This is a genomic window from Nitrosomonas eutropha (assembly GCF_900116685.1).
Classification (GTDB): domain Bacteria; phylum Pseudomonadota; class Gammaproteobacteria; order Burkholderiales; family Nitrosomonadaceae; genus Nitrosomonas; species Nitrosomonas eutropha_A.
Map to the genome: position 1 here is coordinate 1 of NZ_FPBL01000009.1, position 57,671 is coordinate 57,671.

General features: G+C 48.5%; 54 protein-coding genes, 3 tRNA genes and 1 other RNA gene (1 of these 58 running past the window's edge). 25 read left to right on the forward strand and 33 right to left on the reverse strand.

Annotated features, from left to right (window positions below; genetic code table 11):
* The 3 genes from BM331_RS08980 to BM331_RS08990 all read left to right on the forward strand — a co-directional run.
* The coding region (locus BM331_RS08980) for a DUF4351 domain-containing protein (RefSeq protein ID WP_143100952.1) at positions 1-363 on the forward strand (363 nt) is incomplete at its 5' end.
* Between the two features lie 432 nt (positions 364-795).
* Positions 796-1,074, forward strand: a complete 279-nt coding sequence (locus tag BM331_RS08985) for a BrnT family toxin (RefSeq protein ID WP_074929027.1) — start codon at positions 796-798, stop codon at positions 1,072-1,074.
* Positions 1,071-1,370 carry a hypothetical protein gene (locus BM331_RS08990; RefSeq protein ID WP_074929028.1) on the forward strand — a complete coding sequence of 100 codons (300 nt, stop codon included), beginning with the start codon at positions 1,071-1,073 and terminating at the stop codon, positions 1,368-1,370. Before BM331_RS08985 ends, BM331_RS08990 begins: the two co-directional genes overlap by 4 nt.
* 692 nt (positions 1,371-2,062) lie before the next feature.
* Here BM331_RS08990 and BM331_RS12410 read toward each other — a convergent pair.
* From BM331_RS12410 to vapB, 3 genes are read right to left on the reverse strand one after another with little or no spacing between them, the layout of a single operon-like run.
* Positions 2,063-2,218, reverse strand: a complete 156-nt coding sequence (locus BM331_RS12410) for a PIN domain-containing protein (RefSeq protein WP_371265353.1) — start codon at positions 2,216-2,218, stop codon at positions 2,063-2,065.
* Positions 2,176-2,463, reverse strand: a complete 288-nt coding sequence (locus BM331_RS08995; protein ID WP_305728123.1) for a PIN domain-containing protein — start codon at positions 2,461-2,463, stop codon at positions 2,176-2,178. Before BM331_RS08995 ends, BM331_RS12410 begins: the two co-directional genes overlap by 43 nt.
* Entirely contained in the window at positions 2,463-2,618 is a 156-nt protein-coding gene (gene vapB / locus BM331_RS09000) for a type II toxin-antitoxin system VapB family antitoxin (protein ID WP_305728124.1), read from the reverse strand. The genes BM331_RS08995 and vapB overlap by 1 nt, the downstream gene beginning before the upstream one ends.
* A gap of 677 nt (positions 2,619-3,295) precedes the next feature.
* On the opposite strand from vapB, the gene BM331_RS09005 reads away from it, so the two are divergent.
* A complete protein-coding gene (locus tag BM331_RS09005) occupies positions 3,296-5,206 on the forward strand; it encodes an ATP-binding cassette domain-containing protein (protein ID WP_074929029.1) in 1,911 nt (636 codons plus the stop codon).
* A 54-nt stretch (positions 5,207-5,260) separates the two neighbouring features.
* Here the strand turns inward: BM331_RS09005 and BM331_RS09010 are convergent, their stop codons facing one another.
* The 7 genes from BM331_RS09010 to BM331_RS09035 form a co-directional block, all read right to left on the reverse strand.
* Positions 5,261-5,404, reverse strand: coding sequence for a hypothetical protein (locus BM331_RS09010; protein ID WP_218154577.1), 144 nt, complete (start codon positions 5,402-5,404; stop codon positions 5,261-5,263).
* Between the two features lie 139 nt (positions 5,405-5,543).
* Entirely contained in the window at positions 5,544-6,218 is a 675-nt protein-coding gene (locus BM331_RS09015) for an ABC transporter permease (RefSeq protein ID WP_256214882.1), read from the reverse strand.
* 15 nt (positions 6,219-6,233) lie between these two features.
* Positions 6,234-6,362 (reverse strand): hypothetical protein, encoded by a 129-nt coding sequence (locus BM331_RS12235; RefSeq protein ID WP_256214874.1) that lies wholly within the window; start codon positions 6,360-6,362, stop codon positions 6,234-6,236.
* A 360-nt stretch (positions 6,363-6,722) separates the two neighbouring features.
* Positions 6,723-8,276 (reverse strand): bifunctional ADP-dependent NAD(P)H-hydrate dehydratase/NAD(P)H-hydrate epimerase, encoded by a 1,554-nt coding sequence (locus tag BM331_RS09020; RefSeq protein WP_074929030.1) that lies wholly within the window; start codon positions 8,274-8,276, stop codon positions 6,723-6,725.
* 68 nt (positions 8,277-8,344) lie between these two features.
* Complete coding sequence (locus BM331_RS09025; protein ID WP_074929031.1) at positions 8,345-8,779, reverse strand: GFA family protein; 435 nt, start codon at positions 8,777-8,779, stop codon at positions 8,345-8,347.
* A gap of 92 nt (positions 8,780-8,871) precedes the next feature.
* On the reverse strand, positions 8,872-9,084 hold the full coding sequence (locus tag BM331_RS12240; RefSeq protein WP_074929032.1) for a GDCCVxC domain-containing (seleno)protein: 213 nt from the start codon (positions 9,082-9,084) through the stop codon (positions 8,872-8,874).
* 26 nt (positions 9,085-9,110) lie between these two features.
* Positions 9,111-10,679, reverse strand: a complete 1,569-nt coding sequence (locus BM331_RS09035; protein WP_074929033.1) for a c-type cytochrome — start codon at positions 10,677-10,679, stop codon at positions 9,111-9,113.
* A gap of 356 nt (positions 10,680-11,035) precedes the next feature.
* Between BM331_RS09035 and purL the strand changes: the two genes are divergently transcribed.
* A complete protein-coding gene (purL, locus tag BM331_RS09040) occupies positions 11,036-14,938 on the forward strand; it encodes a phosphoribosylformylglycinamidine synthase (protein WP_074929034.1) in 3,903 nt (1,300 codons plus the stop codon).
* A gap of 55 nt (positions 14,939-14,993) precedes the next feature.
* Complete coding sequence (locus tag BM331_RS09045) at positions 14,994-16,262, forward strand: ChaN family lipoprotein (protein WP_256214875.1); 1,269 nt, start codon at positions 14,994-14,996, stop codon at positions 16,260-16,262.
* A gap of 8 nt (positions 16,263-16,270) precedes the next feature.
* Here BM331_RS09045 and BM331_RS09050 read toward each other — a convergent pair whose 3' ends face one another.
* Genes BM331_RS09050 through BM331_RS09060 form a run of 3 tightly spaced genes read right to left on the reverse strand, consistent with a single transcriptional unit; the run spans position 16,271 to position 19,690 of the window.
* Positions 16,271-17,638: a sigma 54-interacting transcriptional regulator gene (locus BM331_RS09050; protein ID WP_074929035.1), complete on the reverse strand. Its 1,368-nt coding sequence runs from the start codon at positions 17,636-17,638 to the stop codon at positions 16,271-16,273.
* Positions 17,639-17,654: 16 nt separating this feature from the next.
* Complete coding sequence (locus BM331_RS09055) at positions 17,655-18,134, reverse strand: hypothetical protein (protein WP_256214876.1); 480 nt, start codon at positions 18,132-18,134, stop codon at positions 17,655-17,657.
* Positions 18,135-18,190: 56 nt separating this feature from the next.
* The gene (locus BM331_RS09060) at positions 18,191-19,690 is read right to left on the reverse strand and encodes a HAMP domain-containing sensor histidine kinase (protein WP_074929037.1); all 1,500 of its coding nucleotides are present in this window, start codon (positions 19,688-19,690) and stop codon (positions 18,191-18,193) included.
* 124 nt (positions 19,691-19,814) lie between these two features.
* Here BM331_RS09060 and BM331_RS09065 point away from each other — a divergent pair, with 124 nt between their 5' ends.
* From BM331_RS09065 to mfd, 7 genes are all read left to right on the forward strand, one after another.
* Complete coding sequence (locus BM331_RS09065) at positions 19,815-20,417, forward strand: anthranilate synthase component II (protein WP_074929038.1); 603 nt, start codon at positions 19,815-19,817, stop codon at positions 20,415-20,417.
* Entirely contained in the window at positions 20,414-21,439 is a 1,026-nt protein-coding gene (gene trpD / locus BM331_RS09070) for an anthranilate phosphoribosyltransferase (RefSeq protein WP_074929039.1), read from the forward strand. Before BM331_RS09065 ends, trpD begins: the two co-directional genes overlap by 4 nt.
* Positions 21,440-21,449: 10 nt before the next feature.
* Positions 21,450-22,370, forward strand: a complete 921-nt coding sequence (locus BM331_RS09075) for an indole-3-glycerol phosphate synthase TrpC (protein WP_074929040.1) — start codon at positions 21,450-21,452, stop codon at positions 22,368-22,370.
* 88 nt (positions 22,371-22,458) lie between these two features.
* Positions 22,459-23,055 (forward strand): cytochrome P460 family protein, encoded by a 597-nt coding sequence (locus BM331_RS09080; RefSeq protein WP_074929041.1) that lies wholly within the window; start codon positions 22,459-22,461, stop codon positions 23,053-23,055.
* Positions 23,056-23,228: 173 nt separating this feature from the next.
* Positions 23,229-24,992 (forward strand): single-stranded-DNA-specific exonuclease RecJ, encoded by a 1,764-nt coding sequence (recJ, locus tag BM331_RS09085; RefSeq protein ID WP_074929042.1) that lies wholly within the window; start codon positions 23,229-23,231, stop codon positions 24,990-24,992.
* The gene (locus tag BM331_RS09090) at positions 24,985-26,265 is read left to right on the forward strand and encodes an MgtC/SapB family protein (protein ID WP_074929043.1); all 1,281 of its coding nucleotides are present in this window, start codon (positions 24,985-24,987) and stop codon (positions 26,263-26,265) included. Before recJ ends, BM331_RS09090 begins: the two co-directional genes overlap by 8 nt.
* A 26-nt stretch (positions 26,266-26,291) precedes the next feature.
* On the forward strand, positions 26,292-29,768 hold the full coding sequence (mfd, locus tag BM331_RS09095) for a transcription-repair coupling factor (RefSeq protein WP_074929044.1): 3,477 nt from the start codon (positions 26,292-26,294) through the stop codon (positions 29,766-29,768).
* A 19-nt stretch (positions 29,769-29,787) separates the two neighbouring features.
* Here the strand turns inward: mfd and BM331_RS09100 are convergent, their stop codons facing one another.
* The 10 genes from BM331_RS09100 to dnaA form a co-directional block, all read right to left on the reverse strand.
* On the reverse strand, positions 29,788-30,150 hold the full coding sequence (locus BM331_RS09100; protein ID WP_083414738.1) for an exosortase system-associated protein, TIGR04073 family: 363 nt from the start codon (positions 30,148-30,150) through the stop codon (positions 29,788-29,790).
* 64 nt (positions 30,151-30,214) lie between these two features.
* The gene (gene fdxA, locus BM331_RS09105; RefSeq protein ID WP_074929045.1) at positions 30,215-30,538 is read right to left on the reverse strand and encodes a ferredoxin FdxA; all 324 of its coding nucleotides are present in this window, start codon (positions 30,536-30,538) and stop codon (positions 30,215-30,217) included.
* A 208-nt stretch (positions 30,539-30,746) separates the two neighbouring features.
* Positions 30,747-30,835: transfer RNA gene (locus tag BM331_RS09110), tRNA-Leu, on the reverse strand.
* Between the two features lie 25 nt (positions 30,836-30,860).
* Positions 30,861-30,934: transfer RNA gene (locus tag BM331_RS09115), tRNA-Cys, on the reverse strand.
* 105 nt (positions 30,935-31,039) lie between these two features.
* Positions 31,040-31,115, reverse strand: a tRNA-Gly gene (locus tag BM331_RS09120).
* Positions 31,116-31,254: 139 nt separating this feature from the next.
* Positions 31,255-31,986, reverse strand: coding sequence for a pseudouridine synthase (locus BM331_RS09125; RefSeq protein WP_074929046.1), 732 nt, complete (start codon positions 31,984-31,986; stop codon positions 31,255-31,257).
* A 58-nt stretch (positions 31,987-32,044) separates the two neighbouring features.
* Entirely contained in the window at positions 32,045-32,488 is a 444-nt protein-coding gene (locus tag BM331_RS09130) for a YbaN family protein (protein ID WP_083414739.1), read from the reverse strand.
* Positions 32,489-32,509: 21 nt separating this feature from the next.
* Positions 32,510-34,939, reverse strand: a complete 2,430-nt coding sequence (gene gyrB, locus BM331_RS09135) for a DNA topoisomerase (ATP-hydrolyzing) subunit B (protein WP_074929047.1) — start codon at positions 34,937-34,939, stop codon at positions 32,510-32,512.
* A gap of 57 nt (positions 34,940-34,996) precedes the next feature.
* Positions 34,997-36,118, reverse strand: a complete 1,122-nt coding sequence (gene dnaN / locus BM331_RS09140; protein ID WP_074929048.1) for a DNA polymerase III subunit beta — start codon at positions 36,116-36,118, stop codon at positions 34,997-34,999.
* 204 nt (positions 36,119-36,322) lie between these two features.
* Complete coding sequence (gene dnaA, locus BM331_RS09145) at positions 36,323-37,702, reverse strand: chromosomal replication initiator protein DnaA (protein ID WP_074929049.1); 1,380 nt, start codon at positions 37,700-37,702, stop codon at positions 36,323-36,325.
* A 423-nt stretch (positions 37,703-38,125) separates the two neighbouring features.
* On the opposite strand from dnaA, the gene BM331_RS09150 reads away from it, so the two are divergent.
* Together BM331_RS09150 and BM331_RS09155 are read left to right on the forward strand one after the other, a co-directional pair.
* Positions 38,126-39,772 carry a L,D-transpeptidase family protein gene (locus BM331_RS09150; RefSeq protein WP_256214878.1) on the forward strand — a complete coding sequence of 549 codons (1,647 nt, stop codon included), beginning with the start codon at positions 38,126-38,128 and terminating at the stop codon, positions 39,770-39,772.
* A gap of 61 nt (positions 39,773-39,833) precedes the next feature.
* The gene (locus BM331_RS09155) at positions 39,834-40,415 is read left to right on the forward strand and encodes a peptidoglycan L,D-endopeptidase MepK (RefSeq protein ID WP_074929051.1); all 582 of its coding nucleotides are present in this window, start codon (positions 39,834-39,836) and stop codon (positions 40,413-40,415) included.
* Between the two features lie 85 nt (positions 40,416-40,500).
* On the opposite strand, the gene BM331_RS09160 is transcribed toward BM331_RS09155, so the two are convergent.
* Positions 40,501-41,364 (reverse strand): MBL fold metallo-hydrolase, encoded by an 864-nt coding sequence (locus BM331_RS09160; RefSeq protein WP_074929052.1) that lies wholly within the window; start codon positions 41,362-41,364, stop codon positions 40,501-40,503.
* A 107-nt stretch (positions 41,365-41,471) separates the two neighbouring features.
* Between BM331_RS09160 and BM331_RS09165 the strand changes: the two genes are divergently transcribed.
* The 8 genes from BM331_RS09165 to BM331_RS09200 all read left to right on the forward strand — a co-directional run bounded on the left by BM331_RS09165 (position 41,472) and on the right by BM331_RS09200 (position 49,017).
* A complete protein-coding gene (locus tag BM331_RS09165; protein WP_074929053.1) occupies positions 41,472-41,906 on the forward strand; it encodes a YeeE/YedE family protein in 435 nt (144 codons plus the stop codon).
* 29 nt (positions 41,907-41,935) lie between these two features.
* Entirely contained in the window at positions 41,936-42,403 is a 468-nt protein-coding gene (locus BM331_RS09170) for a YeeE/YedE family protein (RefSeq protein ID WP_074929054.1), read from the forward strand.
* On the forward strand, positions 42,400-42,825 hold the full coding sequence (locus BM331_RS09175) for an ArsR/SmtB family transcription factor (protein WP_074929055.1): 426 nt from the start codon (positions 42,400-42,402) through the stop codon (positions 42,823-42,825). The genes BM331_RS09170 and BM331_RS09175 overlap by 4 nt, the downstream gene beginning before the upstream one ends.
* Before the next feature lie 102 nt (positions 42,826-42,927).
* Positions 42,928-44,598 carry a bifunctional protein tyrosine phosphatase family protein/NAD(P)/FAD-dependent oxidoreductase gene (locus BM331_RS09180; protein WP_074929056.1) on the forward strand — a complete coding sequence of 557 codons (1,671 nt, stop codon included), beginning with the start codon at positions 42,928-42,930 and terminating at the stop codon, positions 44,596-44,598.
* Between the two features lie 8 nt (positions 44,599-44,606).
* Positions 44,607-45,419, forward strand: a complete 813-nt coding sequence (locus BM331_RS09185; protein ID WP_074929057.1) for a sulfite exporter TauE/SafE family protein — start codon at positions 44,607-44,609, stop codon at positions 45,417-45,419.
* Positions 45,420-45,440: 21 nt separating this feature from the next.
* Positions 45,441-45,851, forward strand: a complete 411-nt coding sequence (locus BM331_RS09190) for an RNA-binding S4 domain-containing protein (RefSeq protein ID WP_074929058.1) — start codon at positions 45,441-45,443, stop codon at positions 45,849-45,851.
* Positions 45,848-47,467, forward strand: a complete 1,620-nt coding sequence (gene recQ / locus BM331_RS09195; protein WP_074929059.1) for a DNA helicase RecQ — start codon at positions 45,848-45,850, stop codon at positions 47,465-47,467. Before BM331_RS09190 ends, recQ begins: the two co-directional genes overlap by 4 nt.
* A 314-nt stretch (positions 47,468-47,781) precedes the next feature.
* Positions 47,782-49,017: a porin gene (locus BM331_RS09200; protein WP_074929060.1), complete on the forward strand. Its 1,236-nt coding sequence runs from the start codon at positions 47,782-47,784 to the stop codon at positions 49,015-49,017.
* A 175-nt stretch (positions 49,018-49,192) separates the two neighbouring features.
* Here BM331_RS09200 and rnpB read toward each other — a convergent pair.
* From rnpB to BM331_RS09240, 8 genes are all read right to left on the reverse strand, one after another.
* Positions 49,193-49,481, reverse strand: an RNA gene (gene rnpB, locus BM331_RS09205) — RNase P RNA component class A.
* Positions 49,482-49,817: 336 nt separating this feature from the next.
* Positions 49,818-50,360: a CinA family protein gene (locus BM331_RS09210; RefSeq protein WP_256214879.1), complete on the reverse strand. Its 543-nt coding sequence runs from the start codon at positions 50,358-50,360 to the stop codon at positions 49,818-49,820.
* Positions 50,357-50,899: a phosphatidylglycerophosphatase A family protein gene (locus BM331_RS09215; protein WP_074929061.1), complete on the reverse strand. Its 543-nt coding sequence runs from the start codon at positions 50,897-50,899 to the stop codon at positions 50,357-50,359. Before BM331_RS09215 ends, BM331_RS09210 begins: the two co-directional genes overlap by 4 nt.
* On the reverse strand, positions 50,877-51,863 hold the full coding sequence (thiL, locus tag BM331_RS09220) for a thiamine-phosphate kinase (RefSeq protein WP_074929062.1): 987 nt from the start codon (positions 51,861-51,863) through the stop codon (positions 50,877-50,879). The genes BM331_RS09215 and thiL overlap by 23 nt, the downstream gene beginning before the upstream one ends.
* 194 nt (positions 51,864-52,057) lie before the next feature.
* Positions 52,058-52,561: a transcription antitermination factor NusB gene (gene nusB, locus BM331_RS09225; protein WP_074929063.1), complete on the reverse strand. Its 504-nt coding sequence runs from the start codon at positions 52,559-52,561 to the stop codon at positions 52,058-52,060.
* Positions 52,558-53,055, reverse strand: a complete 498-nt coding sequence (ribH, locus tag BM331_RS09230) for a 6,7-dimethyl-8-ribityllumazine synthase (protein ID WP_074929064.1) — start codon at positions 53,053-53,055, stop codon at positions 52,558-52,560. The genes nusB and ribH overlap by 4 nt, the downstream gene beginning before the upstream one ends.
* A 225-nt stretch (positions 53,056-53,280) precedes the next feature.
* A complete protein-coding gene (gene ribBA / locus BM331_RS09235) occupies positions 53,281-54,390 on the reverse strand; it encodes a bifunctional 3,4-dihydroxy-2-butanone-4-phosphate synthase/GTP cyclohydrolase II (RefSeq protein ID WP_074929065.1) in 1,110 nt (369 codons plus the stop codon).
* On the reverse strand, positions 54,387-54,992 hold the full coding sequence (locus BM331_RS09240) for a riboflavin synthase (protein ID WP_074929066.1): 606 nt from the start codon (positions 54,990-54,992) through the stop codon (positions 54,387-54,389). The genes ribBA and BM331_RS09240 overlap by 4 nt, the downstream gene beginning before the upstream one ends.
* 132 nt (positions 54,993-55,124) lie before the next feature.
* On the opposite strand from BM331_RS09240, the gene typA reads away from it, so the two are divergent.
* Together typA and BM331_RS09250 are read left to right on the forward strand one after the other, a co-directional pair.
* The gene (typA, locus tag BM331_RS09245; RefSeq protein WP_074929067.1) at positions 55,125-56,939 is read left to right on the forward strand and encodes a translational GTPase TypA; all 1,815 of its coding nucleotides are present in this window, start codon (positions 55,125-55,127) and stop codon (positions 56,937-56,939) included.
* A gap of 53 nt (positions 56,940-56,992) precedes the next feature.
* Complete coding sequence (locus BM331_RS09250; RefSeq protein WP_256214880.1) at positions 56,993-57,589, forward strand: DsbA family protein; 597 nt, start codon at positions 56,993-56,995, stop codon at positions 57,587-57,589.
* A 34-nt stretch (positions 57,590-57,623) separates the two neighbouring features.
* On the opposite strand, the gene mutM is transcribed toward BM331_RS09250, so the two are convergent.
* Positions 57,624-57,671, reverse strand: partial view of a bifunctional DNA-formamidopyrimidine glycosylase/DNA-(apurinic or apyrimidinic site) lyase gene (gene mutM, locus BM331_RS09255; RefSeq protein WP_074929069.1) — the 3' portion only. The gene runs 768 nt beyond the window's last position; only the last 48 of its 816 coding nucleotides appear in the window; its start codon lies off the right edge, out of view; the stop codon is at positions 57,624-57,626.

The following is a 57,671-nucleotide window of genomic DNA, read 5'->3' on the forward strand; positions in this document are numbered from 1 at the left end:
CGCGCATTTACTGTCTGGCTAAAACGGGTATTCTTACCCGGCAGAATGCCCAAAACCAGCTTCGATGAAATTCATGATTTACAGGAGGTACACAGCATGCTTTCAGAACGTGTCAAAGATTGGACCAAAGACTGGAAACAACAGGGAATTGAGGAAGGCAAACAGATAGGTATCCGTGAAGGACGACAGGAAGGACGATTGGAGGGTGAGGTAGAATTTTTTTTGAGGCTGCTGGAGAGAAAATTTGGTTCGATAGATGAAATTACCCAGACTCGTATTAAATCTACAGATTCGCAGACTTTGTTGCGCTGGGGTGAGCGGATTCTGGTAGCACAAACTATCGAAGAAGTATTCGAAGAGTAATGATTTCTGCATTTACGCACCCTTTCATCCCGCCATTATGGTTGCAGGGGTGCAAAGTTGCCGGTTTCTGTCATCGTTATAACAGCACGGTTAAAGGCGCTTGAATAGCGCGGCCAGCCACAGAGTGGCATTTCCCGCGAGAGTCTGTCGATAAAGACAGTACGATACAAGCCCGCCAGTCGGTTCCAGGTTGAACACCATGGTGTTACCCCTCCGCTATATTTTGTACAAGTACGTTATGAAAACTGGGAGCAATAAAGCACCGGGGTTGCGCGGAAAATACCACCTATCAAATCATCAATGGCAAAGTGGAGAAATTATCGTAATCGCCTCTTTTGACTACCTCTGTCTTTACAGGCTACGGCAATCCAGTTATTCCATTTCCACCCGATTTGATGACAAAATGCACACATATGTGCTAGTATTACACTCATGAAAATCTTCAACTGGAGTCCTGACAAGAATCAACAGCTTATAATTGATCGTGGCAAGTCATTTGAAGAAGCTGTCTTTAGTATTCTGAACGGAGGACTGCTGGATGAAATCGTCTATCCAAATACTACGGATTACCCCAATCAACGTATATTTGTGATCCAGATTCACGATTACGTCTATCTGGTGCCCTACGTGGAAAGCCAGGATGAGATTTTTCTTAAAACAATTATCCCCAGCAGAAAATTCACCAGGATATACCTCGGAAGTGAAATATGAACAAAGAAAAACTATCACAGGAAGAGAAAACGCTGCTTGATGCGGTAGAGTCCGGCAAGTACGAATCGACGCTAACCAAATCACGCAGAAAAGAACTTGAGGCTGCGGCCAATCTTACCTTCAAGAAGGATAAGAGAATAAATATTCGCATATCGAACAGGGATCTTGTCGCTATTCAGTCCAGAGCAATTGAAGAAGGCATCCCATATCAAACGCTTGTCTCCAGTATTATTCATAAATACATATCTGGCTCACTGCAAGATCTCACAGCGCGCAAATCGGGCAAGCCCGGCTGAGAACTGGATTGCCGCGTCGGCTACACCTCCTCGCAAGGACACAAAGCGGGCACGATATGATCACCTCAACCTCTGCGGTCTTTGCGAACCCGCAAGGGTGAAGCAATCCAGAAACAACAACATTAGTAGCCTACACAAGACTAACAACTCCCTTCATTGTCACAATCGCATGGATTGCTTCACGCCACTGGCGTTCGCAAAGACGGTAAAAATTTGTTGATCCAGATGCCATTTGAGTTTTAATGGGAGTAAAGCGGTATTTTACTGGATTGTTTCACCAGCTGCGCCGTTTCGCAATGACGGCTCCGATCTCTATCCCTTTTCCTGCTCGCTTAAAATACGTCTATTCCAAACGAGGATCAAGCATAGGATGACGGTGGTTGATAAATGATGCTGTAGTGCATCACACCTCGTCTTTGCGAGGCTATCAGGCCATGGCGATCCAGCGCCTCTGCAATCGACTAACTGGATTGCTTCCAGCTTCACTTCATTCGCAGTCGCAAAGACGGCAGAAATCAGGGTAATCTGCATTATGCCCACTTCGTCGTTGCGAGGAGGTCGCAGGCCGACGCGGCAATCCAGCGCCGCCAGTAACGAAAAGGAAATCGGTAATTTTTACATTCTGTCGGCGTTGTTATCTGAGGTTACTTGGTAGAAAAGGATGTCAAACAATCTTCAATCCAACAGAGCGATCAGGTAATCCAATTTTCCAAACGCAAACCATCTACTCGTTCAAATTCACGCAGGTTATTGCTGACCAGGATAAAATCTTCACTGCGAGCATGGGCGGCGATGTGCAAGTCATTCACGCCGATGGGCTTTCCTTTTCGCTCCAGATCAGCGCGCATATCACCATAATGCCCGGCTGCTTTACTGGTACACGACAGCACTTCCAAACGGGATAAAAATCAGCCACCTGTCGCAGGTTGTGCTCACGCTGCTGGCTTTTTTCTGCGCCGTGCAGTAACTCGGCTTCGGTAACAGCGCTTACGCACATCATGTCTGCATAGCGGTTAAAGGTAACCAGCGCTTCTATTGGCCGACGTTTGATAACGTAGATGGCGATGTTCGTATCCAGCATATATTTGAGCATCAAAACACCTCGCGCTCCTGCTGCTCCTGACTGGCACGTTCAGACAGAAAATCTTCTGAAACGCCTTGTTCCGCCAGAAAAAAGCTGTCCCAGGCATGGTCAACCGGGGTCAGGATTCGCTCTTTACCCAGTTTACGTACCCAGACCTTTTTCACATTATCGGCAAACGCACAGCCTGAGTACGATTATTTTCAAAAACAGTACCTGTATACATCACGATTCTCCAATAAAAACAGACAGATACTGTTAGTATATAGCATTGCTCGTTGTATGGGCATCTGCGGGAGGAATATCTACCTATTTTTTGGTATGGAGATGGGTACTGCACCACCCGATCTATAGCACGTACAACTTCGGCCTGAAATCGTAATCCGAGATTCTTTCGTTCAGAATCACTCTCATTTTTTGCTGCAAACAGAAGCAGTTTTCCTCAATTTTTATTGTCATCGCGCAGTGCGGATCCTATGGGCATGATGTGGATTGCTCCAATCCCTGTGGTCTTTGCGAACCTGCAAGGGTGAAGCAACCCAGTATGATGCGCGGCGATCCAGCAAAGGTAATGACAACAAAAGTACTGGATTGCTTCACGCCACTGGCGTTCGCAAAGACGGTAAAAATTTATTGATCCAGATGCCATTTGAGTTTTGATGGGAGTAAAAGCGGCATTTTATTGGATTGCTTCCCAATCTGCTGGGTTGCTCGTTTTTAGGTTTTACTTGACCAGGTCACCCATGAGTGACACGGTGAATCCAAGCCGTTCGGGAGAAGCTGCTGGAAATCCGGACCATCAATCTGGATCGGTAACAGCCACGAAACTGCTAAACTGCGCGCCATGATAAGAATCTTAGAACTGACCTTGCAACGTGGCCCTCTACGCTTACTGGAAAATGCAGATTTAACCCTGCACCCAGGGCATAAAGTCGGCTTAATTGGTGCCAATGGCGCCGGCAAATCTAGCTTATTTGCCCTGCTACGTGGTGAACTGCATCCTGATGCGGGCGATTGCGTATTACCGATGAACTGGCGCATTGCCCATATGCGTCAAGAAATCGATGCACCTGATTGTAATGCGATTGATTATGTGCTCGATGGTGATAGCTACTTGCGCGATATTCAACAGCAACTGGTCAAAGCTGAACAACGACAAGATGGAGTTGAGCTTGGCCGCTTGTACTCGGAACTTGATAATGCTGATGCCTATACTTCCGACGCGCGCGCACGTAAATTATTAGCTGGTTTGGGTTTCCTGGAAGAACAAATGGAAAATCAGGTCAATAGCTTTTCCGGTGGCTGGCGGATGCGTTTAAATCTGGCACAAGCGTTAATGTGCCCATCAGACTTGCTATTACTTGATGAGCCCACTAACCACTTGGATCTCGATGCGATTTTATGGTTGGAAAGTTGGTTGCAAAGCTATCCCGGCACCTTACTACTGATTTCCCATGATCGTGATTTTTTAGATGCAGTGGTCGGTCATATTGTCCATATTGATCAGCAAAAACTAACACTATATTGCGGCGGCTATACAGCCTTTGAACGCGCCCGTGCTGCACGTATTATGCAGCAACAACAAGCGCACGAAAAACAAAGAGCACAGCGCGCGCATATGGAAGACTTCATCCGACGCTTTAAAGCCAAGGCCAGTAAAGCACGGCAGGCACAAAGCCGTGTTAAGGCCCTGGAACGCATGGAGGAGCTGGCGCCAGCACACTTTGATTCACCTTTTGACTTTATTTTCCGCGCGGCTGATAAAGTCTCTACACCGTTGCTGAATCTCAATGAAGCAGCGCTTGGCTACAACGTGGGACAGCCTGTTTTAAGCAATGTAAAGCTACAATTAGTCCCGGGCGCACGGATTGCTTTGCTTGGCCCCAACGGTGCAGGCAAATCAACTCTGATTAAAAGTATTGTGGGTGATTTACCGCTATTGGCAGGCGATCTTGCCTGTGGTGAAAACTTAGTGATTGGCTACTTTGCCCAGCATCAACTAGACTCACTTGATCCCAAAGCCAGCCCGTTGCTGCATTTTCAACGCATTGCTCAAGATGAGCGCGAGCAAGTTTTGCGTAATTTCCTCGGCGGTTTTAATTTTCGCGGCAAGCGCTGTGATGAACCCGTGCTCAATTTCTCCGGTGGTGAAAAAGCCCGCTTAGCTTTGGCGCTGATCGCGTGGGGTAAACCTAATTTATTACTGCTCGATGAGCCCACCAACCACCTTGATTTGGAAATGCGACAAGCATTGAGTATGGCTTTACAAGATTTCTCCGGCGCACTGCTGCTAGTGTCTCACGATCGCCATCTGATTAAAAGTACCATGGATGAGTTGTACTTAGTTGCTGAGGACCATGTGCGAGAGTTTGCAGGCGATCTTGAAGATTACAGCAAATGGCTCAACGATTATCGTTTGCGCCAGCGTCCTAATAACGATGCAGCCAGCCCCGATAAAGTCGATCGCCGCGCACAACGTCAAGCAGCCGCAGCACTACGTAAACAACTGGCACCACTACGCAAGCACACTGATACATTAGAAAAGCAGTTAGATAACATTCAAAAAGAGCTACAGGCTTTGGAAATCATCTTGGCTAATAGTAGTCTCTATGAGCAGCCGCAAAAAGATCAGCTCAAGCAACACCTAAGCCAGCAAACCAACTTGCTACAAAAGCAAGTAAAACTGGAAGAAACCTGGCTCAATAACTTAGAAGAGCTAGAATTATTGCAAAGTGAACTTGGGGAAGATGCATAACACAACCTTATCCCTGTCAATTTCATACACTAGAACGATAGCTTTCATGCGTAATTAGTTCGCGGGTGCCGGAAAGCGTGCCTGGCGGCGCTGCTTGATGTAGCCGCGCATCAGCTCACGCATGACCTGGGAGGCTGGTCGATCCTCGCTGACAGCTTCTGCCATGAAAGTTTCGCGTAGTTCCGGTTCTAGCTTCATTGTGAAAACGTTGTTGTGCAAGATACAGGGATGGTTTCATAAACGTATTCTTCTGGTACGCAGAGCCTGCTCGTGTATTGCCTGTTGGCGAGTTGATGGATCCAGCACCAGCAATATCAATGGGTAGATTGAATTGGTATCAAAGAACATCAGCAAATCCTTTTCTGGTTTTCTGAAACCAGGCAAAGCCCAGCCAGGCAATGAAGCCAGTGGCCAGCCAGTAGAGTCCTAATATGGCGAACTCAGGTATTTTTCCCCAGTACAGGACATCCCTAACCATTTCGACGACCGGGGTGAGTGGGTTCAGGTACAGCCAGTGCCGGTAGTTTTCAGGCAAGGCAGTTGCCGGGTAAAAAATAGGGCTCAGGAACATCAATACCGTGGTGAGGACACCGATGAATTGAGATACATCCCGCAAAAACACCCCCAGTGAGGCCAGGGCCCAGCTTAAACCCATGATGAACAGACAAAACGGCAGGATGACCAGCGGTAGAAATAACAGGGTGACGTGCGGCACACCAAACGTGGCCAGGTAGGCCACGAGCCAAACAACCAGGCTGATCAATGCATGGTAAAGGGCGGAAAGTAGCGCGACGAAGGGTAGGATTTCCAGTGGAAAAACCACTTTTTTGACATAGTTAACGTTGGAAAGTATCAGCCCTGGAGCGCGATTAATGCACTCGGCAAACAGGTTGAATACAATTAAACCGGCAAATAGCACCAGGGCAAATTCGGTTTTGGAATCACTGCCGGTATTCCAGCGCGCCTTGAATATCACGCTGAATACAAAAGTGTATACAGCCAGCATGAAAATCGGATTGAAAAAGGATCACAGCAATCCTAAAACAGAGCCACGATAGCGCCCCAGCACTTCCCGTTTGGCAGAAGCGTGAACCAGACTGCGGCTGCGCCAGAGGCTGACGAACATTTCTATTGGTGTTGCTGAAAATTCACGCATCGGTTAAGTATTTTCGTTTACTGGCACAAGTTAGCTCCGCGATAATCAAAATCACTGCCGGTTGCTGCTGGCAAATCTGGTTAGCACCCGGCACAAACTGTAACGCGTTTTTCACGAAAATTTCAAGCGCCACAATGCGTTGTTGTATGCGGGATACTGATCTCAACGTGTTTCAGGCACGCTACCGCCATGCTATTTCACTATCAGTAAGCGCGATCTACAGAATCTAAACAGGGAATCCGATGGGTAAAGCGCAACAAAGGCTGTTGCCAGTTTGACGGCACTTTACCACAGCGGCATGTAGCGGCTCAATGATTCCAGTTGAGTAGATTGCTGTTCAGCTTGATTATCCGCATTTCATTAGCTGTTTGATTTAAATCGCCCGCCAAACCGGGTGTAGCGGTAACCGGAGTTTTTCTGATCGATCCAGCAATTGAGCAGGTGGCGGGCAGCAGGAATAATTTCCGACGCAGTCATGCCGACCGGACCGTGCTGCTGTTCCAGTAGCGCATCTGCTGCTGCACCGTGCAGATGGACAGCCAGCAGCAGTGCATTTTTCGGAGATAACCCCTGTACCAGCAACGCACCCAGAAAACCTGACAAGACATCACCGGTGCCGGCGGTGCTTAAACCGGGGTTGCCGCTGATATTGAAATGGCAATGTCCGTCCGGAAAAGCACAGATACTGCCCGCACCTTTCAGGACAACCGCACAATTAAACTGTCGAACAATGGTTTGGGCGGCTTCCAGCCGGTTGTGCTGTATTTTAACAGTGCTTGTACTCAGCAAACGGGCGGCTTCCGCCGGGTGAGGAGTAAGTATGGTGGAGGCTTTGCGTACTTTGAGGCTGTCGCTTAGCTCTGTATAAGCAGCAATCAAGTTAAGTGCATCCGCATCCAGCACCAATGGCAGGCTGGTTTGCAGCGCTTGTTCCAGATAAATGCACGCGGCGATTTCCCTCCCCAGGCCGGGGCCGATCACCAGGCAATCGAGAAAATCCAGCTCAAAAAAATCGGAAGGGGGACGCAACATCAACTCGGGTTGGGTCGGATCAACTACCGGCACACCCTCCTGCGTCAGCAACCCCAGATAAACTCGTCCTGCTCCCAGATTGAGTGCAGCACGCCCGGCCAGCAGAGCCGCGCCAATCATGCCGCTGGCTCCGCCCAGAATACCGAGCCTGCCGTAAGTCCCTTTATGGCTGTTTGCTCGTCGAGGGGGCGGCAATCTCGGAGTGATGCTCGCTTTGTCCAGCAACCAGTTGTGCGGGGCAATCAGCGCGACGGTATCCAGTTCCAGATCACATACAATAATTTCGCCGCAATAATCGCAGCCGTCATGCGTCAGCAAGCCTGGCTTGAGTGCGATGAAAGTAACCGTGATCGCTGCCCTGACCGCAACCTCCAACACACGGCCGGAATCGCTCAGCAAACCACTGGGAATATCGAGCGCCAGCACCGGCAGACTGAGTTGATTGATCTGATTAATGAGCTGCTGGTATTTTTCTTCCGGCGGGCGGGTTTCATTCAAACCGATACCAAACAAGCCGTCGATTACAGCATCCCATTGGCCATCTGGAATGTCCTGATGGATCGTTTCACCGGTAGATTGCCATTGTTTCAGTGCCTGTCTGGCATCCTGTGACAGTCGCTCGGGTTCACCCGTAAAGATCAACGTTACCTGTTTTCCCCAGCCATGCAAATGGCGCGCAACCACCAACGCATCCCCGCCGTTATTGCCCGGCCCGGCCAGAATCAATATCCGGTGATGGTTACCTGCCAGCAATCGGGTTTTGGCAATTTCTGCCGCTGCCAATCCCGCCTTCTCCATCAATGGCGGTGGATTAGGTATGGACAGTACTAACGATTCGATCTCGCGAATTTCGGCGGTAGTGCAGACGAGCGTGCTATTCATCAGGAGCAGGATTACTCGTGTATTTATTTATCCCGACGTTGCTATCGATGATATAGCCCATCTTGATATTATTCTTCCACACTCTCGCCTGACCCACCCATCTCCTTTGGCAGATCTTTCATTTTTGGCAATCCGTCTCTGATGTGCAATACCGTTTCCTGATAATGCACATGCACTTGGGGTGCATAAGGCAGTCCGGGTAGTAATGCTGCATAAACATCGATGAGTCCCATGCCTGGATGATCTGTAAAAAGATGGCCACCACAGGTTTGACACCATTTACGATAACTTCCTAGCGTCTTGTTATAGGTTCCAATGTTGTCAGCACCCTGCGTAATTTTGACTGCCTCAGGCTGCCACAAAGTAAACGCATTGACCGGCCCCGCAGACCAGTGCCGGCATGATTCACAATGGCAATAACCCATAGCGGCGGGTTCTCCAGTAACTGTGAATTGAACTGCGCCACAAAAACAGCTGCAGGCATAAGATTTTTCATTCTTCATGCAATTCCTCCAAAATAATTGGCAACTTGAGAACAGATTGTTTCTTTCGCTTCACAACCCCGCCTCACAACCTCCATACGCATATTATGCGCTCAGGTACAGCAAGACTGGCTTCGTTGTTTGGGCGGGCATGCGGCGGTACCGTACGAACAGAATACACAACAATCACCTGGCAATGGATGCAGCAGGGTATGGCACGATTTGCATTCGTAATACCACTGACAGGCATCGGTTGGCATTTCCTCGGTTTCTTTATGCCCGCAATGCGGGCAGGTAATGGTTGACTGGGTAATCACACCGTTCATATACGAAACTCATAAAATAATCGAGATCAGCGGGTCTTCAGAAATTCGATCAGCGCATATTTATCTTCATCCAATAGTTCTGCTCCAAAGTAGTGCCCTTGATTTTCAGAGAGATCCGGGCAGAGATTTTTGCCAGTACCGGGATCAAGGCTCGCAAATTGAGCAATAGGAGTTCCGGCGGGAAGTGTAACGACACCAGATGGGGTTGGCAGTTGTACCAGATCAGTCGTGCGCAGGATCGAACCAGGCTCATCTCGTTTATCAGGATTCAGCAACAGATCCATTGCATCCTCGTATGCCGTGATACGACCAGCCACTGACGGATCGCCGATGCTTTGGCCCAGCCTGTTATTGTGAAAGAAAGGAGCAGTTGCCCAAATACCTGCAAGAGGCATGTCACGGTAAAAACCTGGCCCGCCGGTCGGCCGTTCTTTATATTGATCTGAAGAAAATGCAGCCCAGATATGGCCACCCATCCAGTTAGTCGTACGGGCACGACAGCTATTCGTACCAATCTCAGCAAAAGGATGAACCAGATCGTCAGAGAGAACATTTCGTCTTGGCGAACGGTCTCCATTGGAATGGCATGATTCGCATGCCTGAGAAAAGACTTTCTTACCCTTCCTTACAACTTTCCAATCGATATAACGTGCGCCTTGCGGGGCACGCACCAGGTGTGGGGCACGTGGCGTTTGTAAAAACGTGCAGAGCTTGCCTACCGACTCTTCTGCTTGCAGGAGCTCTGGGCAAACCTGTCTGCATTCTGCAAGGTTAATGGGCGTTTGGCTCCCGTCAGGACCGTTGGCAAGATGCCCAACCATGCATTCTGCAGCGCACATACCAATGTTGAAATAGACACGAAGTGCCGCCTGTTCACAGCCGATATCATCTTCTCCTCCCTGCCCGTTACGATGAACACGAGCAGGCTCACCATCAGCGGTCACATCAAAAAATGGGCGATTGGGTAGTGACCAGATCGGCGTAATCATTCCCGGATTATTAATATGATCATTTTCCAGTAAAGTAGTATCTACAGTACCAAGAGCCCAGCTGGAAAAGATTTGATAGCGAGGGTCGTGCGGCGAAAGATGGCTCTTAAAAAGCCTGTCAATCCGCAGATACTGGTTGCCGACAGTAGGATGAATGTTTCTTTCTTGTGGATTATTTGGATTTGAAGGAGGATGAACCGGATCAAACCCGGCATGACAAGCGGCACAGGTGATCCCTATAAGCGGAGGCCCTCCTGATGGATTTGGAAATTTGCGCACGCCTATGACACCAGCGGACTCAGGATCTGTACATCGATCGAAATAGCCCGTGGACGCATCACCCGGGGTGCAGTCTGGATCATTAATAACCCCGTACTCATCAAACCGACTATCCCGTGGCCAGGTTAACATCTGATCAAAGCCAATCTGGAAATTGAAGGGAGCATTAGGCAAGATAAGACTAAAAAAACGCTCACCTCCAAAAGTACTGTTGAACCAGATATTGCGCCCTTCTGCAGCATCCCTTTTATTTCCTGCAAAACATACTGCAGTTGTGAGTAAAACCATCACAACATACAACAGAGCGGCGGGTAGTATCTTTTTCATGCTGTCCTCCTTCCTAAAAGCAAGTATTTGAAGGGCGCATTACGGCGTTGAAATTGAACTCAAAATACTCATATATTTTAAGTATGCTCCGCTTTCTCGTTCAATTTTGCCTTGCGCTGCATCCCTTGATCGAGACCTTGAACAGGTTCTGAGGAATATATAAAAAATGACAGATGGAAATAACCAAGTCAAGGTTAATAAGAGATATTCTGAATTTCGTATGAACGGAAAAACTGCAACTATTGATTCATGTGATCAGTTTCTGGTTTTTTCCCCAACCTAATCATCCTACAATAATCTGGCGATGGGTTACTCGTGTAAAATCATATCTTTTCATTTAATTGGCTACATTCCTGATGTTGCAATTTCACGGGCGCAATGCGCTTTCTCCTTTTCGTCTGGAACGCTTGTTTTATTCAATTCAGGCAATCGTACCGCAAGTTTCCGGTATTACTGCTGATTACCACTATTTTTGCCAGATACGGCACGATTTAGCGCAGGAAGAAGCCAATCGGCTGCGACAGTTGCTCGATGTCGATGAGGTAACAATACCGCTTTCCCCGGACGACGAGCTGTTGCTGGTTGTACCTCGCCCCGGCACCATTTCGCCGTGGTCGTCTAAAGCAACTGATATTGCGCATTGCTGCGGCTTAGATAACATCGAGCGATTGGAACGTGGTATTGCCTTTGGGCTTCGTCACCAGGCAACACTGCTGCCTGAGCAATTGCTGCAAATTGAAGCGTGTCTGCATGATCGCATGACTGAAGTGGTACTGCATGCACTGGATGAAGCCACCATTCTGTTTCATCATGCTGAACCAGGCACACTTGGTGAAATTGATGTAACCGGCAAGGGAATAGATGCGCTGTTGCAGGCCAATCGGGCAATGGGGCTAGCGCTGTCCGCCGATGAAATCGATTATCTGCTGGATTATTTTACTCGCATCCAGCGTAATCCAACTGATGTTGAGCTGATGATGTTTGCTCAGGCCAACTCGGAGCATTGTCGCCACAAGATTTTTAATGCTGACTGGGTGATCGATGGCATGCAGCAACCCCATTCACTGTTTGGCATGATCCGGCATACGCATCAGCGCCACCCTGAACATACCATTGTTGCCTACGCAGATAACGCCGCCATTCTGGAAGGAGAAACTGTTGAGCGGTTTTACCCCGGGCAAGGCAATACATACAGATACGAACCGGAACTGACTCATTGGTTAATCAAGGTGGAGACGCATAATCATCCGACAGCCATTTCACCTTTTCCAGGTGCAGCAACCGGCGTAGGGGGCGAAATTCGCGATGAAGGTGCCACCGGATCTGGCGCGAAACCCAAGGCTGGCCTAACCGGATTCAGTGTATCTAACCTGCGAATTCCTGAGGCCATCCAACCCTGGGAGACCAATGATTATGGCAAACCGGGGCATATTGCCTCTGCACTGGACATTATGTTGACTGCCCCGATTGGTGGTGCGGCATTCAGTAATGAATTCGGCCGTCCCAATCTGGCAGGTTATTTCCGCACGTATGAAGTGGAAGTCAGCGGCCAGATGCGCGGCTATCACAAACCTATCATGCTGGCAGGCGGCATCGGCCAGATTTCCGCCTTGCACACTGCCAAAGAACCTTTCCCGCCAGGAACTTTGCTGATCCACCTGGGAGGCCCAGGCATGGCTATCGGATTGGGTGGTGGTGCGGCATCCAGTATGGATGCCGGCACCAATGAAGAAGCGCTTGATTTCAACTCGGTACAGCGGGGTAATGCCGAAATGCAGCGGCGTGCGCAAGAGGTAATTGATCGCTGCTGGCAACTGGCACGCAGCGGACAACCCAATCCGATTCTGGCCATTCACGATGTGGGTGCTGGTGGACTTTCCAATGCCTTGCCCGAGCTGGTATATGGCGCAGAGCGTGGTGGCCAATTTGATCTACGTGCAGTTCCCTCTGATGAACCGGGCATGTCGCCCCTGCAGATCTGGTGCAATGAAGCACAGGAGCGTTATGTGCTTGCCATTCATCCGCAATCCTTGTCTCTATTCCAGGCAATTTGCGAACGCGAGCGCTGCCCGTTTGCTGTTGTCGGTGAAGCACTGACAGAGCCGCAACTGATTGTGGCGGATGAACATTCGGCCATTCATCCGGCGGATATTCCTTTATCCATACTGCTGGGCAAGCCACCCAAAATGGTGCGCGATGTAAAACGTATCCGCCCTGCCCCTGCTCCTCTGGACAAAACCGGTATACGCTTGCAGGAAGCGGCCAGTCGCGTTCTGCGTTTGCCAGCAGTGGCCAATAAATCCTTTCTGATTACGATTGGTGATCGCACCGTTGGTGGTCAGACGGCACGCGATCAGATGATTGGCCCGTGGCAAGTGCCAGTAGCTGACGTCGCCGTTACCACCTCGGGCTTTCAGACGTATCTGGGCGAAGCATTCGCGCTGGGTGAACGTACACCGTTGGCTGTAATTAATGCTGCCAGTTCCGCACGCATGGCGGTGGGAGAAGCGATTACCAATCTGGCGGCTGCCGTCATTGCTGATCTGGGAATCGTCCGCTTATCTGCCAACTGGATGGCGGCTGCCGGGCATCCGGGTGAGGATAGCGCATTGTATGACGCCGTGCATGCGGTGGCGATGGAGCTATGTCCGCAACTGGGGATCAGCATTCCGGTTGGCAAGGATTCATTGTCGATGAAAACCAACTGGCATGATGCGCAACCAAAGGAAGTGATTGCTCCGCTTTCGCTGATTGTTTCGGCATTTGCCAAAGTTTCCGATGTGCGTAAAACGCTTACCCCGCAACTGCGATTGGATAAAGGTGAAACCGAGCTGGTTTTGCTTGATTTGGGTAACGGCAAGAACCGGCTGGGTGGATCAGCGCTGGCGCAGGTTTACGGACAGTCGGGTAATGACGCACCTGATCTGGAAAGCCCGGAGCAACTCAAAGCTTTTTTCAATGCGATTCAAACACTCAATGACAAAGGGCTGCTGCTGGCCTACCACGATCGCTCTGATGGCGGGCTGTTCACCACGTTATGTGAAATGGCATTTGCTGGGCATTGTGGTGTCAGCATCGCACTGGATACACTGATCTCCAGGCCAATTGATACTGTGGATGCACAAATGCTGCCGACTTTGTTTAGCGAGGAACTGGGCGCTGTTATCCAGATTGAAACCCAACATCATGCTGCAGTGATGACTATTCTGGCGGAGGCAGGATTGGGACAAGCTAACCACCTGATCGGCCACCCGAATCGTCAGGATGACATCCAGTTAACGTATGACGGCAAGGTGATCTTTCAGGAAAAACGTGTGGCGCTACAACGTATCTGGTCGGAAACCAGCTTTCAGATGCAAAAACTGCGTGATCATCCCGGATGCGCGCAACAGGAATTTGATCGACTTCTGGATGCAGATGATCCGGGGCTGCATGTGCACCTGACGTTTTCACTGGATGAGTCTGCTTCTGCGCCAGGCATCCTTGCCAACCGTCCCGCAGTGGCTATTCTGCGTGAACAGGGAGTAAACGGCCAGGTAGAAATGGCTGCTGCTTTTGATCGTGCCGGATTCGACACCGTAGATGTCCACATGAGTGACATTTTATCCGGACGGGTGAAACTGACCGAATACAAGGGATTGGTCGCCGGCGGTGGATTCTCTTACGGTGACGTGCTGGGTGCAGGTCGGGGGTGGGCACAATCCATTTTGTTCAATGCCCGGGCACGAGATGAATTCGCTGCCTTCTTTACCCGTACCGATACCTTTACGCTGGGAGTATGCAATGGTTGTCAGATGATGAGCCACCTGCAGGCTATCATTCCCGGAACCACTCATTGGCCTCGTTTCGAGCGTAACCGTTCCGAGCAGTTTGAAGCACGTTTTGTCATGGCTAAAATCGGGAACAGCCCTTCTCTATTTTTTAATGGCATGGCCGAAAGTCGCTTGCCCATCACCGTTGCGCATGGTGAAGGGTTGGCGGTATTTCGCGATAACGGGCAATTGCTCGCAGCACAGCCCTATATCGCGCTGCAGTTTGTCAATAACCGGGGTGAACTTACAGAAACTTACCCGCTCAATCCCAATGGCTCGCCTGCTGGTATTACCGGCATGACTTCAACTGATGGCCGGGTAACCATCCTGATGCCGCATCCGGAAAGAATATTCCGCACCGTGCAGCATTCGTGGCACCCCGACAATTGGCCGGAAGATGCTCCCTGGATAAAAATGTTCAGGAACGCCCGCAAGTGGGTGGGTTGAGAATATTTCCAAACATTGGTTTTCGTATAAATACTTAAAAATACATAACAAGATAATGATTGATTTAAAGTCCGCTCGGCAATTTGTCATCCCCGGTTTACTGTTGCTGGGAGGAATGGTGAATATTTCTGATCTTGCCGCCCAAACCAGTTCAGAGAAAAAAACAGTTTCTGCCAGTAAGCAGATCACATCGGACAAATGTGTTCCGGTTGCAAGCTGGGTAATTCCCGGTAAAGGGGAAACAACACTGTCCAGCGTAATGGCGTCAGTAAAGGACAAATCAGTGGTGTTACTTGGTGAGATGCACGCTAATCCCGAACATCATCGCTGGCAACTGCAAATGCTGGCTACTTTGTACGCTGCACGCCCGGACATGGTAATCGGCTTTGAGATGTTTCCGCGCCGGGTACAGAAAATTCTGGATCAATGGGTGGCTGGAAAGCTGACAGAATCCGAATTTCTGGCCCGATCTGAATGGCAATCAGTTTGGAATACGGATGCCAGCCTGTATCTGCCGCTGTTTCACTTTGCGCGGATGAATCGCATTCCAATGCGTGCTCTTAACATTGATATTGCGCTGAGACGGGCTGTCACCACCAATGGATTCGATGGTGTACCGGAAAAAGATCGGGAGGGCGTTACGCGACCAGTACCTCCCGCACCGGAATATCTGGAATTTTTGCTGCCCATTTATGCACAACATGGTCGCCCAACCCATAAATCTGCTGAAAAAGCTCAGAAACCAAATACTTACGATCCCGATTTTCTGCGGTTTGTTGTCAGTCAGCAATTATGGGATCGGGCGATGGCACAGGAGATTCATACTGTACTCAGCAATTATGACAAGCACAAAAATCCGCTGGTGGTAGGCATCATGGGATCCGGCCATATACTGAAAGGCTTTGGTGTACCTCACCAGCTAAAAGATCTGGGTGTAAAAAAAATTGCTACACTGCTGCCGTGGGATACCAATCGATCCTGCAAGCCACTGGTTGAAGGTTATGCTGATGCAGTATTTGGCCTGATGCCATTTACATCGGCATCCGCCGCCCCTTTGCAGCAGCGTTTGGGTGTCGGCTTTGAGTTCAGCAAGAGAACCGGTGGAGCACTCGTGTTGCAAGTCGAAAAACAGAGCATTGCTGAATCTGCCGGATTACAGGCTGGAGACGTAATCCTTGAAATGGCTGGCAGCACCCTTCAGGAAAGCAGCGATGTGATTGCTGCGGTTAAACGCCAGGCACCGGGTACCTGGCTGCCCCTGAAAGTACTGCGGGAAGGTGTCATCATTGAAATCATTGCGAAATTCCCGCCTTTAGTGAAATAAACGGGAAATCAGATCTTTTCCTGCAAGGATTTATAGAGTGTGAAATCCAACTGGTGTCGTTGCAGCAGTTTGTAAAACTCGGTGCGGTTGCGCTTGGCCAGCCTGGCCGCCTGGGTTACATTTCCGGCAGTTATTTTCAGCACCTTGACGAGATAATCTCTTTCAAACTGTTTGCGGGCCTCCTCAAACGAGATCATCTGCTCTTCATCCTTGTGCATGGCATCGCGGACCAGTTCGCTGGAGATGAGAGGAACCGCACTCATGACGATACTTTGTTCGATAACATTCATCAGCTGGCGTATATTGCCCGGCCAGGAAGATGCTAGCAGAAAACTGATTGCTTCCGGAGAAAAACCATTGACATCCTTTTGGTGCTTCTCGGCAAATACACGCAGAAAATGATTGGCCAGCAGAGGAATGTCTTCACCGCGCTGGGCAAGTGAGGGAATTGTCAACCCCACCACAAAAAGCCGGTAATACAGATCTTCACGGAAATTTCCTGCCTGGATCTCCGATTTCAGATCTTTATGCGTGGCAGAAATGATACGTACATCAATCGGGATGCTCTGAGCTGATCCAACCGGCCGGATAACCCTCTCTTGTAGTGCGTGCAACAGTTTTGCCTGCAGCAGCAAAGGCATATCACCAATTTCGTCCAGAAACAGGCTACCCCCCTCTGCCAACTGGAACAGCCCTTTATGCTCCCGGACTGCCCCGGTAAATGCACCCTTGGCATGACCGAACAGCTCAGACTCCAGGAGTTGTTCAGGAATGGCGGCACAATTAATGGTGATGAATGGCTGCTCACAGCGTTTGGATGCCTGATGAATGGCACGAGCAAACAATTCCTTGCCAACCCCGCTTTCACCGGACAGCAGCACACTGGCATCTCCCTGCGCGACGCGATCCACTTTGGCCAGCAGATCTTCCATGAGCGCACTGCGAGTAATGATCGCTTTGCGCCACGTCGGAGCAGGCACTTTGCTAGCGATTGTATCTACAGCAGGCGCCAGATCAATTGCACGCTCAACCTGGCTCAGCAGAATTTTAGGATTGTAGGGTTTTGTGAGATAACCGAAAATCCCGCGCTGCGTCGCCGCTACAGCATCTGGGATGGTACCGAACGCGGTCAGAATAATGACCGGGAGCGTTGGAATATGACGATGGATATGCTCGAACAATGCCATACCATCCATGCCGCTCATCTGTATGTCACTAATGACAAGATGCGGGCGTGATATGTCGAGATAATTAATGGCCGCTTCGGCACTGTCGGCAGGAACCGTTCCATACCCGGCTGCTGTCAGGCGAATGGAAAGCAGTTCAAGCAAATCCGGATCATCATCCACCAGAAGAATTTTTTTACTTTGCATCATTTAGCCAACTAATTAATCAGAATGCACTTTTGCGCATGAAGTGTTTTTCAATATTTTTAATTGCATTGATCTTATCTTGCAGTGTTTTTACTTCTGCCTCTGTTGTCCGTAACTTCATAGACAGATTCTGTATTTTGAAATTCGCTGCTCGTTGTTGCTTAAGTAATAATACCAGTAAGTTTTTAAAAGCAGTCGTAGCGGGAGTCGTTTCGATCTGCTCCGGAGGATTTTCCATTAGATCCAGTGCGGCTCGCGTACTTTGAAAACCGGTATCGGGCAACAACAACAGTATCAATAATTTGAGTCGTTGGTGTGCATCGATACTGTCGCGATAATGACTGTTGGCGTACTGATACTCTTCGATGAGCTCTGATCTGGATTTATCTTGTAGTGAGCTGTAGTAACGCATTAGCTCACCCAGATCATCCGGTTCCTGGATAATCCGGGTTTCCGTATGTTCGGATGGCTGATGTACCGGCTGAACAAGTGTACGCATACATCCGGAAAGGGCCGTGATTAAAATCAGCCCTGTCAATAATTTACAAATTGTTTTCATGATGTGGATTCAGAACTGTTGGTGGGCATTGTTAATCGAAAATGTGCGCCACATTTTCCGGTATCCCGAACAAGTTCGATATTTCCTCCATGTGCAACGGCATATTCCTTCGCAATCGCCAGGCCGAGGCCCGTGCCCTTGGCATGATTTTCAGGCGTATTGCGCCCCTGGTAGAACGGCTCAAATATCCGATCTCCATCAGCATTATCAACACCCGGGCCAGAATCCATAATGTCGATCTGCACCTTGTTTTCATGACACAAAGCAGTAATTTCGATGTGACCATATGCCGAAGAAAATTTGACAGCATTGGAAAGCAGATTATCAAGCATGATGTCCAGCTTCTGCTTGTCACACTCCAGAAATAACGCCGGGCAATTCAGGTTAATTGTAAGATTTTTGCTCAGGATGGAAAGATTTTGCGCTTGGATAACTGAATTTATCATTTTTTCCAGATTAACATTCTGTTTGGCAAGCGTTATGATCTCTGCCTGGAGCGCGCTGAAATTAAGCAAATCTTCTATTCTTTTTTGCAATTGTATGCTGCTGGTATGAAGAATCCCAGCAATGAGCTGTTGTTTCCGGTTGAGATTGCCCGTCACCCCCTCAGCCAAAAGATCAGCACCTTCCCGAATCGCCGTCAGGGGTGTTTTCAGTTCATGGGAAATATGGCGAAAGAACTGTATTTTCTGGTTTTCCAGCTTGAGCAGGCGCTGCCGCAGCCAGTCCAGACGTTCTCCAATGTAGGTGAGGTTTTGCGGCCCGTTGACATGGATTGGCCGGGAAAGATTACCACGCCCCATTTGAGCAATTGCTTCATCAATCTGGCGGACGGGACGGGCAATAAATACGGAAAAAACCAGCGCAAGAAAAATAACCAATGGGACTAGAATCAGCAACTCCCATTCAACCAGTGAGCGGGTTTGTGTGGCAATTTCACTTACATTACCGACACTTTGCCCGATCATGCGAAAACTGTTGATTGAAAATTCCTGGGCAAGGTCGAGCAAAGCAGCGAAACGTTCAAGCAGATACTGTAAATTCTGCGGGTGTTCTTTCAGATCCAGTATTTCCCGAAAAATTCCGGTTTCCAGTAACCGCAGCTTTTCCAGTGGAAGCTGTTGTTCCGGATAAATAGAAATAATGGACAAGTGATTGGTAATGTTTTCAAACTTGGTATGCGCAATGAAATAGCCTTCCAGCAGGGTTGCATCATCCAGCACCAGCGCATGTTGCACACTACGTTCCATCGCCATGATTTCGCCAATGATAACCCCGGTACCATTGGTAATTTGGGTCGCCTGATAAACGTTGTACCTGCTTTGTTCGGATAATTGATCAATGCGTATGGCGCTGTATATCAGCGCGCTGATCAGCGGCAAGCCAACAATTGAGAATCCAAGCAGGATTAGCGCCAGAAATGATTTCGGTTTATATCTGGATCTGTTTTTCCGGTGTATTCGCTCGGAAGATGAAGTATCTGTAGAAATTTTCATATATCAGGTTTACCTTTCGTGCGACCTGGGCGAAAATACCTGAGTAGAAAGATTATGGTCATTTTCCCGCATTGATTCTCTGTACAGCAATTTTTCCCGGATATTAAATAAGATTGTACTCGCCATGTTGCTGATGATTGATAATTACGATTCCTTTACCTACAACCTGGTGCAATATCTGGGTGAACTCGGTGAGGAAATTACGGTTGTTCGAAACGATGAAATTTCGCTGGATACAGTTCAGCAGTTGAATCCAGCCGGCATCGTCATTTCACCAGGCCCATGCACGCCGGATGAAGCGGGTGTTTCTATGGAATTGATCAACCGGTTTAGTGGAAAAATTCCCATATTGGGTGTATGTCTTGGGCATCAAAGTATCGGTCAGGCTTTCGGTGGGCGGATTGTACGTGCCGAAAAAGTCATGCATGGTAAAACATCGCCGGTTTTCCATGATGGTCAAGGTGTTTTTCAGGGAATCGCCAGTCCGTTCATGGCAACCCGTTATCATTCACTGGTTATCGAACGATCAAGTATACCTGACTGTCTTGCTATCTCCGCCTGGACCGAAGAAGGTGAAATTATGGGCGTGCGACACCGCACGCTGCCAGTCGAAGGTGTACAGTTTCACCCGGAATCGGTTTTAAGTGAACATGGTCATCAGTTACTCGAAAATTTTCTGCGCGATCATCATATTCAAGACCACTCATCAAAACTGTGCGAAGCGTGAAACCACAAGCCATTCTTACCCGAATCCTGGAGCAGCGTGAAACGCCTTATGAGGAAATGGTTGAGCTGATGCGCGCAATCATGTCAGGAAATGTTTCACCGGCAATGACGGCTGCCCTAATTACAGGCTTACGCATGAAGCGCGAGAGCATCGGTGAAATTACTGCAGCAGCACAAGTCATGCGTGAACTGGCTTTGCATATTGAAGTGACCGATTCAGCCAATCTGGTCGATACCTGCGGTACCGGTGGAGATGGACGCAATACCTTCAATATTTCAACAGCTTCTGCCTTTGTGGCTGCTGCTGCAGATGCACAAGTGGCCAAACACGGCGGACGTTCTGTTTCGAGCAAAGCGGGCAGTGCAGATGTACTGGAAGCAATCGGCATCCATCTCAATCAGACGCCTGACCAGATTGCCCAATCCATTACCGAAGTTGGCATCGGTTTTATGTTTGCTCCTAATTTTCATCATGCCATGAAACATGCGGCCCCCGTTCGTCGGGAGCTGGGTGTGCGCACGTTATTCAATATCCTGGGGCCGTTAACCAATCCTGCAGGTGCTAAAAACCAGTTGCTGGGTGTATTCAATGAAGAACTGACCGGTACATTGGCACAGGCCTTGCTCCGGCTGGGAAGCCAGCACGCAATGATCGTCCATGGCAGCGATGGACTGGATGAAATTACCATTTCCGGCCCAACCAAAATTGCTGAACTCAAAGAGGGCGAAATCCGGGAATACACGGTGCAACCGGAAGATTTCGGATTGGAGCGTACCGCAATAGAATCTCTGCAGGTAAATAGTACGGACGATGCACGAGTAATGCTTCTGTCTGTGCTGGATAATCATCCCGGGCCTGCCAGAGATATTGTTCTGCTCAATGCAGGCGCAGCAATTTATGTCGCTGGAAAAGCTGATTCCTGGATCGAAGGGGTTGAAATTGCCCGTGACAAGCTGGCCAGTGGTGCTGCCAAAGAAAAAATGCAGGCATTGATCAAATTCTCCAATCAGTTAACCCATTAATCAGTTTTGCATGTCAGATATTCTTGATCGTATCCTCGCCGTAAAAAAGCAAGAGATTTCATCTGCCCAAACACAAAAATCACTGGATAAAATTCATGACGAAGCACAGACAGTACCCGCTCCGCGTGATTTTCTCCACGCCATACGCAGCCGGATTAATCAAAATCACGCCGCTGTCATTGCAGAGATCAAACGGGCCAGCCCAAGCAAGGGCTTGTTGCGTGGGCAAGCAGAGTCACAAAATGTTTCTGGATCAGGGCATGTAGGAAATTTATCCGGGCAAAATCCGATCCCGGAAGATTTCATCCCGGCAGACATTGCAGCCAGTTACGCCAGAAACGGGGCGGCCTGTCTATCCGTGCTGACGGATGAGCAGTTCTTCATGGGTAATACTGATTTTTTACGGCAGGCACGCACTGCTTGTGATTTACCGGTACTGCGCAAGGATTTCATACTAGACGAATATCAGATCTACGAAACACGTGCAATGGGTGCCGATTGTATTCTGCTGATCGTTGCAGCCTTTTTTTCACCAGTTTTTCAGCATGATTCCACTGTCAATCGAGGTGACAGTGTACTCGAACGCATGCGCAGACTGGAAACCATTGCGCAAGAACTGGGCATGGCCGTACTGGTCGAAGTGCATAACGCAGACGAGCTTGATCTCGCGTTACAATTGTCTACACCATTGATCGGGATCAACAATCGTAACCTGAAAACGTTTGAAACCACGCTGGATACGACCTTGCAGCTGGTCAAACATATCCCATCCGGACGAATTATCGTTACTGAAAGTGGCATTCGTACACCAGCTGATGTAGAGATGATGCTATCTCATCACATCCACACTTTTCTGATCGGGGAAACATTCATGCGCGCACCGGATCCTGGTGTTGCGCTGGCAAACCTGTTCACGACAAATCTGGCGTAAACTGCGCCGCACCTGCCGGCCAGGTAAGCATATTCTCGGGCGGGCATGAAATAATTATGCTATCAACATCAACTAAAAGGAGACCCTTATGAACTTTAAAAAACAACTGGCAGGTAGCTTGAGTGGCCTGATTTTCTCTGCCGTAATGGCCAGCAGCACACTGGCAGCAGGTATGGCCGAATTTAATGACAAGGGAGAGCTGCTGTTACCCAAAGATTATCGTGAATGGGTGATGGTCGGTACTCAGGTGACACCTGACGAACTGAATGACGGAAAAGCACCCTTTACCGAAATTAGAACCGTTTACGTTGATCCTGAAAGCTATGCCCACTGGAAAAAAACAGGGGAGTTCAGAGATGGCGCCATGACTGTAAAAGAACTGATCAGCGTTGGCGACCGCAAAGGCCCGGGCAGCGGTAATGGCTATTTCATGGGGGACTATATCGGCCTGGAAGCATCAGTCAAGGATTCACAACGCTTTCCAGATGAACCAGGAAACTGGGCTTTCTACATTTTCTATGTGCCCGGTACGCCGCTGGTTACTGCAGCTAAAAACCTCCCTACGGCTGAATGCGCTGCCTGTCATAAGGATAATGCCAAAACAGATATGGTTTACACCCAATTCTATCCGGTATTACGCGCTGCTAAAGCAACTGGTGAATCAGGCGTAGTTGCACCGAAGTGAGTATCTGATAGGAAAACAGGAGTATTGTCTGCGGTAATTTATCCGCAATCAAAATACTCCTGTTCCTTTTACTCATTTTCCCACCCGTATTGGGATAACAACGTTCATCTCCTTCAACCTACAGATTATTTCTTCAAACCGGCTTATTGCAACCCAGTGATAAAATATTGGCCATGACCAATATTACTATCCGCAAATTTCCTTCCCCTGCGTACGAAACACTCAGCGCACATGGCTTACCACCAGTACTTGCTCGCATTTTTGCTGCACGTGGTATAGAAAACCCGAGCCAGCTCGATACCACCTTTTCCCGCATGGCATCATTTCAGCAACTGAAAAACATCAGGCAAATTGCAGTTTTGCTGGCCGATGCTATTGCAGCAAAAAAGCGTTTACTTGTAATTGCTGATTACGATACAGATGGCGCAACTGCTTGTGCAGTCGCCTTGCGTGCATTACGCCAGTTTGGTGCAATGGTGGACTATCTCGTACCCAATCGTTTTGAATACGGCTATGGGCTGACACCGGAAATCGTGCAGCTGGCAGCAAATTGCAATCCTCCTCCCGCAATCCTGATCACGGTGGATAACGGCATTGCCAGCGTGGAGGGTGTTGCGGAAGCAAACCGGCTGGGTATGCAGGTATTCATCACTGATCATCATTTGCCTGGGGATCAACTGCCAGAGGCAGCAGTTATCGTTAATCCCAACCAGCCAGGATGTGATTTTCCTGATAAGCATATTGCCGGGGTGGGTGTGATTTTTTACGTAATGCTGGCATTACGGGCAGAACTGCGTGAACGAGGATCCTTCATTGCGACAGGCAAAGAGCCCAATCTGGCCAACCTGCTTGATTTGGTGGCATTGGGCACCGTTGCTGATGTAGTCAGGCTGGAAGGAACCAATCGCATCCTGGTACAACAGGGATTGCAACGAATCCGCAGCGGCCATTGCTGTGCTGGTATTCATGCCTTGTTCAAGATGGCCGGGCGTGATTTCAGCCGCGTCACCACTTATGAGCTCGGGTTTATTCTTGCTCCCAGATTGAATGCTGCCGGACGGCTGGATGATATGTCGCTGGGAATAGAATGTTTACTGGCTGAAGATGAATTCCGTGCTCTGCATCTGGCCAGCAAGCTGGATGAACTGAATCGCCAACGTCGTGAAATCGAGGCAGGCATGCGGGATGAAGCGATGAGCAAGCTCGAAGGAGTAATAAATACACTTGATCAGATCAATGCGCCTACCAATAACAGGGTGCACCCTGTTTACAGTCTGTGTTTGTACGATTCAGATTGGCATCAGGGTGTTGTCGGCCTGATTGCATCGCGCGTCAAAGACAGATTGCATCGACCGGTTATCGTATTTGCGCAGGGAAATAATGGGGAAATCAAAGGTTCTGGTAGATCAATTCCGGGCTTGCATTTGCGCGATGCACTGGATCTGGTTACAAAACGTCACCCGGGATTGATCGTCAAATTTGGTGGCCATGCTATGGCTGCTGGTCTGACAGTACATGCACAGCATTTTGAGCAGTTTCGCGCGGTATTCGAGCAAGTTGCACAGTCACTGCTGACGCCTGTCGATTTGATACAAGTAATTGAAACCGATGGTGAACTGGAAGAAAGAGATCTGACTCTGGAACTGGCACAATATCTGACCAATCAAGTCTGGGGACAAGGTTTTCCTGAACCCAGTTTCAACGGCCGCTTCCGGGTTGAAAATCAGCGAATTGTAGGAGAAAAACATTTGAAACTGAAACTGCGCAAAGCTGGCACCAGTCAGATATACGATGGCATTCTATTTTTTCATACTGAACGTTTGCCAGCCGAGATTGACGCTGTCTACCGGGTGCAGCTAAACGAATATAACGGAAGCACCCGTATGCAGTTACTACTTGAACACTGGTTTGGATCTGGTTGCGCACAATATGGATGAACTATTTTTTCCTGAACATGAACGGGTTTATCTGGTTGAATTTGCCACCAGCATGGCGATTGGCTTGCTCATCGGTCTGGAGCGTGAACGACATCCAGCAGCCAAAGCGGGGTTACGCACTTTTGCCCTGGTGGCCATGTTCGGCACGCTGGCCGCCGTACTATCGGATAAGGTGCAAACACCATGGCTGCTAATCAGCGGATTGTTGCTAACCGGAATCATGATGATTTCGTCCTACCAGGATAAACGGGAAAAACAGAAGGATCCAGGTACTACTACAATTGCTGCGATACTGATCTGCTACGGATTAGGAGCTTTGGTATGGTATGAAGAATCCATACTGGCGGTTATGCTTGCCATTATCACAACCATACTGCTTTATTTTAAAACCGAGCTTCAGGGAATTTCACAAAACCTGAGCCGGAAGGATCTGATTTCGATACTGCAATTCGCGGTACTCAGCTTCATTATCCTGCCTATTTTGCCTGATAAGGATTATGGTCCCTTCAACGCATTCAATCCTTATCAGATATGGCTGATGATCGTACTGATCTCTGGCATTAGCCTGGCTGGCTATATTGCATTACGTTTCGTCGGTCAGCGTCATGGTGCTGTTCTGCTGGGTGTGCTGGGAGGACTGGTTTCCAGTACGGCTACCACGATGGTGTTTACGCGCCATAACGGAGATAAGCCTGATCTGATCAATACGGCAGTTATTGTAATTTTACTGGCCAATTTGGTTGTACTGGTCAGGCTTGCATTGATTACCGAAATCATTTCTCCAACTATTTTTCCCTACCTTACGCCCATTCTGGGAGGCGGTCTTTTTTTGGGGTTAATCGCTTCAGTATTCAGGTGGCGTGAATTTAGCCAGCAGCAGGCTGTTCCAATGCCGGATACCAAAAATCCGACAGAAATCTCGATCGCCGTAAGATTTGGCCTGCTTTACGCGGCGGTATTGTTTCTTTCCGGCTGGTTATCAGAGATCGCCGGCAATAGCGGATTATATGCTGTAGCCATTATTTCCGGGCTAACCAACGTGGATGCGATCACACTGAGCAGCTTACGTTTGTACGAGATGGGTCAACTGGAAATCATCGAAGTTGTGATCGCAATTACGCTCGGAGTAATTGCCAATCTCATTTTCAAGCTGGGGCTAATATTTTTTACCGGAAACATTGTACTGGCCAAACGATGTTTCCTGGGAACAATAGCTACCATTACCGGTCTGGTTGGTGCGTTTTTCCTGGCTTCACATCTGGCATATTTCTGAACAATCCAAACTTCGTTTGTAAAACCATGTCATCCAAACCAACCAAAATTCGTCCAGGACATCTACAACGTTACACTGGTTTTGTAGGGTCCAGTGATGCCTGTGCCCTAGCACAGTTGGCAAATCAGCAGAATCAACAGCAAGATCAGGGCAACCATCTTCTAACAGTTATTACTGCTGATGCGCAGGATGCTCGAAGATTGCTTGAGGAAATCCCCTTTTTTGTGCCTGGTTTACGCACAAATTTATTACCGGACTGGGAAACCTTGCCTTACGATGTTTTTTCCCCACACCATGATCTGATTTCAGAACGTCTGGCCACTTTTCACCAGATTGTAAACAATGCCTGCGATGTATTGATCGTGCCGGTGACAACCGCGTTATACAGAATTCCGCCGCGAGAGTTTCTGGCAGCATATTCGTTCTTCATCAAACAAAACAGTACGTTGGATTTGCAGGCATTTCGCAGCCAGATGTCATTGGCCGGCTATTCCCATGTTTCACAAGTAATTTCGCCGGGAGAATACAGTATTCGCGGGGGGTTGATCGACCTGTTTCCCATGGGGAGCCCGCTTCCTTATCGTATTGATCTGTTCGATGATGAAATTGAATCAATACGTACATTCGATGCGGATACTCAGCGCAGTATTTATCCAGTCAATGAAATCAGGCTGTTACCAGCACGAGAATTCCCCCTTGATGATACCGGGCGTAGCCGTTTCCGTACCGGCTTCCGGGAAAAATTTGAGGGAGATCCAACGCGCAGCTGGCTATATCAGGAAATCAGCAAGGGAAATATTCCTGCCGGAATTGAATATTATCTGCCACTTTTTTTTGAACAGACTGCTACATTATTTGATTATTTACCGCAACATTCCACGTTATGTCTGCACGGTGAAATTGCATCCGCCATTGAAAACTTCTGGCAGGATACCCGCTCTCGCTTTCAGTTAATGCGCAGCGATATTGATCGCCCCTTGCTTCCCCCAGCTGATCTGTTTTTGCCGGAAGATCAGTTTTACGGCCACCTTAAAGCATACAGCCGGATAGAAATACAAGCCGGTGATCAGCAAGCAACTGACGAGCCGTTTTCTCTTCCTCTTCCACCTGTGCGGGTAGATCGTCGTGCTGCCAACCCAATCGAGCAGTTAACCACTTTTATCAGCACATTTACGCAGGGCGGGGGCCGGATTTTACTGCTGGCAGAAAGCCTGGGACGGCGCGAGCTGATGGCCGAATACTTGCGTGAATATGGCCTGCAACTAAAACTCTGCGAAGACTATGCTACTTTTCAATCGGATCGCACGCTCTGCATGCTCGGTGTGGCGGCCTTGCACAATGGCTTTATTCTGGTTGCAGAAAAACTGGCACTGATCACCGAAACCGAGCTGTATGCTACCCATGTACGCGGACAGCGCGCGCGCGATGCACGCAAAACTACTTCTGCCGATTCCATTTTGCGTGATCTGTCTGAAATCAAACCCGGCAATCCAGTGGTGCACGAACAACATGGTATCGGCCGTTATCTCGGCTTGGTAAGTATGGATGCTGGCGAGAATAATTCAGACCAATCTGACGAATTCCTCGCGCTGGAATATCAGGGAGGAGACAAGCTGTATGTACCGGTCACACAGCTTCATCTTATCAGCCGCTACAGCGGTGCTGCGCCGGAGGCGGCTCCTTTGCACAAGCTGGGAAGTGGCCAATGGGAAAAAGCCAAGCGCAAGGCGATGCAACAGGTACGCGATACCGCTGCTGAGCTGCTGAATCTGTATGCACAGCGTGCTGCCCGCAAAGGCCATACATTTCGCCTTAATCAACATGATTACAATGCCTTCGCAGACGGCTTTGGTTTTGAGGAAACACCAGATCAGGCTGCCGCCATTCATGCGGTCATTCAGGATATGGTTTCCGGAAAGCCAATGGATCGACTGATTTGTGGAGATGTTGGCTTCGGCAAGACCGAAGTCGCTCTGCGCGCTGCTTTCATTGCGATTGCGGATGGCAGACAGGTTGCGGTTCTGGTGCCAACCACGCTACTGGCAGAGCAGCATTATCAGAGTTTCTCTGATCGCTTCGGATTGATTGCCGACCAGTGGCCGGTAAAAATTGGCGAGCTTTCACGCTTCCGTTCAACCAAAGAACAATCCGAAGCATTGCAGAGCCTGGCACAAGGAACAACCGATATTATTATCGGTACGCATAAGCTGATTCAGGACAGGGTCAAATTCAAGAACCTGGGGCTGGTTATCATCGATGAAGAACATCGTTTTGGTGTGCGCCAGAAGGAACAACTCAAGAAATTACGTGCTGAAGTGGATGTACTAACACTGACTGCAACGCCAATTCCGCGCACACTGGCAATGTCGCTTGAAGGTCTCAGAGATTTTTCAGTTATCGCTACTGCTCCTCAGAGAAGATTGGCAATCCGGACATTCGTACACCCTTACACAGAGGGAATTATTCGCGAAGCCTGCCTGCGCGAACTGAAACGTGGTGGACAGATTTATTTTCTCTACAATGAGGTCAGCACCATTCAGAACATGTATACCAAGCTGATCAAACTGCTGCCAGAAGCAAAAATAAACATTGCACATGGGCAAATGCGGGAGAGCGAGCTGGAACATGTTATGCGTGATTTCTATCAGCAGCGTTTCAATATGCTGTTGTGTACGACCATCATTGAAACAGGAATTGATGTTCCCACCGCCAACACGATTATTATCCATCGTGCTGATAAGTTTGGCCTGGCACAGTTACATCAGTTGCGCGGCAGGGTGGGTCGTTCGCACCATCAGGCGTATGCCTATTTGCTGACACCGGAAAAAGCAGCACTGACAACTCAGGCAATCAGGCGACTGGAAGCCATTCAGGCAATGGAAGAGCTTGGATCCGGCTTTTATCTGGCCATGCATGACCTGGAGATTCGTGGTGCAGGTGCAGTGTTGGGGGACTCACAAAGTGGCGAGATGCAAGAGGTCGGATTCAGCCTTTATAATTCGTTACTGGATGCGGCGATTAAATCATTGAAAGCAGGTCATGAGCCGGATATGCAGCAACCTCTCGGTATTTCAACGGAGGTTAGGCTACATGTTCCTGCACTACTGCCAGAAAATTACTGCAACAATATTCATGAACGGCTCGTTCTGTACAAACGCATGGCGGGTTGCAGCGATGAGACGGAGCTGGATGAGATTCACCAGGAGTTGATTGATCGCTTTGGCCTGTTACCTGATCCAACCCGTGCATTACTGGACAGTCACCGACTACGCATTGAAGCCAAAAAAATGGGTATTACGCGTATTGACGCAAGCCAGGATAGTATTCAGTTACAGTTTGTAACTGATCCACCGATCGAAGCTATAAAAATCATTCAGCTTATCCAAAGTGGTAAGGAATACAGCATGTCGGGACCTGATCGCCTGATCATCCGGGCGCAAATCCCGGATATCGGCGAGCGGGTAAAGAAAATCAGGAAATTGATGACAGAACTGAAAAACTGAAGTAGGCAGGTAATAAAAATTACCCGTAGGTGGTTTCTTTATCAAAATCCTGCCAGATATAAGGTGGACGAACAGTCGGCTGAGTTGGAATAAGGAAGGTTACCGCATCCAGTGCGCCAAATACAGTGCGTCCAATCGTATGCAGGATACCGGTCAAAAAACCGATAGTCACCCCGTACACAGCACCATCCCGTTGACTGGCAAGAATCACGTTTTTGGGAAGCTCAACAAAACCGGTCGCTGCATTGGCAATACCGTTAACCAGCTTTTCACTTGCTGCAGCCGGATAGCTTTGTGCTATACCGCGCTCTGCCACGACGGTCTGCGGAAGTACACAAAGCAGCATCAGAAAAAAAGTCCATATAATCGAAGCTTTCATCATTCACGTCTCCTCAACTGTTTTTTATGTGTGATGATGATTAACGACTTTGCGATTGCAAACTTTATCAGCGTTCTAAATGATCCAGTTTGTCTGTGACAGACGCCCATTCATCTGCATCCGGCAGTGCATCTTTCTTCTCGATAATCGGTTCCCAGATTTTGGATAACTCCGCATTAAGTGCGATAAATCGTCGCTGATCTTCAGCAACGTCATCTTCTGCACAAATGGCTTCTACCGGGCATTCCGCCACACACAGCGTACAATCGATACATTCATCCGGATCGATTACCAGAAAATTTGGGCCCTCACGAAAGCAATCCACAGGACACACGTCAACACAATCGGTATATTTACATTTGATACAACTTTCAGTCACTACATAAGTCATGATGGTATTCCTTGAACGGCACTTTCTATAACGAACCTGTAATTTTAGCAGAATCCGGATGAATTCCACTACCACACAGCAAAATTACGGGTATTCCATTATTTCGAAGATTGTGACGGACATGCTATTTTTACAGAACGTTTTACTACCGATCGTGCTGATAATCCAGCGCCTACCAGACTACTCAGCAGGGTACGTTGTGACTTCCTGGTGCCCGGGGCCGGAATCGAACCGGCACGGACGTTTATGTCCGAGGGATTTTAAGTCCCTTGTGTCTACCAATTTCACCACCCGGGCAATTACGAAGCACTTCTGATATGTATGGAGGCGGGGGTCGGAATCGAACCGGCGTAGACGGCTTTGCAGGCCGCTGCATAACCACTCTGCCACCCCGCCATGAACTGTTTGAATGACGCCGCTTGTTTTACGACGCCAAAGCATAAAAATTTGACGTGAACCAAGAAACGCCGGAGGATGCAGAACACAGCATAAACAATAAACTGGAGCGGGAAACGAGACTCGAACTCGCGACCCCGACCTTGGCAAGGTCGTGCTCTACCAACTGAGCTATTCCCGCAAACTACAACAGACTAATAAACCTATATTTGCTTTGCCTCTCGACAGACAGGTGATTATAGAGACCCATTCAATTTTGTCAAGATTATGGTTTTGATAATAATTATTTGGATCGAAAGCTAATTCAGGCTCAGGTACATTTAAAACAATTCGTTCTTACCAAAATAACGCCATTTTCCTTCCGGCAGGTCAGCCAATCTGATCTGACCAATCCTGACACGTTTTAGCCCGATTACATTTAACCCGACCAACTCACACATTCGTCGGATTTGTCGTTTTTTTCCTTCCTGCAAAATAAAGCGAAGCTGATCCTGATTTAAACGGCTCACTCTGGCAGGCTTTAATGCCTGGCCGTCGAGCTGCAAGCCATGATTAAGTAACGCCAGTCCTTCGCGCGTCAAATCGCCGGTTACCCGTACCAAATATTCCTTTTCAATTTGCGAATGTTCTCCGATCAACTGTTTGGCAACACGGCCATCCTGAGTGAATACCAGTAACCCCTGTGAATCAATATCAAGCCGACCGGCTGGCGCAAGGTTTTTGAGGTGCTGCAAGGTGAATTTCAGAGAAGAACGATCCTGATGAAAGCGGGAATCATGACAAATAAGACTGGCGGCTGGTTTATAGCCAGGTTCCGGCTGGCCGGATACATAACCGACCGGTTTATTCAGCAAAATCGTTACCTGCTGGTTTTGTTTGATCTCGGCTGTTCGATCTAGCGTGATTTCCTGCCAGGGAAAAATCTTTGTTCCCAGCTCACGAACCGGTTGACCATCCACATAGACCCAGCCTTGTTCGATATAAGCATCTGCTTCCCTGCGCGAACACATTCCTTGCGCAGACATCAGCTTGGACAAGCGAACCTTTTCCATCAACGAGTAAATTTCTTATAAAACTGTATGCTGTCAAGAAAAATGAAACAGGCGTGATTTAGCTGTGCTCGTCGCGTACAGGCAGACGCCAGATAAATGAAAACAGAACCGCAGCCAGCAAGACCAGCATACCCTTTAATTCCCAGAGAGAAACGATCAAAATCGAGCTTCCAAAGGACAACGTCATCACCAGATATGCCCAGTGCTTGACCTGGCGCGTCACACTACGATATTCGCACCATTCGTGGATAATTGGTCCGGCGATGCGATGGCTGAGCAAATAGTCATGAAAACGCTTAGAGCTGCGTGCAAAGCAGCCTGCTGCCAGTAAAATAAATGGTGTTGTCGGCAGTACGGGTAAAAATATCCCCAATACACCCATAAACAGGGCAGTTACGCCGATACTCAGGTATAGCCAGCGCATGGCCGGAGAATCATGTAGCTGAAGCAGGTGGATATTCGTTTGTGGCTGATTCATTGATTTGTTAAATTCTGTCGACATAAAAAATCCCCAGAAATTTACCTAAATGTCGATATTTCTTGCACGGAGGGCATTACTTTCAATAAATGCCCGACGAGGCTCGACCACATCGCCCATCAGGGTAGTAAAGATTTCATCGGTCAGGATACTGTCCTCAATCTGTGCACGCAGTAAGCGACGATTACCTGGATCCATGGTTGTTTCCCACAATTGCTCCGGATTCATTTCTCCCAACCCCTTGTAACGCTGGATAGTAACGCCCTTTTTAGCTTCCTCCAGCAACCACTCCAAGGCTTCCTTAAATTCCAGGATAGAAATTTCCTGCTCGCCCCGCCTAACCTTTGCACCTTCACCAATCAGACCATGCAATACCTGTGCAGTTTGCCTGATCTTGGCAAAATCACCGCTTTGCAGAAAATCAGTATCCAGATAACTGGTTCGAAGGTTACCGTACTGTTTGCGATTAATCCTGAGCCGGTAATTCTCAGAATCTTCATCGTATTCTGCGGTAATTTCAACATCATCCAGTAACGATGCCAGCCTGATGGCGCTGTCTTGCGCACTGGCTTCTGAACTCAGATCAATATTAGGTTGCTTAAGCAGCGCGTACATCACAGCCCGATCAATCAACTGGCTCATCCGTTCAATCACCGCTTCAGCCACCAGGTATTCGTCTGCAATTTTCGCCAATGTTTCACCGACAATCGGTGGATTATCCATTCCGGGATGCAGTTCTGCACCCACTAGTGCCAAACCGAGTATATGGCGCTTGAGTTCATAATCATCCTTGAGATAACGTTCCTGTTTGCCATGTTTTATTTTGTACAAGGGCGGTTGCGCAATATAAATGTGACCACGCTCAATCAATTCAGGCATTTGCCGGTAGAAAAAGGTCAGCAGCAGAGTCCGGATGTGCGATCCATCCACGTCCGCGTCAGTCATGATGATAATGCGGTGGTAACGTAGTTTATCCGGGTTATATTCGTCCTTACCGATACCGGTTCCCAAAGCGGTTATGAGTGCCACGATTTCCTGAGAGGAAATCAGCTTGTCAAAGCGGGATTTCTCGACGTTCAGGATTTTTCCCTTGAGCGGCATAATCGCCTGGAATTTGCGATCACGTCCCTGTTTGGCAGAACCGCCGGCAGAATCTCCCTCCACCAGATAAAGCTCGCATAGTTTCGGATCTTTCTCCTGGCAATCTGCCAGTTTTCCAGGCAAGCCCATACTGTCCAGCACGCCTTTTCTGCGTGTCAGCTCGCGGGCTTTTCTGGCAGCTTCCCGTGCTCTGGCAGCTTCGATAATCTTGTTGCAGATAATCTTTGCTTCATTGGGATTTTCCAGCATAAACTCTGAAAGTTTATGTGAAACAACTTCCTCAACCACCGGACGTACTTCGGATGAAACCAGCTTTTCCTTGGTTTGGGATGAAAACTTGGGTTCGAACAGCTTGATCGACAACACACAGGTCATCCCTTCTCGCATGTCATCACCCGTAGTATCAACCTTTGCTTTCTTGGCCAGCTCGTTTTTTTCTATATAACTGTTGAGGGTGCGCGTCATCGCTGCACGCAATCCAGTCAGATGGGTACCGCCATCTTTCTGCGGGATGTTATTAGTGAAACACAGTACCTGTTCAGCATAACTGTCATTCCACTGCATTGCAATTTCGACAGTAATATCATCTTTCATTCCTTTCGCATAAAAGATGTTCGGATGCAATACAGTTTTGGTGCGGTTGATGTATTCAACAAAATTACGGATACCACCGGAAAATGCAAAAATCTCTTCCCTATTATCACGCCGGTCAGCCAGCTTGATCCTGATCCCGTAATTGAGAAAGGAAAGCTCGCGCAATCGTCTGGCAAAGATATCGTAATGGTATGTCACATCGCCGAATATCGATTGACTGGCGAGGAAATGTACTTCTGTTCCGTGTTTATCGGTTTGGCCAGTAACTGCCAGAGGAGCGATCGCCACGCCATCCCGAAACTCTATCCGATGAACATTTCCTTTACGGTAAATCGTCAGCCGTAACCATTCTGACAGCGCATTTACCACGGACACGCCAACACCGTGCAGCCCGCCAGATACCTTGTAGGAATTGTCATCAAACTTGCCGCCCGCATGCAGTTCTGTCATGACGATTTCAGCAGCGGAGCGTTTATGCTCATCATCCTGCTTGATATCAGTAGGAATCCCGCGACCGTTGTCATGAACACTGATGGAGTTATCAGCGTGAATAGTTACGGTAATTTCATCGCAATAACCTGCCAAGGCTTCGTCGATGGCGTTATCGACAACTTCGAACACCATATGATGCAGCCCGGTGCCATCACTGGTATCACCAATATACATCCCGGGGCGCTTGCGAACGGCATCCAGCCCTTTCAGAATTTTAATGCTGTTCGAGTCGTAATCGCGTTGGCTGCTCTTGGTATTTTTGGTGGACTCTGGCTGGCTTGTATTCATAGTTAAAGTTATCTCTTTTGTAATCCCGGTAAATCTGATAGGGCGAGCAGATTTGTACTACTCACGCATTGGCATTAGAACATGATTGAACTGATCATCATCCGGCAACGTAATTAATATAGCGCTTTGCATACTCTCAAATGAGCACCTGACATGCTCGCTATCCAGGTTGTTCAATACTTCCATCAGGTAAACGATATTAAAACTGGTATCAATTGTTTCATTTGAATAAACGATTTCAATTTCCTCCTGCGCTTCTTCCTGTTCTTTGTTTTTGGCGGATATATTCAGCTTTCCGTTCGTAATATTCAGATGAACGTTACGAAACAAATCATTGCTGCTGGAAATAATCGCGGTGCGCTGAAGTGCGTGGAGAAAATCAAGACGGTTTATATCGAACTGAAAAACACTGGTTTGCGGAATTGCACGTCTGAAATCGATAAATTTTCCGGAAATGACTTTCGACACTAACACAGCATCCGAAAAGTGGAAACAGATCTTTTTTGAGTAAATTTCAACAGTTACCGGTTTATCACTATCTTCCAGTTGTCTGATCAGTTCCAACACCGTCTTGCGCGGGATGATTGTTTCCGATTTTTCAAACTGCCTATCCAGATCGAAAGAAGTTATCGCCAGTCTGTGCGTGTCAGTAGCTACCAGCATCAGCTTGTTGTCTTCGATCAGCAATAACGTCCCGTTCAGATAATAACGCAGATCCTGCTGCGCCATAGCGTGTGATACCCGCTGCAGATGCTTTTTCAGTATTTGCTGTGTCAGTGTAAACGAGGTATTGCAAGCCTCATTGTCCCTGGTCATTCTCGGGAAATCTTCAGCCGGGAGTAGTTGCAGACTAAATCGGCTTTTTCCAGAAACAATCTGTAAACGGTTTTCCGATCGGATTAGTTCGACTGGAGAACCGGATGGCAAGGCACGCAATATGTCCTGTAATTTTCTGACAGAAACAGTCATTTGCAGTGAGCCTTGATTTTCCAGTTCCGGAATATTGGAAATGGCCTCGGCTTCTATTTCCAGATCTGTTGTAACCAGTGCCAGTTTGCCATCCCTGATTGAAATCAAAGTGTTTAAAAGTATGGGGAGCGTGTGTCTTCGTTCAACGATACCACTCACTGTTTGTAATGGTTTGAACAGCAAATCCCGGTCGGATATTGTTAATTTCATTTAATTTAAAAACTAAATAATAATAATTAAGCAGTGAAAAAAATAAGGATAAGTAACAAAATTACTTACATATTATATACTTACACGTTAAATTAATCCTGTATGATTTGAGTATAGTCTGTGGATGAATTGTGAACAAAATTTTCCGATCAGGACTTTATTCGAGTTATCCACAAAACATGCAGGGGTTGTTAACGTGTTACGTCATCCACGCAGGATATGTATCAATGTACTGTAATCCCGGTTTATTCCGGGATCGGAAGCACGTAGTTCTATGATTTTACGATGGGCATGCAGTACTGTTGTATGGTCTCTTCCGCCGAAAGCTTCGCCTATATCAGGCAGACTTAACTGAGTCAGTTCTTTGGCGATAGCCATTGCAACTTGTCTGGGTCGGGCGATAGCTCGGACACGTTTTTTTGAATACATGTCGGCTACCTTGATTTTGTAGTAATCCGCTACAGTTTTCTGAATGTTTTCGATTGAAATCTGCCGATTTTGTATTGCCAGTAGATCCTTTAACGCTTCCTTGGCCAGATCAAGAGAAATCGGATGACCGGTGAAGCGTGAATACGCCAGAACCCGTTTCAGTGCACCTTCCAGTTCCCTGACATTGGAGCGGATATATTTAGCGATGAAGAAAGCTGTACTTTCATCCAGTTCGATCTTCTCGATGAAAGCTTTTTTGAGCAGAATGGCTACGCGCATTTCGAGTTCAGGGGGTTCGATGGCTACGGTTAATCCCCAGCCGAACCTTGACACCAAACGTTCCTCCAGTCCGGAAATCTCCTTCGGATAACAATCGGAAGTAATGATTACCTGCTTGTGTGCTTCGATTAATGCATTGAATGCGTAGAAAAATTCTTCCTGTGTCCGATTTTTACCGCTGAAAAACTGAACATCATCTACCAGCAACAGATCAAGCGAATGATAATAAAGCTTGAATTTGTCGAATGACTTGTGCTGATAAGCACTGACAACATCCGATACATATTTTTCAGCATGGACATAGCGGATTTTGGCCCCGGCATCCAGTTCCATAACGTAATTGCCGACCGCATGCATCAGATGCGTTTTACCCAATCCCACTCCCCCATAAATAAATAAAGGGTTATAGGCAATACCTGGTCGTTCTGCCACCTGAATAGCCCCGGCACGTGCCAGCTGATTGGCTTTTCCAGTAACAAAGGCGTCAAAGGTAAAAGCAGGATTGAGCCGGCTGGGATTGGTTTTTCTGGCGGTGGCGCCATGCGCTTTATCTGCTGGTGGTTTTTTGTCTTCCTTGCTTTTCGGCTCAGGTGCCTTGATTGTTGCTGTCTCGATCTCGGTCGGATCTTTCAGCTCCAGTTTAAAGTGGATTTTTTCATTGAAATGACTTTGTGCCATTTCGTCGATGCGGTTGACAAAATTATCCTTGATCCATTGCAATACAAAACGATTGGGAGCAATTAAAACCAGGGTGTTTTCCACGCCCGGACAGATTTCCAGCTTGAGCGGCTTGATCCAGGTATTAAACTGCTGTCCATTCAGTTCCTGTTTGAAATGCTTAAGACAGAAATGCCAGAAAGTCTCTATTTTCTGCATGACAAGTAGAAGAAATTAACCCGGATTTAGAAAAGTATTCCGGTGAAACTTGAAAAAACTAGAGAGGAAAAACAAGCAGTTAAGTGCGGTATAAAAACAAACGGGTTTTTTGTTAATTTACGTGAACCCCGTTTATCTGCTGAGGAGGTTAGTATAATGAAGTTTTTCCGGAAGAGTTATCTTATTGCGTACAGCTTTGCCAGATCTGGATTACAGCCATGCTGATCTTGGTTGGGCCAGTGTGCGGCAGTCAGAAAATCGGCCGACAGCTTTCAGATTTATCCCTTTGATTTTCATTTTATCGACTCGGGTAGGTATGGTAAAAAGCAATCTTCACCAAAGATTTTTTAAAAACTGACCTGGGTACAGAGGAAAAATCATCTGACAATGAGCTTTTTAAACCGGGAATACAGGAATATTTTTTTGTTATTGATTCAAAATTCCAGAAAATTCTGGATCAATCCTTCAGCAGCAGCGCGGTATTTAATCTTTTTTGCGTTGATATTTGCGGTTTTGCCCGTCATTGCTGAAAATTTGATTGCCAATGCAGAATTGATACGTGAACAACTGGCAAAAAATATTCAGAGTGGTCAGGATAATGCGGCCCAGACAAACCTGCGGCAATTTTATGCGCAACGTGATTATCAACCAGTCTGGACTCTGGCTGGTCACCCGGCTACCTTGCTGGACACTGCGTTAGTGCTTATTGAGCAAGCCGATGAAGAGGGGCTTTCCAGCAGTAATTACCACATTGAATCCTTACGAAAACTTCGTAACGAAACTTCCGATCAAATTTCCCTGCTACTTGAACTGGATACAACCCGATCACTGCTGGCGCTTGCCCATGATTTGCGCAGTGGCCGGCTGACGGCTTCTCTGGCTGATCCGGACTGGCACATTCCACAACAGCAATTTGATCCGGTAACGTTTCTGCAGCAAGCACTCGCTTCGGGAAAACTGGAACAGGCCTTTGCTGATTTACCACCTGATATTCCACAATACCGTTCGCTCAAACAACTGTTGAACAAATTTCGTGTACTGGTTGCTGCCGATACCATATGGGCCGGGGTACCAGAGGAAACTTCATTGATTCGCCCGCATACCAGGCATACTTCTATTCCACAGGTACGTCAGCGTATTCAGGAGGCATATCATATTTTTGAAAAACCGGAATATGATATTGTTGTCAGCAATAGCGAGTTTTATGATGACCAGCTGGAAATAGCGATCAAGGCCTTTCAGCGTCAGCACGGATTAAATGCAGATGGCGTTATTGGTAAAAATACCCGACGAGCCATGAACATAACGCCAGGAGAGCATGTTCAGCAGTTGCGTATCACGCTTGAACGATTGCGCTGGCTGCCCAGGAAACTCGGTGATCGCTATATCCTGGTCAATATTGCTGGATTTAATCTGGTGGCAGTCCAGGATAACGTGCGTGTGCTGGATATGAAAATTGTTGTCGGGCGCGATTATCGTTCAACACCAAGTTTCAACAGCAAAATTTCTCACCTGGTTCTCAACCCGTACTGGAATGTGCCTGCCAGCATTGCACGCAAGGATTTACTGCCAAAACAGAAACATAACCCGGATTATTTTGCTTCCGAGGGAATCAGGGTATTTTCCGATTACAGACATGAATCCGAGCTAAATCCCTATTCTATCGACTGGCATTCAACCAGCGGATCTCTTCCTTACATCTTGCGCCAAGATCCTGGTAGAAGAAATGCACTGGGCACCATCAAGTTCATGTTTCCCAATCCTTTCAGCATCTATTTGCACGATACGCCTTCCAAATATCTGTTTCAGAAGGATATTCGTACTTTCAGCTCGGGTTGCATCCGTCTGGAAAAACCCTTGCAGCTGGCAGAGTTTGTTTTGGGGAAATCATTTGAACAAGCCGATATTGCTGAAAAAATCAGCAGTGGCAAGACAAAAACCGTGCATTTACCTGAGCAAATACCTGTTTATTTATTGTATCTGACCGCCTGGAGCGATGAACAGGGTGAGGTTCATTTTTCATCCGACGTCTACGGGCGTGACAAACGGGCGCTGGCTTACGCCCACTGATAACAACCGGAAAAGCGTCTGTTACAGTCTTTTTAATTTGGCACGATCATGGAGGATAACAATGTCCAAGCTTATCATTGCAGACAATCTGGAAACACTTACCGAACATGGCAACAGTCGGCGGAGACTGTTGCAAGCCAGTTTAGGTGCATGTGCGTTATTTGCCATGCCAGCAGCCAATGCTGCCTATTCCCGTATTTATGAAAAACGCCTATCCCTGTTAAATCTGCATACGGGAGAAAGAATCAGGACAGCTTACTGGGAGCAGGGAAAATATATTCCGGAAGCATTGCGGGCGATAGCCAAGGTATTGCGCGACCACCGTTCCGGTGAACGTCACCCGATTGATCCAGGATTGCTCGATCTAATCCAGCATTTGCACCATAAGACAGGCAGCTCAAAAGAATTTCAGGTGATTTCCGGGTATCGATCGCCAGCTACCAATGCCACCCTCGCAGCGAAAAGTCATGGTGTAGCTAAAAAAAGTCTGCATATGCAAGGTAAGGCAATGGATATTCGTCTACCTGGTGTTCCACTTAATGCGTTGCGACGTGCGGCCATGTCGATGCGTGTTGGAGGGGTTGGCTACTACCCTGAATCAAATTTCATCCATGTTGATACCGGTAACGTTCGCTACTGGTAAATTAGGGAACCTCTGATTGATCAAAAGCTCCTGCAAGTACATTCTTCCTGGTCAGCTTCCTGACCAGGCGTTCACATAAACCTGCTTACAATACATTAACCGGTATTTTCAGATACACAGTGCCATTATCTTCGGCGGGCGGCATCTGGCCGGCACGCACATTGACCTGAACGGATGGCAGAATCAGTACCGGTACATCTAATGTGGCATCACGTGCGGTACGCATCGCAACAAATTCATCTTCACTGATACCGTCCTGTACGTGAATATTGTTGGTACGTTGGTCAGCAACCGTGCTTTCCCACTGTACCGGGCGGTCACCGGGCGGATAGTCATGGCACATGAACAATCTTGTTTCTGGTGGATAATTATTCAGCAGCCTGCGGATAGATCGATAAAGCTGCCGGGCATCGCCTCCGGGGAAATCGGCACGTGCCGTCCCTATATCTGGCATAAACATCGTATCACCGATAAAAATTGCATCGTCGAACTGATAGGCAAGGTCAGCCGGTGTGTGCCCAGGTACGAAAATCACCTTACCCTGCAATTCACCCAGTACAAACGTATCACCATCATCAAACAGATGATCAAATTGCGAGCCATTCGGCTGAAAATCTGCTCCCATGTTGAACAGTTTTTTGAATACCTGCTGTACGTCGGAAATCCGGTTGCCTATGGCGGTTTTCCCCCCTAGTTCCTGCTTGAGGTAGTGCGCTGAAGAAAGATGATCAGCGTGCGCATGGGTTTCAAGTATCCAATCCGTCGTTAATTTCTTTGAACGCACGAATTTGATCAGCACATCGGCGGAATGGTGCTTTGTTCTCCCGGATTTGGGATCGTAATCCAGCACCGGGTCAATAATGGCGCAATGCCCTCCCGGCTTGTCAAACACAACATAGCTGACTGTCCAGGTAACAGGATCAAAGAAAGCTTGGATATTGGGTTGCATCATCATCTCCTTGTATCGTTTGTATTCAAATAACTTAATATATAAAACATTAGATCATAAAAATATATAATGTGTTAGGATAACTTATCTGTCAAGGAGGAAAACTTATGATTGACTGGCAATCATTTACACCTGTCAGCGCATTCACAGGCGGCATGATTATAGGCTTGGCAACTGCGCTGTTGCTGCTTGTTACAGGCCGGATTGCGGGCATATCCGGCATTGTTGGTGGATTGATCGAATTACGTAAGGGAGACCTCGCTTGGCGAGCGGCGTTTGTTATTGGATTGTTGTTCGCCCCGTGGCTGTGGCGCTGGCTGGGCGAACTGCCCCCGGTTCATGTCGAAAGCAGTCATGTAATGCTGGTGTTGGCTGGGTTGGCGGTTGGAATCGGAACTCGTTATGGATCCGGTTGTACCAGTGGTCATGGTGTTTGTGGCCTGTCGCGGCTGTCACCCCGCTCGATAGTGGCAACAATTTCGTTCATGGTCACGGGAATGGGCGTGGTTTACATCATTCGTTACAGCTTGAGCTCTAGCTAGCACCACATTCAACCTTGAGAGGAAAACGTATGTTTATCTTAATTGTCGCATTACTTTCTGGCCTGATTTTCGGTTTGGGGCTGATTTTGTCCGGCATGACAGATCCTGCAAAAGTGCTGGCATTTTTGGACGTTGCCGGATCCTGGGATCCTTCGCTGGCGCTTGTCATGTTGGGTGCGATCAGCATCGGATTTCTTGCTTTCAGGGCAGCAAAACGGCGTGGCCAAACGCTGTTGTCCGCACCGCTTCATTTGCCTATTTCTCGCACGATTGATCGTCACCTGATCCTGGGCAGCTTGTTGTTCGGGGCAGGATGGGGACTGGCTGGTCTTTGTCCGGGGCCAAGTCTGGTTCTGGCTGCATCAGGCCATTCCGGGGGTATTATTTTTGTAGTGGCCATGCTGCTGGGTATGGTCATTTTCGATCGCCTGGAAAAATGCCGCCAGGTTGATTCAAAATTGAATGATCGACAGCAGAAAAATATTGGCAGAGAATGACAGATTCATACGAGCAGCCGGATTTGTCGGCTATGGTGAAAAAAAAGGCTGCTGCAATCAAAGCCTGCTCCATACTGAAAATCCTGGCTAATGAAGATCGGTTACTAATCCTGTGTCAGTTGATACAGGGAAGGAGGAATGTTGGAGAACTGGAGCAGTTGCTGGGTATCCGGCAACCTACCCTGTCTCAACAACTCACCATACTGCGCGAGGAAAAACTTGTCTCCACCGAACGCCGGGGAAAATATATTTATTACAGCCTTGCCAGCCAGGAAGCAGTACAAATCATTGGTACACTGTTTGACTTATACTGCGGAAGTGAAAATCATTCGATTTCGGACAATACAATCGACCATGATGAATCATATCATTCCGTCAGCAATGCTCACGCTGCCAAACTGCACCCGGAAGAGCAAGATTGAATCTGAATTCAACTCTGAAACATGTTCACACGCCATATACACCGATACGCGGCCGGTATCAAACTGGCAGCAATAAAAAAACCAAAGTAAGGAGTAACCCCTATGAGTGTCACCTCTGAAACAAAATGGAAAGAACTGGATAAAAAAATAGCAGTCACTGGCCAGATCAGCGTGGATGATATCGCTGGTATCGCGGCTGCAGGTTACAAATCGATTATTTGTAATCGTCCGGATGGAGAAGGCGGAGAAAGTCAACCAGTTCATACTGCATTGGAGAATGCAGCAAAGGCGGCAGGATTGCAATTTGCCTATATGCCAGTTGAAGTGGGCCAGGTTTCAGATGATAAATGTTCTGCCTTTCATCAGTTGATGCAAACGTTGCCTGGTCCCGTGCTGGCTTTTTGCGGTTCGGGCAATCGCGCCCAGGCACTCTACACCCGTGATATCAATACTGCATCTGCCAATGCAGCCCATACTGAAGACGAAACATCAGCTGCTTATTGTGAACCGGTAGATAAACGCCAGGCTGAAACAGCCGCAGCTTGCAACTGGGACAATGTTTTTGATGTTGTGGTGGTAGGTGGCGGATCAGCTGGTCTGGGGGTAACCGCAAGTCTGCTGCGTCGGCGTTCATCCCTGCGCATTGCCGTTATTGAACCAAGCGAGAAACATTATTATCAACCTGCCTGGACGCTGGTCGGCGGCGGTGCTTATGCCATTGATCAGACCGCTCGCAATACCGCTGATGTCATGCCGCACGGTGCAGAGTGGATCAAGGCAGCAGCCTCCGAATTTGCGCCTGAAAAAAATCTGGTTCATCTGGCAGATGGCCGTTCCGTTGGCTACCGCCAATTGATCATATGTCCAGGTATTCGCCTGGCCTGGGAAAAAATAGAAGGCGCTCAGGAAACACTGGGCAAAAATGGCGTCACTTCCAACTACCTGTTTGATCTTGCACCGTATACCTGGTCACTGGTACAACAGCTTAAAGGTGGTAAGGCACTGTTTACACAACCGCCAATGCCGATCAAATGTGCTGGAGCCCCGCAGAAAGCGATGTATTTGTCCTGTGATTACTGGCAGCGCCATGGTGTTCTGGACAAAATTGATGTCGAATTCGATCTGGCAGGAGCAGTTTTGTTTGGGGTTCCTGAATTTGTGCCGCCCTTGATGGAGTATGTTCATAAATATCATGCCGGGCTGGTATTTAATTCCAATCTGGTTAAGGTCAACGGCCCGGAAAAAATTGCCACCTTTGAAATCAAGAATGAGGCAGGGGAAGTTACCCGTGTCGATAAGCCGTTTGATATGCTGCACATCACGCCACCACAGGTTGCACCAGATTTTCTGCGTAACAGTGCGCTGGCAAATGCCGCCGGGTTCTGTGAAGTTGATCCAAAAACCCTGCAAAGTACTTGTTTTTCCAATGTTTTCTCACTGGGTGATGCCTGTTCCGCTCCTAACTCTAAAACAGCGGCAGCAGTCAGAAAGCAGGTGGTTATTGTTGCTGAAAATATGCTGGCAGCGAAAGAAGGACGTGAACTTCGCGCAGTTTACGATGGTTATGGCGCTTGCCCGTTGACCGTCGAAAATGGCAAAGTGGTTCTGGCGGAATTTGGTTATGGCGGAAAATTACTGCCAACTTTTCCGCTTAACCCGGTTATTGCCAGAAAATTATACTGGTGGATGAAAGTTAATCTTTTCCCATGGGTATACTGGGATTGTCTGCTGAAAGGACGTGAGTGGCTCGCAGGATCGACTGAATCCAAATAGATTTCTGCATGGAAATTCAGTGGCTGGGAATTTTTCCAGGCATTTTTACGGGATTTGTGCTGGGGTTGACCGGTTCGGGAGGAGCAATTATTGCTGTTCCCTTGCTGGTTTTTGGTCTGAATGCAACTGTAGTGGAAGCCGCGCCAGTTGCCTTGCTATCTGTAGGTGTATCAGCGGCAGTTGCTACTTATTCATCCTTCAGGCAAAAAATTGTGCGTTACCGGGCGGCCAGTCTCATTGCAGGTGCCGGTATGCTGATTACACCCGCCGGAATATGGGTAGCCCGGCAGTTTCCTGACGCATTGCTGACAGTATTGTTCTCTGCGGTACTGACTTATGCCGCCTGGTACATGTATCGCAAGAGCCATGAATCTGCTGCACAGTCAGAAATGGCTGTTTCTCCGCCCTGCCAGCTCAATCTGGAAAGCGGCCGTTTGATATGGACTATCCCTTGCGCTAAGGGATTGCTGGCTTCAGGTGCTGCAACCGGATTTTTATCCGGTTTACTGGGTGTGGGAGGTGGATTCATCATCATCCCCGCGCTGAGAAAAGTATCCGATTTACCCATGAAAACCCTGATCGCCACCGCACTTTCCATTACAGCGCTGATCTCCTTGACGGGTGTTATTTCGGCAACCTCCATGGGCTTCATGAACTGGTCGCTTGCGCTGCCTTTTACTGCGGGGACAGTTGCCGGTACGCTGATCGGCAAGCACTATGCTCACAACTTTGATGAAGCCAAGTTGCAACGTGGCTTTGCCATTCTGACTTGGTGCATTGCGCTCAGTATGCTCATCAAGGGAGCTTATGCTTTTTATTGACCTATTCACTCCAGATGTGCCATGACTGAAAAGAGTGCCCGGGCCGCAGATGAGAAACTCCGCATCGATAAATGGTTGTTTGCTGCCCGTTTTTACAAGACGCGCTCGCAAGCCGCTGATGCGGTTGAACGTGGTCAGGTGCAAATTAACGGCATGCGAGTGAAACCATCCAGAATTCTGAACATAGACGATATGCTCGATATTCGCATTGGGCCGTATCATCATCGGGTGAAAGTATTGGTATTGTCTAATCAGCGCCGCTCTGCTACAGAAGCTCGTCTGTTTTACCAGGAAACGGAAGAAAGTCAGCAAGCACGTGAAACGCTGGTAGAAAGTCTCAAATCGCAGCCGACTTCGCCGCGTTACGCTGGTAAAGGTCGGCCGACCAAGCGGGTGCGACGCGACCTGGAGCGCTTCATGGACGGGAAATGACTTCCCTGGCTGTCCGCGCACAAACACTGCTCAGAGAAATTTTTGGTTACACTGAATTTCGCGGCCAGCAGGCTGAAATCATTTCCCATATCGCAAACGGAAACAGTTGCCTGGTTTTGATGCCGACCGGTGGCGGTAAATCGTTGTGCTACCAGCTACCAGCACTATTACGGGATGGCGTGGCCATTGTCATTTCACCACTGATTGCGCTGATGGAAAATCAGGTTTCTGTCCTGCATGAACGCGGTGTGCGGGCAACATATCTTAATTCCACGCAAACTTCCGAAGCTGCAACAGCAATCGAACAAGGCATGCTGGCGGGCAACTACGATCTGGTCTACGTCGCACCGGAAAGATTACTGACCAACCGCTTTCATGCACTGCTGCAGCGTATCCCCATTGCCCTGTTTGCTATTGATGAGGCGCATTGTGTTTCCCAGTGGGGGCACGATTTTCGGCCAGAATACGGCAGGCTTTCAATGCTGCCAGAAAAATTTCCGGGCGTACCGCGTATCGCCCTGACTGCCAGCGCCGATGCCAGAACCCGCAGCGATATTCTGCGTTGCCTTGAGTTAGGCCAGGCACGTGCTTTCATCAGTAGTTTTGATCGTCCCAACCTCTGTTACCGCATTACCGCCCGATCCAATAGCCGACGACAACTGTTGAACTTTATCCGCAATCAGCATCCCGGCGAGGCGGGTATCGTTTATTGCCAATCCCGCAAAAAAACTGAAGAAACAGCCGCCTGGCTGAATGCTAATCACATACCGGCGCTTGCCTACCATGCCGGTATGGAAACACCTGTACGCACACAACACCAGAAAAAATTTCTGCGGGAGAACGGCATTGTCATGATCGCTACCTCTGCATTCGGGCTGGGGATTGATAAACCGGATATCCGTTTTGTTGCACACTTGGATTTGCCCAGAAGTATTGAAAGCTATTATCAGGAAACTGGCCGGGCCGGGCGGGATGGCCTGCCGGCCGATGCATGGATGGTGTACGGGCCAAGCGATATTATCCGGTTGCGTTATCAGGCTGAATCCAGCACAGGACAAATATCCATTCCAGTCAAGCAAGCCGCTACCGCCCGGCTGGATGCGTTGCTGGCGCTGTGTGAAACAACCGCCTGTCGCAGAACACGATTGCTTGACTATTTTGGCGAACCATCTGATTCAAGCAGTGAACTGGCATGTGGCAATTGTGATGCCTGCCTGACTACCACTCCCGTTCAGGATGCCACAATTGCTGCCCAGAAAGCACTGTCCTGCGTTTACCGGACAGGTCAGAATTTTGGCATGGAATATCTGATTGATGTTCTGACTGGAAAACAGACCGACCGGATCAGGCAATGGGGACATGATCGCGTCAGCACCTTTGGTATCGGCCATGAACTCAGCATCGAAGGCTGGCGCATCGTATTCAGACACCTGCTGGCACTGGGTTATTTCACTGCTGGCGGGGAACGGTTTACCCTGCAACTCGCACCGGCGGCCAGAGGTATCTTGCGTGGAGAAACCCGCATAAAGCTGCGTTTATCACCCTATCATCATTCTGCTTCACACCAGCAAGCTCCCATTGATTTATCTGCGCCTGATGTATGTGAAATCCGGTAAATACTTCTTCTTGGGTGTGGCGATCCAGCTCTTCCCCCGATTTATACACAGTAAAAAAACAGATTTTTTTATGAATAGAGTGAGAGTGTTGCAATAACACAACATAATTTAGTGAAAAAAGTATAAAAATCGGGTTTGGTGTTGCACAACAGATTCTGCTTGGGCACAATCCGTTCAACCCTTCTGTTCGGAAAAGTATGCGATATGCAACACCTCTGATCAGGCAGGAACGGAAGTAGTAAAGAATGTAGATGTATAGAGAATCAAGGTCCATCTTTATTGATCCAGGTATTTTTCTTTAAGGAGAGTTTCAAATGAATAAAAAACTGATGGCACTGGCAATCGCTGGCGTGATGGCAGTTCCGCTCACTGCCGTTGCCGATGGTACACATGTCACCATTTTCGGCCGCTTGCAGGCTGAATATGCAACCGTTGATGTTGACGGATTCAATGCACAGACCGCTGTAGCGGATGATGCACTGCAATCCCGCTGGGGTCTGCAGATTGCTGAAGATCTGGGTATGGGTCTGCGTGCGCTGGGTCGTATCGAATACGCACTCAATCCGGGAGGAGATCTTCATAACACCGCACGTGAGCAATGGGTGGGATTAGGTGGTGATCAATGGGGTGAACTCAAATTTGGTCGCGTTCAATCTGTGCTGCGTGATTTCGCTGGTGGCCTTACAGTTGATCCGTTTGCTGAAACCAGTCTGCACGCCAATGGTAGCGGTGGTTTGATGGTATCTTCTGCTAATGGCTATGGCTCGGGTGAACATGGCTTCGTTAAAAGTGCAGTACGTTTTGATTCACCGGTAGTAGAAGGCTTCTCCGTAGCTGGTTTGCTGATGCCGGGTGATGCCGATAAAAACGATTCATTGCTAAATCCAGAAAATGCTGGTGGTGAGAATGGTGAGTGGGATTTCCAGGTTGGTGCCAAATACAGTGGTCAATTTGACATTGTTGGTGTGGATATCTTTGGTGCCTATTCCCGGGATAATGTAAGTAAATGGGGAAAACAAGCTTATCTAGCGAGTACAGGCGATAGATTGAAAGATGAACAAATCTGGCGTGGTGGTGCAATCATCAGCGTGGAGGATTTTCGTCTGCGTGGTCAGTATGAGCATGTAGTCAACGCTAATCCGTATGGTGGGGCAGCCAGCTGTACCCAGGCATCAGCTTTTGGAGACTACAGTTTAGCTAATCCAACTTTGTCTGCTGATCGTGGCCGTGGCCAGTGTAATTCGGCTATGAATGCTGGTGGGAATGGTGATTTGTGGATCCTCGGTGCGGACTATACCATTGGCAACACCATGTTAATTGCACAGGGCGGTATGACCAGAGCTAAAAAGAATCATTATAATGATCCGTTCCTTCCTGATGCCCAAAAACGTAACGTTGAAAACATTACCGTGGGTGTGATTCATAACCTGAGCCGTCGCTCCAGTCTGTTTGGTGGTTATCAGCGCGTCTGGGTAAAAGATAGAAACCTCCCTGCTGGCGTAGATGCTGACCGTAACGTTTACTCAGTTGGTGTACGTCACGATTTCTAATGGATAACATTAGTTAATCAAGCTGTAGAAAGGGGCAGAGCAATCTGCCCCTTTTTTATTGGACAATCTGAATAAAAACCGGTAACTGTTATTATGAAACTGTGGGCTTTGGCCGCGAATGCAGCCGGACGGCTTTGTTTGTGATGGCGAAGTGGCATTTCTCGGAAATATCCAAGGGGGAAGCCGGTCGATAAGCCGGGTTCTGTCGTGGACAGTCATTCCTCTAGGCATACAGTTACCCGTATGCTCAAGCGATCTACCCGCAGACTCGGCGAGCAGCGTTATCATCTGCCTATTTGATCTTGCTCCGGATGGAGGTTACCGCGTTTCACCGTAACTTAATACGCTCGTCTCTGTGGCCCTGTTCCTCGCCTTACGGCGGCCGGCCGTTAACCGGCATCCTGCTCTATGGAGCCCGGACTTTCCTCTCCCTGTTACCAGGCAGCGACTGTCTGACCAACTTCCCACGCTGATTCTAACAGAGGCACAAATTAAACACACAGATGATTGGATCTGGTTCCAGGTTCAATTGTTGGGGACAATCCTGCTTGCTTAGAACCTGTTTAATATCTCACTGAAGGGTATATTACGGCGTTGAAATTGAACTAAAAATGCTCACATACTTCAAGTATGCTCTGCTTTCTCGTCCAATTTTGCCTTGCACTGCATCCCTTGATCGAGACCTTAAACAGGTTCTTATTCCATTTCTAAATCAAAACTAACTTTATCGGCTTCGCCTAGTCGTATTATTTATACTGTCTGCGGCTCGCCTTCGTGTCATTTTTGATTTGGGAATGGAATTAGGCAAGAGATAGAGATGCAGAATTTCTCAATAATTCAAGAGTGCCTTGCAGTGCCGTGGCGACGGATTGTCGCCGGATGGCTTCGCGATCACCGCAGAACCGGCAGGTTTTACTGTTTGCAGCAGTTGTGAATGAATTCTCCAGTATCCAGGCGAAACAAACGGTGCCGACCGGTTTTTCTGTGGAACCGCCGGTAGGGCCGGCGATGCCGGTTACGGATACTGCAACCTGAGCCTGGCTCATCGTGAGCGCGCCTTGCGCCATTTCGCGTGCGATTTGTTCGGAAACTGCGCCAAACTGTGTCAGCGTTTGTGGTTGTACACGCAACAGCTGCTGTTTGGCTAAATTGCTGTAGGTAATGAAGCCGCAGTCATACCAGATGGAGCTGCCGGGAATGGCGGTGACGATCTGCCCGATCCAGCCGCCGGTACAGGATTCTACTGAAACCAGCTTCAACCCGTTGTTTTTGAGAGTTTGTCCGGTTTGTCGGGCGAGTTCCAGCAGCGCTACATCATCCGGAATGATTTGGGTATGACTCAAAAGTAACTTTCATACAAAATGATTGATTTCCAGCCTGCGAGGCAAAGCAAGGTATAAAACGCTGCCAGCAGGTCATCCAGCATGACGCCGAATCCACCTTTAAGTTTGCTGTCCAGATAGTCGATGGGTGCAGGTTTGACAATATCAAAGAACCGGAATAACAGGAAAGCGGTCAGCTGCCATATCCAGTGATCCGGTGTAAAAAATAGCACCAGCATGAAGGCAACGATTTCATCCCATACCATGCCGGAATGATCGGGTGAATTGAGCGCTCGTCCGGTGACTGCGCATGCCCAGATCCCCAGGATGAAAAAAACATCAATGATCAGCAGCACTGAAACGGGTTCGAGGGTCGAATCCAAAAGCTGGAAAAGAGGGATGGCGGCAAGTGTGCCGAAGGTGCCCGGAGCGTAGCGGATGAGACCAACACCAGCGCCCATTGCAATGAAATGCGCCAGCCGGACATGCACAAAGGTAATATCTGGTTTTAGTGGAGTTTGACGTCGTGGTGAATAGTCATCGGGTAAGGAAGTGATCATAGCCTTTTTTATTAAAAATTAGCGGGTTACCATTGGCGTTTAGTACGGCCAATCCTTTTCCCGGCACGATTTTTCCGATGCGGGAGAGTTTCACGCCGGTTTGCTGCGCAAGCTGTGCAATGACATCATGCCTGTTTTCTGGTACGGTGAAACACAGTTCATAATCATCACCGCCTGATAATAAACAGTCAATAGCCAATTGCCGAGCGGTATTTTCCTGTTGTAGTTTGTTTTTTAAAGTCGGGGAGCAGGGAATGCGGTCGAAATCAACTGTGGCGGCAACATCAGATCGTTCCAGAATATGGCCGAGATCAGCCAGTAGGCCATCGGAAATATCAATTGCACTATGCGCCACATTTATCAGCGCTTTCCCAAGGGCAACACGCGGTGTGGGAGTGTGCAATGCGATCAGGCAAGGAGCTGCCTCATGCTCTGTCAGTGTTATATGCTGTTGCAGGAATTGCAGCGCCAGGGCAGCGTCCCCCAGAAAACCGGATACCCAGATATCGTCTCCCGGCTTGGCGTCACTTCGCCGGAGGGCATTGCCTTGCTCGACTTCGCCAATGATCTGTACGCCAATATTGAGTGGGCCGCTGGTGGTATCTCCGCCGATCAATTCGACCTGATACTGATCTGCTAGCGTGAAAAATCCGCTGGAAAAAGCCTTAAGCCAAGTATCATTCTGCGCGAGTGTTTCAGTTAATGTCAGAGAAAGCGTTATCCAGCGAGGTGTAGCGCCCATGGCAGCCATATCGGAAAGATTAACGGCCAATACCTTGTGACCTAGCGTGGAAGGTTCAACATCGGAAAAAAAATGTCGTCCCACGACCAGTGTATCGACCGATACAGCCCAATTTATTCCTGATTTGCAGGTAATCAGTGCGGCGTCATCTCCTGGCCCCAGTAATGCATTGCGCGAAGGGCGCGAAAAATAGCGATCAATGACATCAAACTCGGAGTTCATGGCTATACCATTTATGAAAAGTTAGATAAGCCGATAAACGTTATTGCGGGCTGCAGCCATCCTGGATTACCTCGCCGTGTTGCGGCTCACGAAGATGAGAAAACAGAAAACAGCACCTCTTTTCCTGTTCTTTATTTTGTATAACCAAATTTTCAGAGAGATTCTGCTATCAGCGTAATAGCCGAGTTTAGAGTTTAGTGTGGATCCTTATTCCGGGCAGGGGTGGATTGAAGTTCGGCAGCACGTAACCGGACGGCCAGTTTGTCCAGTACGCCGTTGACGTATTTGTGCCCATCTGTCCCGCCATAACTCTTGGCTAGTTCTATTGCCTCGTTGATGATAGCCCGACAGGGTATCTCAGGATGATGCACCATTTCATAGGTACCAATTAAGAGAATCGAACATTCTACCGGACTCAGTTCTGCCAGCTGGCGATCAAGGTAAGTTTGGATTTGCGCTTCCAGATCACTGGAATGTTCCAGCACGCCCTGCAGCAAATCGGAAAAGTAGGAGCCATCCGCTTTGCTGTAAAAATTGACCCGTTGCAGTTGCAGGTCAATTTCCCGAGCATTTCCCCCGGCAAGACGCCATTGGTAAATTCCCTGTAAGGCCAGCTCACGTGATAGACGCCGGCGATTTTTATAGCCTTTGTGTCCTTGTGCTGGTTTGGGTGGTGGAACAGTGTCTGTTGGTATCATGAAGGGGGGGTGGATTGATCCATTTCGCCAAGCGTTAATAGCAGATTAGCCATTTCCACCGCGACACGCGCGGTTTCAGCCCCCTTTTCGGCCATGCGGGCAGTGGCTTGATCTTCGTTGTCCGTTGTAAGAATGCCATTTGCAATGGGAATGTCGTATTCCAGTCCGACTGCTACCAACCCGCGTGCCGATTCATTGGCCACTACGTCAAAATGATAGGTTTCACCATGAATGACTGCACCCAGAGCAATCAGGGCATCGTACCGGTCAGATATGGCGAGTTTTTGTAGCGCAAGCGGAATCTCCAGCGCACCGGGTACAGTTACCAAAACGATATCCGCTTCCTGCACGCCCAGTCTGGCAAGTTCCGCTGTGCAGGCGCTAAGCAACCCTTCGCTCACATCAATATTAAAACGGCTCATGACAATACCGATGCACAGCCCGTTTCCATTAAGGTCTGAATCTATTTCGAGAATATTGTCATAGTAGGACATAAAAGACGCACCTCTCTGCACTTTGTTTTAAAGTTAGTTGATTGGCCTTGTGGCCGGAAACTGATAGCAAAAATGCCTTATAACCTGTTCAATATCTCACTGAAGGGCGCATTACGGCGTTGAAATTGAACTCAAAATGTTCACTCACATACTTCAAGTATGCTCTGCTTTCTCGTTCAATTTTGCCTTGCACTGCATCCCTTGATCGAAATCTTGAACAGGTTCTTATGCGCGATAGCAATCTCCCGGTTCCAGATACCCGGTAACTTCCAGGCCAAAGCCGGTCATACTGGGCATTCTGCGAGGAGTTGCCAACAGGCGCATTTTGCTGATACCCAAGTCTTTAAGAATCTGCGCACCGATACCATGATGACGCAGATCAGATATGGGGTTGTCTGCCGGATGCGGTGTGGTCTGCAGAATCTGCTCAGCCAATACGCTGGCATCATTTTTGCGCTGTAACAGTACGACTACGCCCTTTCCAGCATGTGCGATGGCTGCCATTGCATCATGAATGCTCCAGGAGTGGGTGTGGTCATCAATTTCCAGCAGATCAATCACCGTCAGCGGTTCATGTACCCGTACCAGTACTTCCTCACCGGCATTCCATGTCCCTTTTGCCAGCGCGAGATGGGTAACGCCGGCAATCTTATCATGGTAAGCAATCAGTCTGAATTCTCCGTGAGCAGTTTGCAGGGGGCGTTCAGTCGTCCGTGTGATCAGGCTTTCCGTGAGACGGCGATAATGAATGAGATCAGCAATTGTCCCGATCTTGAGATGGTGCTTGTCGGAGAATTCGATTAGATCTGGCAGCCGTGCCATTTCACCGTTTTCTTTCAGAATCTCGCAAATTACTGCGGCCTCGGTTAAACCCACCAGCCGCCCCAAATCACAGCCTGCTTCGGTATGGCCAGCGCGTGCCAGCACTCCACCTTTCTGCGCCTTGAGTGGAAAAATATGGCCGGGTTGCACCAGGTCTTCCGGTTTAGCATCCGTTCGGACGGCTGTTTGAACAGTACGGGCGCGATCGGCTGCGGAAATACCGGTTGTCACACCGCTGGCCGCTTCAATTGAGGCGGTGAAATTGGTACCCAGTGGCGAATGATTGTCGGCAACCATCATGGGCAGTTTAAGCTGATGGCAGCGTTCTTCCGTCAATGTCAGGCAGATTAATCCCCTGCCGTATCTGGCCATGAAATTGATTGCTTCGGGTGTAATAAAATCAGCCGCCAGTACCAGATCGCCCTCATTCTCACGATTTTCCTCGTCGATGAGAATAACCATCTTTCCATCTTTGAAATCTGTCAGAACTTCTTCAATCGATGAGATTGTCATGCTTGCTTGCCTTGTGCCTGATCGAGTAAACGTGCCACGTATTTTGCTATCATATCGGTTTCGAGATTCACTTTTCTGCCGGATTCAAACTGTTTGAAAGTTGTATTAGCTAATGTATGGGGAATAAGGTTGATTTCAACCCGTTCAGATGTCACCTGATTCACCGTAAGGCTGACGCCATCGACCGTAATTGACCCCTTGGGGATAATATATTTAAACAATTGCGGCGGCGGCTGGATTGCTAGCAGGCAGCGATCACCTGCTTGTGTGAATTGTACAACCTCGCCGATTCCTTCCACATGTCCGCTAACCAGGTGACCATCCAGCCGATCGGAAAATCGCAGCGCTTTTTCCAGATTGACCGGATTGCCGGGAATATCCAGACCATGCGTACAACTCAAGGTTTCACCGGATACATCGACGGTGAAGCACTCTTCCTCAAATGCAGTGACTGTCAGACAGGCGCCATTGACGGCAATACTATCTCCGATGGCGATGTCTGTGAGATCCAGTTTGCCGGGATCAATATGAATACGAACAGTACTTTCTTTGGGACAGACGTGCCTGATACTGCCGACCGCTTTGATGATTCCAGTAAACATGCCTTTTCCCGGGTTTTGAAACAAATTCCATTGTAAATAGATAATGCCCCGGTCAGTCTGACAGTTCGAACACTGTTATAATCAACAGTTTATCCGGGATTGCCCGGGCTGATTTCCGAGGAACTTTCAATTATGACACGCCTGCTCCGTAATATCGCCATTATCGCCCATGTGGACCATGGCAAAACCACGATGGTGGATAAGCTGCTGCATCAGGCCGGCACCTTTGCTGCTCACCAGCACATTGCTGAACGGGTGATGGATTCTGATGATATTGAGCGCGAACGCGGAATCACGATTTTTTCCAAGAATTGTGCAATTGACTATGCTGGTGTACACATCAATATTGTGGATACCCCAGGCCACGCCGATTTTGGTGGAGAAGTCGAGCGTGTGCTGTCGATGGTAGATGGTGTGTTGTTACTGGTGGATGCGGTTGAGGGCCCTATGCCGCAAACCCGTTTCGTCACCCGCAAGGCGCTGGCAGCCGGTTTGCGCCCGATTGTGGTGATTAACAAGATAGATCGTCCCGGTGCCCGGCCGGACTGGGTGGTGAACCAGACATTTGATTTGTTCGATAAATTGAATGCTACCGAAGAACAACTGGATTTCCCGGTGATCTACGCTTCCGGGCTCAATGGTTATGCCACATTGGATCCCAAACAACCCGGCAGCGATATGCGCCCGTTGTTTGATCTGATACTCAAGCATGTGCCGGTACCGGTGGGAGATCCTGATCAACCGCTGCAACTGCAAATCAGCGCACTTGATTACTCCAGTTTTGTGGGGCGTCTTGGTATTGGCAGAATCAGTCGCGGCCGCCTGAAATCGGGGCAGGAAGTTATGGTGATGACGGGCGGGCAAACGTCGAAAAAAGCGCGTGTCAATCAGATATCTGGTTTTAGCGGGCTGGATCGAGTTCTGTTGAACGAAGCAGCTGCGGGCGAAATTGTGCTGATCAGTGGGATTGATGAGCTCAGTATTGGCACGACGCTAGCGGATACCGATCGTCCGGAAGCCTTGCCGATGCCGAAGGTTGATGAACCAACGCTTTCAATGAATTTTCAGGTCAATACTTCACCTTTTGCCGGCAAGGAGGGTAAATTTATTACCAGCCGTCAGTTGCGTGAGCGCCTTGAGAAAGAATTGCTGACCAATGTTGCATTAAAGCTGGAAGAAACCGGCGAAACTGATTCATTTCTTGTTTCCGGGCGTGGTGAGCTGCATTTGACAATTTTGCTTGAAAATATGCGTCGGGAAGGCTATGAGCTGGCGGTGTCTCGCCCCAAGGTGGTTATCCGGGAAATGGATGGCGTCAAGTGCGAACCGTTCGAGATATTGACTATTGATATCGATGAAACCAACCAGGGGGCGGTTATGGAGACATTGGGAACACGCCGTGGTGATCTGCTGGATATGGTAAGTGACGGGCGCGGCCGGGTCAGGTTGGATTATCGTATTCCTGCACGGGGCTTGATCGGATTCCAATCCGAATTTATGACACTGACGCGCGGCACCGGCATCATAAGTCATATCTTCGATGAATACGCACCAATGCGGCCGGATATTGCTTCACGTAAAAATGGCGTGCTGATCTCGGCAGAATATGGTGAGGTAGTGGCCTACGCGCTCTGGAAACTGCAGGAGCGTGGTCGTATGTTTGTCAGCCCCGGTGAGCCGGTCTATGAAGGGATGGTGATTGGCATACACAGCCGCGAGAATGATCTGGTCGTCAACCCGATCAAGGGCAAACAGCTGACTAATATCCGAGCGTCCGGCCATGATGAAGCGGTTGTATTGACGCCACCGATTCAGCTGACGTTGGAATCAGCAGTCGAATTTATTACGGATGACGAGCTGGTTGAGATTACCCCGAAAAGTCTCCGTATCCGTAAACGCTTCCTGCTGGAACACGAGCGTAAACGGGCAGGTCGCTCCATTGCCTGATGTTTTTGGGCAGCAGGTATAAAAAACTGGTTCTATGGTATATCGCCGACCCCATGTGCTCGTGGTGCTGGGGGTTTGCGCCGGTTATCGAGCAAATCAGGCAGGAATATTCGGCAGCCTTGACTGTAGGGCTGATCCCCGGTGGACTGCGGCCAGGAACGAATGTGCCGCTTTTACCAGAAAAAAAAGTACAAATTCTGCAGCATTGGCATACGGTACATGCTGCGACCGGCCAGCCTTTTACCTTTGAAAACGCCCTGCCGGAAGGATTCATTTACGACACTGAGCCTGCCTGCCGAGGCATCGCCAGTGTGTCACTGATCGAATCGAAAAAAGTATTCTCCTTTTTTGCTGCGATACAGCACGCTTTTTATGTTGAACAGAAAGACGTGACGCAATTTTCCGTCCTGGTAAAACTTGCTGCTGATCTGGCTATATCAGAATTGCAGTTTGCTTCGGTATTTCAATCGGATGAGGCGAAACAACAAACTTTGGCCGGCTTCCAGCGTGCTGCGCAATGGGGCATAAGCGGGTTTCCGGCACTTGTGGCCGAAAGCGGAACAGATCGCTATTTGATCACTACGGGTTATCGTCCGATTAAATCACTGCGCCGATTGCTGGATACCTGGTTGCAACAGCATGGGGTTTGATTAAGCTCGCGGGTTAAAGCTTTGACTGGCTTTTTTATTTTTGGCACTGCGCACAAAAAAAGCTGGATCGCTGTCCCTGGCG

Bases quoted from the DNA above. Each gene is read 5' to 3' on its own strand.
- BM331_RS09170 (WP_074929054.1), top strand. From the start codon at position 41,936: ATGTTTATCTTAATTGTCGCATTACTTTCTGGCCTGATTTTCGGTTTG.
- thiL (WP_074929062.1), bottom strand. From the start codon at position 51,863: ATGAACTCCGAGTTTGATGTCATTGATCGCTATTTTTCGCGCCCTTCG.
- BM331_RS09175 (WP_074929055.1), top strand. From the start codon at position 42,400: ATGACAGATTCATACGAGCAGCCGGATTTGTCGGCTATGGTGAAAAAA.
- ribBA (WP_074929065.1), bottom strand. From the start codon at position 54,390: ATGACAATCTCATCGATTGAAGAAGTTCTGACAGATTTCAAAGATGGA.
- typA (WP_074929067.1), top strand. From the start codon at position 55,125: ATGACACGCCTGCTCCGTAATATCGCCATTATCGCCCATGTGGACCAT.
- mfd (WP_074929044.1), top strand. From the start codon at position 26,292: ATGTCATCCAAACCAACCAAAATTCGTCCAGGACATCTACAACGTTAC.
- ribH (WP_074929064.1), bottom strand. From the start codon at position 53,055: ATGTCCTACTATGACAATATTCTCGAAATAGATTCAGACCTTAATGGA.
- BM331_RS09055 (WP_256214876.1), bottom strand. From the start codon at position 18,134: ATGCGTACACTTGTTCAGCCGGTACATCAGCCATCCGAACATACGGAA.
- fdxA (WP_074929045.1), bottom strand. From the start codon at position 30,538: ATGACTTATGTAGTGACTGAAAGTTGTATCAAATGTAAATATACCGAT.
- BM331_RS09240 (WP_074929066.1), bottom strand. From the start codon at position 54,992: ATGTTTACTGGAATCATCAAAGCGGTCGGCAGTATCAGGCACGTCTGT.
- BM331_RS09125 (WP_074929046.1), bottom strand. From the start codon at position 31,986: ATGGAAAAGGTTCGCTTGTCCAAGCTGATGTCTGCGCAAGGAATGTGT.
- BM331_RS09130 (WP_083414739.1), bottom strand. From the start codon at position 32,488: ATGTCGACAGAATTTAACAAATCAATGAATCAGCCACAAACGAATATC.
- BM331_RS09155 (WP_074929051.1), top strand. From the start codon at position 39,834: ATGTCCAAGCTTATCATTGCAGACAATCTGGAAACACTTACCGAACAT.
- dnaN (WP_074929048.1), bottom strand. From the start codon at position 36,118: ATGAAATTAACAATATCCGACCGGGATTTGCTGTTCAAACCATTACAA.
- BM331_RS08985 (WP_074929027.1), top strand. From the start codon at position 796: ATGAAAATCTTCAACTGGAGTCCTGACAAGAATCAACAGCTTATAATT.
- nusB (WP_074929063.1), bottom strand. From the start codon at position 52,561: ATGATACCAACAGACACTGTTCCACCACCCAAACCAGCACAAGGACAC.
- BM331_RS09200 (WP_074929060.1), top strand. From the start codon at position 47,782: ATGAATAAAAAACTGATGGCACTGGCAATCGCTGGCGTGATGGCAGTT.
- BM331_RS09005 (WP_074929029.1), top strand. From the start codon at position 3,296: ATGATAAGAATCTTAGAACTGACCTTGCAACGTGGCCCTCTACGCTTA.
- recJ (WP_074929042.1), top strand. From the start codon at position 23,229: ATGACCAATATTACTATCCGCAAATTTCCTTCCCCTGCGTACGAAACA.
- BM331_RS09250 (WP_256214880.1), top strand. From the start codon at position 56,993: ATGTGCTCGTGGTGCTGGGGGTTTGCGCCGGTTATCGAGCAAATCAGG.
- BM331_RS09035 (WP_074929033.1), bottom strand. From the start codon at position 10,679: ATGAAAAAGATACTACCCGCCGCTCTGTTGTATGTTGTGATGGTTTTA.
- BM331_RS09050 (WP_074929035.1), bottom strand. From the start codon at position 17,638: ATGATGCAAAGTAAAAAAATTCTTCTGGTGGATGATGATCCGGATTTG.
- BM331_RS09090 (WP_074929043.1), top strand. From the start codon at position 24,985: ATGGATGAACTATTTTTTCCTGAACATGAACGGGTTTATCTGGTTGAA.
- BM331_RS09010 (WP_218154577.1), bottom strand. From the start codon at position 5,404: ATGAAGCTAGAACCGGAACTACGCGAAACTTTCATGGCAGAAGCTGTC.
- BM331_RS09180 (WP_074929056.1), top strand. From the start codon at position 42,928: ATGAGTGTCACCTCTGAAACAAAATGGAAAGAACTGGATAAAAAAATA.
- BM331_RS09160 (WP_074929052.1), bottom strand. From the start codon at position 41,364: ATGCAACCCAATATCCAAGCTTTCTTTGATCCTGTTACCTGGACAGTC.
- BM331_RS09075 (WP_074929040.1), top strand. From the start codon at position 21,450: ATGTCAGATATTCTTGATCGTATCCTCGCCGTAAAAAAGCAAGAGATT.
- BM331_RS09190 (WP_074929058.1), top strand. From the start codon at position 45,441: ATGACTGAAAAGAGTGCCCGGGCCGCAGATGAGAAACTCCGCATCGAT.
- BM331_RS09165 (WP_074929053.1), top strand. From the start codon at position 41,472: ATGATTGACTGGCAATCATTTACACCTGTCAGCGCATTCACAGGCGGC.
- gyrB (WP_074929047.1), bottom strand. From the start codon at position 34,939: ATGAATACAAGCCAGCCAGAGTCCACCAAAAATACCAAGAGCAGCCAA.
- BM331_RS09100 (WP_083414738.1), bottom strand. From the start codon at position 30,150: ATGATGAAAGCTTCGATTATATGGACTTTTTTTCTGATGCTGCTTTGT.
- BM331_RS09045 (WP_256214875.1), top strand. From the start codon at position 14,994: ATGATTGATTTAAAGTCCGCTCGGCAATTTGTCATCCCCGGTTTACTG.
- BM331_RS12235 (WP_256214874.1), bottom strand. From the start codon at position 6,362: ATGCGTGAATTTTCAGCAACACCAATAGAAATGTTCGTCAGCCTCTGG.
- purL (WP_074929034.1), top strand. From the start codon at position 11,036: ATGTTGCAATTTCACGGGCGCAATGCGCTTTCTCCTTTTCGTCTGGAA.
- BM331_RS09025 (WP_074929031.1), bottom strand. From the start codon at position 8,779: ATGAAGAATGAAAAATCTTATGCCTGCAGCTGTTTTTGTGGCGCAGTT.
- BM331_RS09185 (WP_074929057.1), top strand. From the start codon at position 44,607: ATGGAAATTCAGTGGCTGGGAATTTTTCCAGGCATTTTTACGGGATTT.
- BM331_RS08995 (WP_305728123.1), bottom strand. From the start codon at position 2,463: ATGCTCAAATATATGCTGGATACGAACATCGCCATCTACGTTATCAAA.
- recQ (WP_074929059.1), top strand. From the start codon at position 45,848: ATGACTTCCCTGGCTGTCCGCGCACAAACACTGCTCAGAGAAATTTTT.
- BM331_RS09080 (WP_074929041.1), top strand. From the start codon at position 22,459: ATGAACTTTAAAAAACAACTGGCAGGTAGCTTGAGTGGCCTGATTTTC.
- BM331_RS08990 (WP_074929028.1), top strand. From the start codon at position 1,071: ATGAACAAAGAAAAACTATCACAGGAAGAGAAAACGCTGCTTGATGCG.
- BM331_RS09065 (WP_074929038.1), top strand. From the start codon at position 19,815: ATGTTGCTGATGATTGATAATTACGATTCCTTTACCTACAACCTGGTG.
- BM331_RS12240 (WP_074929032.1), bottom strand. From the start codon at position 9,084: ATGAACGGTGTGATTACCCAGTCAACCATTACCTGCCCGCATTGCGGG.
- BM331_RS12410 (WP_371265353.1), bottom strand. From the start codon at position 2,218: ATGCGCGCTGATCTGGAGCGAAAAGGAAAGCCCATCGGCGTGAATGAC.
- BM331_RS09215 (WP_074929061.1), bottom strand. From the start codon at position 50,899: ATGATCACTTCCTTACCCGATGACTATTCACCACGACGTCAAACTCCA.
- BM331_RS09020 (WP_074929030.1), bottom strand. From the start codon at position 8,276: ATGAATAGCACGCTCGTCTGCACTACCGCCGAAATTCGCGAGATCGAA.
- BM331_RS09060 (WP_074929037.1), bottom strand. From the start codon at position 19,690: ATGAAAATTTCTACAGATACTTCATCTTCCGAGCGAATACACCGGAAA.
- dnaA (WP_074929049.1), bottom strand. From the start codon at position 37,702: ATGCAGAAAATAGAGACTTTCTGGCATTTCTGTCTTAAGCATTTCAAA.